We start from the raw sequence: 44738 nt of genomic DNA on the forward strand, positions 1-44738 counted from the left end.
CCTAGGTACACTCGGGACTTTCACCCGTTAGAGTTTGCCCATGTCGGGCAAACCGTAAAAAACCAGAGGTTCTATGATTCATATCACCTCTGGTTATCCAGTCAGTATAAAATATACTTCCATATGACTACTCCTTGTTACTACTAGTAATTCCCCTTAATGATTTATGCCCATCAATACGTTCAAAATACAATATAATCTTCCTTAATGCTTCCTCTACCGTATAATCTACATCAAAGGTGGTAATGGCTAGTCTTTCTAACTGCTTTTGGATATGGAATCCTACTTTTTTGCAGATAACACATCTGCAATCGGATATCAAATCTACTTTTGTGGATGATCCTTGCCCTCTACCACAGCCAGAGCCAGAACCGCAGCTAAATTCTTCTTTTAAATCCTTTTCTTTCTCTTCTTCTAATACTATTTCATTTTTCTTCTCTTCTTCTATTTTTCTTGTATCTATTATCCGATATTCACCATCTGATACTGCAACAATTATAAATTCCTCAGCCGCGCCAAATGTTCTGTCTATGTAGATTCCATCTGAAGATACATAAGCAATCTTATAAGACATACTTTACACCAGTCCTTTCCAGTTAGTTGAATCTTGTTTTAGCAACCGAATAGATGTCCTCTATAAGCTTTAGTCCTCCATCATATCCTACATAATATCCATTCATTACAAGGCGTTCATTGACCGGCCATGATACATTTAGAAAATGAGCATTCGTCTCAGCTGCTACACTCTTCTCCCAATAGCCACCGATAATCAATGGATACCCATGATAATCATGTTCCTTAATTTCCTTATGAATCTTATAACCATCTGTTTCAAATACCACTTCTGCCTTGATGTCATAATTTAATGTTTCAAACTCCTTGGTAATTGCCTCTCGATACGCCTTTGGTGTGTCATCTACAATAAATTGTTTTGCCGGAAACAATCCCAAATCATTCACAAGGAATTTTGTGATACCAAGTGTATACTGGGCATCCCCTACTACTGAAAACTGTTTGGACATAACACGGGTCTCTAGAAACAAATCCGCATATCTTTCAACATAGTAATAGTAATATTTCTCCTTTTCTTTAATTATATTTTCAATCTTTTCTTCCTCTACCCCTGCATATTTGCCAACCTCACGAAGAAATTCACTTGTTTCGTATGCCCCGATTGGTAATGTTTTATAATGAAGATAAGGAATATCGAACTTCTCCTCCATTTTCTTTACATTTTCTAGACCTACCCATGGTGACACTAACAAATTAAATTCAGCTTGCGGAATCTTTTTGACATTTTCAATCCCTCTGTCATAACCAAAGATAGTATTCGGTATCAGACCAAGTTCTGAAATCAATCTTTCCAATTCCCTTAGATTACCATGCCAGAATTCATCCTGATAGGGAACATCTGCCCAAATATTGACCAAACCCTTTATTCTTTCTTCCGATTTTTCTAAAAACTGCTCAATAATAGCATCTACTACCTGTTCATGCCCCTTATAATTATTTCCTTTAAATCCTGCTGTGGAAGCATAAATAACTGGCTTATTAGCATCCCTAAACTCTTCAACAACCTCCTCTGTATTATCACCAACAATTTCCGGAATACAACCTGTTAAAACCACAAATAAATCGGCATCAATAACTTTCAAAGAATTTTTTATTGTAGAACGTAATTTATTAACACCCCCAAATACTACATCCTTTTCATTGATACTGGTACACGGATAGATATTGGGAGAAAAATATCCCGAGTTACCTGATGAACTGGATAACTTCTGCGCACAACCCGGTCCCGAATGTAGTACCGGAATAGCACGACTAATTGCCTGAACTGTTTGCATGGCACTCATAGCACATTTATATCTCTGCTTATCTAATATTTTAGCCATTATTCCTTACCCTCCTCCAAAAAGCTTCCTACATCTTGCTTATACCACCAATCGGTGTATGGCAGTTTTACTCTCTTTGCAAGATTTTGTTCAAAGCTTCTGTTTCTTATGGTATCTAAAACTGTATGGGCAAACTCTAAGGTATGCTTATATCCGAATATCATGTATTCATCAGCAACATATACTGCTGGGGTTCCTTGTTTGATAGCCCAAACAGTAGAACCTGGATGTCGTGACAGATACAAATCCGGCTGATACTTATGCAGGATGTTCATCACCTCATAATTTTGTTGATCTGATACACTTGTTTCAAAATCAATTTTATTCTCCAGAAGATACTCCATAGAAGGCGGTACCTCTCCATTTTCATATTTTTTATCATAATGCCATGCTAACGCCCAAACTACTTCAATACCTAATTCATTTAAGACACGTGACACTTCAAAGGTGTAACCTGGTCCCATTCCAAGGACAGCCTTTAATCCTTTTAGTTCTTTTTTTACTTCTTCAATTTGAGGAAGATAGATGTTTCTCTGTTCTTCTATATACGTCTCTACCAAAGGCTCCTTATGAGCTACTTTACCAATTTCGCGAAGCCAAGTTTCAAAACCATCAATTCCCAAAGGATTAATGGTACGAATATATGGTACCCCGTACTTTTCCTCTAGTCCGTTTCCTAAATAATTTCCTAAAGTTCCACATATACAGGTCGTTGCTACTGCTTCTGATAAATGCTCTAACTCTTCTACCGATGCATTGGCATATAAGAATACTGGGTCTAAATCGAAGTTTTTAAAGATTTCTATAATTTCCTCTCTAGCACTTTCGTAGAAATTCTTAAAATTGATGGTATTTCTCTTTTTCTGTGGTGGTTTTACAATTCCATTTAGTACAGCATGATCAGAGATATCAAAGCCAGTTGCCCAGATACGTGATTTAAATCCCTCACAATGAACTGCAATTACTGGAACATCAATTTCTTCCTGAACCTCTTCTACGATACTGTCAATATCTTCACCAATTATTCCAGTTGCACAGGAGCTACAGACAAAGATTGCTTTTGGCTGATATCTGCGATTTACTTCAAAAATAATGTCTATTAAGGCATCTGTGGAGCCAAAAATGGTATCATTTTCATTCATATCCGTCCCTACATAAACCGAACGATTCTTAATCCCTCTCTTAGCTGCCACTTGATTGGTAACAATATACTGCGAACTGGAGGTGCACGAACATCCAGCAGGTCCATGATGAATTACTGCCACATCCCGAATTCCACCAAGCTGACCCAATGCACAGCTTGACAGACAGGTGCTAGATTGAGAAAAACATCTTGAGCAACCCTTTAAATCGTCACGTTCACTTCTTGTTGCTAAATCACTTAAACTACCTACATATCCTGTTATGGAACCTAATCGACTTTCTCTTGTTCCCAAATTTAATGACATTCTCTATCCCCCCTAATGAATTTTTCAATCGATTGATTAATTTTTCTCATAGATACCTCCACTTTGCTATTTATGTATTACATTAAATATGATAATCATCTACAATATCCATTAATCCAAACTCTAACAAAATTTCTTCCAGTCTTTCTTTCGTCATTGGAGTTGGAATCGTAAAATCTTTATTCTCAATTATCGCTTGTGCTAAATTACGATATTCCTGTGCCTGTTTAGAATCCGGTCGATACTCAATTACTGTTTTTTTATTAATTTCTGCATGCTGCACCACATTATCCCTAGGTACTAAATAGATTAGCTTTGTTCCAAGCTCCTTAGAAAAAGCTCTTAATAAATCTAACTCCCTATCTACATTTCTGCTATTACATATAATTCCTCCAAGTCTTACTCCACCAGCTTTAGCATACCTCTTAATTCCTTTTGAAATATTATTTGCTGCATAAAGTGCCATCATTTCTCCACTTGCAACAATGTAAATTTCTTTTGCCTTTCCTTCCCGGATTGGCATTGCAAAACCACCACAAACAACATCACCTAAAACATCGTAAAATACGTAATCCAAATCATCTGTATACGCACCCAAATTTTCTAACATACTTATGGAGGTGATAATCCCTCGTCCAGCACACCCAACACCTGGCTCCGGTCCACCAGATTCCACACATCTACTCCCTTTATATCCTTCCTTTAGGATTTTATCTAATTCAATATCATCGCCTTCTTGTCTAATCGTATCAAGTACTGTTCTTTGCGCTAAGCCTCCAAGTAATAACCTTGTAGAATCTGCTTTTGGATCACAACCTACAACCATAACCTTTTTCCCTGCCTCAGCTAAACCTGCAGTTAAATTCTGTGTTGTAGTAGATTTGCCAATACCTCCTTTTCCGTAAATTGCTATTTGTCTTAATCCTGCCATTTGTAAAATCTCCTTTTTCTTTCATTTTTCTGCTCTTCAAACTTATAAACCTTACATACACCTCATTTTGATACTATCCATGGGAAAATGTATTCTTTACGGATATTCTTCTCTGATAAATCTGATCACCAAAATCTTTTTCACCTGGGATACCGATTGCATCTGCTCGACATCTCTGACAATGTCTAAATACATCTATATATTTACTAGCCCTTGTTCTGGCTGCATCTATCTCCGCACACAGCGGTTCTTTGCAATCTTTTAGTTCATACTGAGGAATCAGTGGGATAATATTGTATATACTTGCTCCAAGTTCACTAACTGTTTTTGCAATACTTTCAATGTGTTCTCCATTGATTTTTGGAACCAATACAGTATTGACCTTTATGGTGATTCCAGCATCAGCAATCTTTTTTATTCCTCTTAACTGATTTTCGATTAGGATTGTTGCACCCTCCACACCTTCGTATCTTTCCCCATGATAAATAACAAATCTATTAAGCTTTGCTTCGATCTCTGGATCAACCGCATTTACTGTTACTGTTAGCGAATCAATTCCTACTTCTATGATTTCATCTGCTTTTTCATATAACAAAAGACCATTGGTACTCATACATTTTATAAGCTGTGGGAAATGTTCCTTTATTAATCGAAATGTCTCTAATGCATAATCTGTTGCCAAAGTCTCACCCGGTCCTGCTATACCTGCAACTGTTATTTCTGGACACAACTCTAACGCTTTTCTTATTATAGTGAGCGCTTCCTCTGGTTTTAATAACTTACTCGATACTCCTGGTCTTTGCTCCACATCGTTGATAGTTCTGTCACAGAAGCGACAACCAATATTACACCCCGGACTAACCGGAAGGTGAATTCTTCCAGCATGATTCTTATGTCCCCCATAGCAAGGATGGGAATTTTGCAAATCTTTATATGTATTGCTCATGATATTCTCCTCCTCTTTGATTCACAGAACCTTTAATTATAGGAAAATTAAATACTTACCACAAAAAAAGGACAACCTTTGGTTCATAGATAGTTTCTATGATACCTCCAGTTGTCCAGTCAGTCCTTAATTCTATTCACTTTTTCAATCTTTACCACAATTAAACCCACCAACCTTTTTATGGATTGCTACACTAATTTAAATCATCCCTTCTTCTATTACCTAGCTTTTTAGTAGGTTTTATATGAATTACATTATAGTTTATTTTCCATATACTGTCAATGTTTTTTTATACAAATTTTAAAGGTAGAGACTTTTTGTTGTCTCTACCTTTTTGGGTACACTTTTATAAATTCGAATTATACAGGATAAGCCTTACTAGCTGTATCCGCAACTGTTAAATCTACTTTTTCTTTTTGAGCTTTACGATATTTGAAGAAATCAGTAGCTACTTGTGGGAACAATGCGTACGTTAATACATCTTCGTCTTGTTCTTTCCACTGAGCCATCTCTGCTTCAATTGTCTTAAGTTCTGGTTTTAATAAATCCGCTGGACGACAAGTGATTGGTTTCTCATCTCCAATTGCTTTCTTTTGAACTTCTTTGTTAAATGGTTTTACTGTTTGACCATATTCGCCACGAAGAAGTGCTTTTGACTCTTTTGTTACCATCTTGTAACGTTCACCGGATAATACGTTAAGTACCGCTTGTGTACCAACGATTTGGCTTGAAGGAGTTACTAGTGGCGGTTCACCAAAGTCTTTACGTACTCGAGGAATTTCTTTTAAAACATCATAATATTTATCTTCTTGATGAGCATCTTTTAATTGGGATACTAAATTAGATAACATACCACCTGGTACTTGATATAATAATGTTTTGATATCAACACCCATAACTTTTGGATTTAATAATTTACTTTCTAATGCTTCATCTCTAATTGGTCTGAAGTAATCAGCAATTTCAGCTAATAAGTTTTGGTCAAATCCAGGATCATATTCGGTTCCCTTGAAGGTTTCAACCATAACTTCCGTAGCTGGTTGGCTAGTACCCATAGAAAATGGTGACATTGCTGTATCAATAATATCGCATCCAGCCTCAACAGCCTTCATGTAAGTCATTGAAGCTACACCTGAAGTATAGTGAGTATGAAGTTGAATAGGAATTGATGTTGTTGCTTTTAATGCCTCTACTAATTCAGTTGCTTTATATGGAACTAATAAACCAGCCATATCTTTGATACACAAAGAATCAGCTCCCATTTCTTCAATACGTTTTGCCATATCCGTCCAGTAATCTAATGTATAAGCATCACCTAATGTATAAGAAAGAGCAACTTGTGCATGGCCTTTCTCTTTATTCGCTGCTTTCACTGCTGTTTCAAGATTACGAATATCATTCAAACAGTCAAAGATACGGATAATATCAATACCATTTGCAATGGATTTTTGAACAAAATATTCAACCACATCATCTGCATAATGGCGGTATCCTAGGATATTCTGCCCTCTGAATAACATCTGTAATTTTGTATTCTTAAATCCTGCTCTTAACTTTCTAAGTCTTTCCCATGGATCTTCTTTTAAGAAACGAAGAGATGCATCAAATGTAGCTCCACCCCAGCATTCAACGGAATGATAACCAACCTTATCCATCTTTTCAATAATTGGAAGCATCTGCTCTGTTGTCATTCTTGTAGCTATCAAGGATTGATGCGCATCACGTAATATAGTCTCGGTAATCTTAACCGGTCTCTTCACTTGTTCTGACATTTTACTACCTCCTATAATATAGTCTATTTCACACCGAATATTGCCATAAATGTACCAGCTGCTACTGCTGTACCAATTACACCGGCAACGTTTGGTCCCATTGCATGCATTAATAAGAAGTTTGTAGGATCTTCTTCTGCACCAACTTTTTGTGAAACTCTAGCTGCCATTGGAACCGCAGATACACCCGCTGATCCAATTAACGGATTCACCTTACCACCAGTCATCTTGCACATTAATTTACCAAACAAGATACCAGCTGCAGTACCAATTGCAAATGCGATTAAACCAAGAACAATGATTTTAATTGTGTCAATGTTTAGGAATGCTTCCGCACTAGTAGTTGCACCTACAGATGTACCAAGTAAAATTACAACGATATACATCATAGCGTTAGAAGCTGTTTCAACAAGTTGTTTAACAACCCCAGATTCTCTGAATAAGTTACCTAACATAAGCATACCAACAAGTGGCGTAACGGTAGGAAGAATTAATCCAACAATGATTGTTACGATGACTGGAAATAAGATTTTCTCTAATTTAGATACCGGTCTTAATTGTTCCATCTTAATAGCACGTTCTTTCTTGGTCGTTAATAATTTCATAATAGGTGGTTGAATAATTGGAACTAATGCCATATATGAATATGCTGCTACTGCAATTGGACCCATTAACCCTGTTTGCCCTAATTTACCTGCTAAGAAGATTGAGGTAGGACCGTCGGCACCACCGATTATTGAAATAGCTGCTGCTGCTTTACCATCAAATCCCATAAGAATTGCGAAGATATACGCAGAGTAGATTCCAAACTGTGCTGCAGCACCTAATAAGAAACTTTTAGGATTTGCAATCAATGGACCAAAGTCGGTCATTGCACCAACACCTAAGAATATTAACGATGGTAAGATACTCCATTCATCTAATAAGTAAAAATAATGTAATAGTCCACCATCTTCCATAATTGGTGGATATAAGTTTACTAACAGCATACCAAATGCGATTGGTGTTAATAGTAGTGGTTCATACTGTTTCTTTATGGCTAAGTATAGAAAAAAGCATGCAACCGCGATCATTATATAATTTCCGATTGTTAAAGAAGCAAAAGCGGATTGATCAACTAGGTTCTCTAGCATTGTTAAAATGTCGCTCATATAGTTATTACCTCCCAATTTTATTTGTGGTAATTTACACGAAAATGTAAACCCTAGTGTAGCTATTCAAACCTCTCAAAAAGTCAGGTTACCATAAGTGCATTCTAGTTTAATGTAACTAATACATCTCCAGACTCTACAGAATTTCCAACTGCTACATTAATGCTTGCCACTGTTCCTCCTGAAGGAGCAACAATTTCATTTTCCATCTTCATTGCTTCAAGGATCACTAATACTTCCCCTCTTTTAACTGCCTGTCCTACATTCGCTTTTATCTCAAGGATTTTACCTGGCATTGGTGCATTTACTTTAACGCTTCCTTGTGCACTAACAGGCGCTGCTTTTGGCGCTGGTGATGGTGCTACAGGTGTTTGTGTTTCTTTTTGTACTGGTGCTTTTGCTACTGGAGCTGTAGGTGCTTTTGCTGCTCCAGATATTCCTTCTTCAACAGATACTTCATAAACGTTACCATTAACAGTAATTGTATAATTTTTCATATGATTATTCCTCCTAAACTTAAGCTTTCTGCCACTTATTTGATTTTGATCTTTTGATAGAACGAACAATAAGACCATCTGCTGGGACTTCTTCACCATTTGATGACATATGCGCCATAATGGCAGCTGTAATAACAGCCACTAATTCTCCATCATCTACTAACTCTTCTTGTTCCTCTTCATCTTGTTCCTCTTCTTGTACAGCTATTTGAGATACTGTATTATCAATAGCAGTTACAACATTCATATCTAATTCTTGTTTCTTTGCCATCTTTTCTTGAATCATAGGAATAATTTTAAACATGGCAATTAATAATGAAATTAATATTAATACAACAAATCCTGGTCCCCTTCCAAGTATAGTATTTAATAATGCAGTATCCATCTTGTCTCCAAGAGATTGTTTTTCTTCAACCGTTATCGCATTTGAATCAACATTTAATGATGAATCAAATGGTACACTAAAAGTAACTGCATTCTTAGTCCCATCATACGTTGCTGTGAATACTACGGTAATCGTATCTGAAGCTTCTTTGATTTTAACATCTTTGACTTCAACGAAAGTCCCGATATCCGCTTTCGTTTCTCTCCAGTTTGCAAAAACTGCACTTGTTGCTTCATCCATTTGACCATCAGCTACAAGTTGATCCAAGGCTGTGTCATCGTATTCAGAAAAATCCATCTGATTCCATGAATCTAACCATTGCGTTGCAGTTTCTTTCACTGTTGCCTCATCATATTCAAACGATGCATCTTTTTCTTTTGTTGAACATGCCGTTATAGCAAACAAGCATGTCATCAAACACAATAATAGCACTAGTTTCTTTTTCATATTAGTACGCATGCCCCTTTCAAAGTCTGGAGGATTTGTGCAAAGCACAAATCTCCGCGTGAAAGACTTCTTTCACACTATTAACTCATATTAAACCGTGCCATGCTTTTTACTTGGACGGCTATCTCTCTTCGTAAATAGCATTTCAAATGCATAGACAAGGTGCTTTCTTGTAGCATCTGCAGAAATCACACTGTCCACATAACCTCTTTTAGCCGCAGATTCTACGCTTGATTGAAGGCTTTCATATTCACTTGCTTTTTCATTAATCAAAGCAGTTGCATCGCTAGCAACACTAATTTCCTCTGCATACATAATCTGTGTAGCAGATTTTGCGTCCATCATACCAATTGTTGCATCTTCATAAGCAAGTACTAAATCTGCACCGATATGTTTTGAATTCATTGTTATATAAGCACTGCCATAAGCTTCACCAACAATAACATTTACTTTTGGAACTGTTGCGTTCGCAAACGCATATGTTAATTTTGCTGCTGCTTTCGCAATGGTCTTCTCTTCTTCAGTTGTAGCTTTATAGCCTTTAACACTTGTTAAAGTTAATATAGGAATATTGAATGCATCACAGAAATTAACAAAACTTGTTGCCTTTTCACAACCTGCTGTTGTTAAAGAGCCATCAAATTTCTCTACTGCTACAGACTCTTCATCTAGAACTTCTGCACGATTTGCTACTGCTCCAATTGTCATTCCGTTAAGACGTATGAAACCAGTAACCATATCTTTTGCATAAGCAGATTTCACTTCATAGAAGAAATTATCATCTGATATTTCTCTAAGAGCCACTGCAGTATCTTTTAAAGAAGTGCCAAGAATAGGCACAAGACGATTTAAATCATCCTTGCATTCATCATAAGAATCATTATCTTCGTTATTAGAAGGTAATACTGTAATTAACTCACGAATACTAGCTAATACAGTTGCATCATCTTCACAAACAACATCCACCACACCAGCTTCTGCTTGGTATTTTGCTGTGCTTGTATCACATTTTTGTGTAAAATTCCCCTCTAAAGTATTTGGTGAATTTACAAATAATTTAGCATCTTTCTCCACCATAAAAGTAAAGTCACTTAAGTTTGATGATATTGCTACTCCACCACCACAATTACCAAATATAGCTGTAATTTGAGGGATTAAGCCCGATGCCATTGTTTGTTTTAAATAAAGTTCACCGAATCCATTTAAAGCATCCGTAGCTTCTTGAAGTCTTAGACCTGCACAGTCAATAAGACCAACTACTGGTGCTCCTACTTTCATAGCCATATCATAGATATGAGCAATTTTTTTGGCATGCATTTCACCTATGGAACCACCTAATGCTGCCTGATCCTGGCTATATACGTATACTAGATTACTATCAATAACTCCGTAACCAGTAATAACGCCATCTGCAGGAATCTCTTTGTGCTGCATGTTAAAATCTGTGCTTCTTCTTGTTACCATCGCACCTACTTCAACAAAACTATTATCGTCCAGCAAAGATATGATTCTTTCTCTTGCTGACATTTGTGCTGTTGTACTCATGTTCAGCCCTCCATTTTTAATTATATTAAAAGTAAAACCAATTTTCTGCCAATTATAATTGTATAATAATTCAGAAAATATATCAATAGAATTTTAGCAATTTGTTCATTAATCAAGTTATTATTTATAAGTTTTTGTTACATTTTATTGGCTAACCATTAATAATAGCCTCCAATAACATTAAATGTAACTTTTTGTCTGTTTTCTTGTTAAAATGTTTAATTTTTTCTAACTTTAGTAATTTAATTAAATATTTATACATACTCTTCTTATGATATCACTAAATATTTCTAAATCCAGCATATAAATAGCTGAAAAAATACAAGGGGCACTAGCCCCTTGTTTATTCTTCATTATTACATTTTACTGCAAACCATAAATCTAACACCTGATTCCAAGTAAATTTATGATCAATCTTTTCAATTCCAGTTGAAGTTTTAATAGGAAATGTTTTTACTAATTCATTATTAACATAATATCGTGCTACACCGACCTGTTGATCTGGTGCCACTGGCGCTTCTACTTCTTTTTCAATCTCATAAACTACTTTAATTTCATCCTGATTGCTTAAAAGCATCTGTAGACTACCTTCACAATATAGATCCGCACAGCACTCTTTTCCTTTTCTAACAAATATCGGTTCATATAACTTGGTATCATCAAAGATTTCTTGTAACTGATAATTCTTCGTTCCATAATCCATAAGTTTCGTTGTGTCTGACCACTTATAATTTTTATTAGGTGGCCAACCACTTGCTAACACTACGGAAACAAATGTCCTGCAATCCTTCTCAACCGCACCAACAAAACAATATCCTGCTTTGTTCGTAAATCCAGTTTTAATTCCAATCGCTCCATCATACAGATACAAAAATCTATCCCTATTCGTAACTGAATACGTAGTACCTTTTGTTAATTCTTTGAATGTCCAGTTTGGAGTGTTGGTTATCTCTAAAAATTGATTATTTTTAATCGCATAACTTGCTATAATGCCAAGCTCCCTTGCAGTCGTATAATGTTCTTCTGTACTAGAATCCAATCCATTAGGGGTAACGAAATTAGTATGGGTGCATCCTAGTTCCCTCGCCTTTTCATTCATCATTTGCGCGAAACCATCTACGCTACCACCAACATGTTCAGCAATTGCTACTGCTGTATCATTGTGAGATTCTAGCATAAGTGAATATAATAAATCTCCTAGCTTGAATTGATCACCTGTTTGCATATTCAATTGCACATCAGGTTGCCTTGCTGCATTCTTTGATACAGTTACAACATCATCTAAATTTGCATTCTCCAGAGTTACGATTAAAGTCATTATTTTTGTAGTACTAGCCATAGGCATCTCAGTATCAACTTTTTTACCATACAAAACTCTATTGGTTGATGCATCCATTAGACATGCTGCTCTAGCATTTAATTGCATGTTTGCCGTTTCATCTGTAATAGGCTTTGTAGCGGTTGCTACTTCTTCTATTCTTAAATCATCTTTGTATACAATATGATTTGACATATTCTCATTACGATTCATAGAATATGTAACGGCTGCTTTTTGTTTCTTATACTGCGGCCAACTTTTAATCTGTTGGTTTAACATAGGATAATATAGCATCGCTATAACTGATATGGCTATAATACATACTATTATAGGTGTAATTTTTTTACGCAATGACAGTCTCCTTGAAACATTCTTACAATATTTTATATACGGACTTCTATAATTATTCTACCTTTTTTATCCGTTCCTAATACCTTTACTAGTTTAGCAAAAGAACTTGCAGATTAAGATAAGCTGCATAAGTCACCCATATAAAATATGGTAGTAGAATCCACCCAGCCAGTCTTGATATCTGAGTAAACATGGAGACCATCGTAAACGCAATACCCCATAATATAATCTCAATGATAAAAGCCAAACTATATAATTGGTATGTAAAAAAGATAATTGGCCATAGAAATACAAGGAACAGGTTGATTCCATATAATCGTAACGCTTTCCCTCTTTGCTCTGAGGTTGAAACATATATGATATACGATGATATTCCCATTAGAATAAATAGGACTAACCAAACAGCCCCAAAAGCATATCCAGGCAAGGCCATATCTGGTTTATTCAACTGTTCATAGGTTTCCATACTGTTTCTTGTTAACCATCTAATTAGTAAATCAAGTACCAATGGAATTGCTATACTAATTGCTATAGGCTTTACTTTTATCTGCATACTCGTTCTCCTACTATCCTGTCTAGTAGTATTTTATGAGTTAATGCCATATTTCAGTACTTATATTACACCTACAACATCATCATACACGATCTGTTTTAACTGACTAATCGTCGGATTCTCATACGTTACAAGACGATTTGCTTGGTTTGTTATAATCTTCTCGAATACGTTTCGTATTCCTCTTGCATTACCAAAACGATTCTTTGCAGCCTTTGACATCTTACTCAATTGTTCATCTATATAGGAAACCGCAGCTTCATCAATATCCATTGCTGATTTACTTGCCATACTCTTTAGGATATGTATTAACTCTTGTTTCGTATAATCTTTGAATTCAATGAATTTATTAAATCGTGATATTAGTCCTGTATTCGCTTTCAAGAAACCTTCCATCTCTTTCTTATATCCAGCAACGATAACAACTAAATCGTCTCTGTGATCTTCCATCAATTTCACCAGTGTATCAATAGCCTCGTTCCCGAAATCATTTCCATTTGTATTATTCGTTAATGAATACGCTTCATCAATAAATAATACTCCACCTATAGCTTTCTCTACTAATTCCGTTACTTTGATGGCCGTTTGACCTACATAGCCTGCAACTAATCCAGCTCTATCTGTTTCCACCAGATTTCCTTTTGATAAAATTCCTAACTCCTTATATATCTTTGCTACAATTCGCGCAACTGTTGTCTTACCTGTACCTGGATTTCCCGTGAAAACCATATGGTAGGACATCTCCATAACAGGCAAATTAAATTTTTCACGCATCTTCCTAACTTTGATAAGGTTGATTAAAGAATTTACTTCTTCTTTCACTCCATCTAGGCCAATTAAAGTATTTAATTCTTCTAACAATTGTGCCAAGTACTCCTGTTGTCTTTCTTGGCTTAGTTCTTGCTGACTTTGATCTTGCTGACTTTGCTTTTTCTCGTCAATCTTAGTTGTTTTCTCTTCGTGTACTGTCTCCTCTAATTCCTTTTCTTTGTGTACTGTCTCTTCTATTTCTGTCTTTTTTGTATTCTTATAGAATCTGTTAAGAATCACATCTTGTTGCTTTAACTGTTCAGCCTTCATATAAATCCCGGTTTTGAACATCTCACTACATATTTTCCGGAATACATATTTCTCATCTAATACATATTCACGATTCATTCTTCTACTAATAAAGACATGGACCTTATTGTAATATTCTTGTATAAATCCGATAACATAACCATCTTTTGAACGATTTAAATACGACATAGCTAATATAATATTAATAAATGTCTCAAAAAAAGTCTCTGCACTACGTGTTCCCTTTTCCTGATCTCGTAAATCACATAATTGCAACAAAATAGGTGGTGATACAAGTATACGTTCCACTTGTGCCACCACAGTATCATCTATACTTTTCTCTGTATTTATATCAAAATGATTATGATCTACCGTTGAAAGAATAAATTCAATATCTTCTTTCATAAAATGGTTACTTTTTACCGCATAACTTACTAATATTGCTTGTACATAGATGTCAAGCACATCAAAGATGGACTGTTTCAGAATCTCAGATGGTTTTTCCCAATAACCCTCTTCTAATAAATCTTCACAATGCTTTATTAATGTTTTATAGTTCTCTCGAGCTATTTCAAATAATGAACGATTTGAATAGGCTTGCATCTTGCCACTTCCTTCTCTTGTAGTAAAGGCTTTTAAAAAAAGCTACTATTATTTTACTACATCTTATCAATAGTAACAATAATCTTTTGGTCTTATATGTTACTAATAACTTCTTGGATATTAACCTTATAGATTGTCCCGAGATTTCTGCCTTAAGTATTAGTTAAAATTTTATGGTTTAACCGATACTGTTATCTTTCCTATTTTTCCTGTTGCTACTGGTATTGTTATTTCAAAATAACTACCCATTTTGGGAACCGGAATACTTGTTAATATTTCATTTATCTCACTTAAGAAAGTTGGAATCGTAATTGTTGTCGAAGTAATACCTTCTGATTTTACATCAATCGTTACACCAGAAGTAGCTACAAGCTCTGTATAAGCTTTCTCATTAGCTAATGCTGTTTTTGTTGCCGACTCACACAGTGACATATTGGATTGATCAACTAAAATTCTTGACCGACCAACATATTTCGTAATATATGGAGCGATTACAACTGCTAGGATTGCCATCATGGCAATAACTATAATTAATTCTATTAAAGAAGAACCTCTATCTTTCTCCTCCTTTTGTCCCATCTCTTGATTGCATACCTTTATAAATTCTGTTTTCATTTACCTCCCTCCTTCGTCATATTTTCACCATTATTTTCATCAATTCTGATACGGACGTTATTCCTTCTAAAACATGCTTCACCCCTGCTTTATGTAAACTAACTAAGCCTTCATTCTCTGCCGTTTTCTTAATTTCTTCCACACCCGCTTTATGGCTAATAGTTTCTTTAATAGCCGTTGTTACTGGCATTATTTCATAGACACCAATTCTACCTATATATCCTGTATCATTACACCTATGACAACCATATGGTTCATATAGTTTCACTGTTTCTGCATTATCAATTCCAAGAATCTTCTTTTCAAAAGGATCTGCAAGTTTTTCTCTTTTACAATATGGGCATAATCTTCGCACTAATCTTTGGGCGATAACCCCAACTACAGCATCTGCAATCAGATAAGGTTCAATCCCCATATCTACTAATCTGATAATACTTCCCGCAGCATCATTGGTATGTAAAGTACTAACTACGAGATGACCTGTTATAGATGCTTTTACCGCTATCTCTGCGGTCTCGCTATCTCTCATCTCACCTATCATTATGATATCTGGGTCCTGTCTTAAGATTGATCTAAGAGCGGAGGCAAATGTTAAGTCTGCTTTCGCATTTACCTGTACTTGATTAACACCATCAATGTTTGCTTCTACAGGATCTTCTACTGTAATTATGTTTACATCTTCTTTGTTTAATTCACTTAACGCTGTATATAATGTTGTTGATTTACCACTCCCCGTAGGTCCTGTTACTAAAATTATTCCGTATGGATTTGAAAGAATTCGATTAAACTTGTCCATCTCTTCATTTGAAAATCCTAATTCCAACTTGCTCTTCTTCAATCCACTTTTTTCTGTTATTCTCATAACAACCTTTTCACCATAAACAGTTGGAAGAATGGATACCCGAATATCATATTCTTGTTTATCCATGATACTTGTGATTCTTCCATCTTGAGGTTTTCTCTTCTCTGAGATATCCATTTCCCCTATAACTTTAATTCTTGCAACTAATGCAGGTAATATGGAAGAATCATATTTCATCACTTCTGCTAAAACACCATCTATTCGGTAACGAACACGTATATTTTCTTTCAAGGGTTCTATATGTATATCACTAGCTCGTTGCCTTACTGCTTGTTCAATTATTTTCTTAACTAATAACACAATAGGAGAATTCTCGATATCATCGTTTTCTTCTTTCTCATCGAGATTCTGATACAAATTCTCCCTCTCCTTACTATATCGTTCCGCTACCGCCATAGCTTCTGCATTACCATAATACTTCTCAATGGCTGCAACTATCTCTGTAGATGACGTTACAACTGCCTCAATTTGATAATTTGTTACTATAGCTAAATCATCAATAGCAACAATATCAAGGGGGTCTGCCATTGCTACACGTAAAACGTTTGGATTATTTTCTTTAATTTCAAAAGGCATCATCATATACTTACGGAGAATGTTTTCATTCGCCAAACGAATAATAGATTCCTCAATACGTACTTTACTTAAATTCACAGTATCTAATCCTAATTGTGTATGTAGCGCTTCAACGATATCTTGCTCGTATAAGAGATCCATATCCAGTAATGTTTCATCTAATTTTTTTGATGTATGTTTTTGCATTTCTAATGCTTCTATCAACTGTTCTTGCGTAATGCAACCCGATGAAATCAATAAATCACCTAGTCTTTTTCGTTTCTTGATATAAAATTCCATTAAACACTACTTATCCTTCCCATTAATATCATGAATTCTATTATTTACATTAATTTCCATTATTATAACATCGGATTTTCTATCTATCAAACATTTTTAGGTATCATTTCTTTACATCATTTTCAACTATCATGTCTATTCAATATGTTTTAGACAAAATACCGTCGAATATATTGCTAATATGCATTAATTCCTCTACGAAAAGTTGGTAATAGGAGGAAGCATAAAAAAACGAAACATACTTGTTTTCTTCACAAATATGTTTCGTTCCTCTTACTATAAAATTACTATAATGTTGTCCCAATATAGCTTTCTAATTGGTTCTTTAACCTTTCATTCTTACTACATAGCTTTTGAATCTCTTGAATTGACATATTCTTAGCTGCTTCATTGGCATCTTTTAGAACTTTAGCATCATTGTAGATATCTGCTAATTTGAATTCCATCTCACCACTTTGACGAATACCAAATAAATCTCCAGGTCCTCTAAGTTTCAAGTCTTCTCCCGCTATATAGAATCCATCGTTAGAAGTATTCAATATCTCTAATCTCTTCTTTGTTTCTTTACTTCTTGAGCCACTAACCAAGATACAATACGATTGATGAGCACCACGGCCAACACGCCCTCTAAGCTGATGAAGTTGAGCCAAACCGAATCGTTCTGCATTCTCAATCATCATTACCGTTGCATTTGGTACATTTACCCCTACTTCAATTACAGTCGTTGATACAAGAACTTGAATTTCATTTCTTGCGAATTGTTCCATTATCTCATTCTTCTCTTTCGGTTTCATCTTACCATGAAGATATTCTGTACGAATAAATGGTGGTAATTCTTCACGAACTTTCTGTGTATACTCAATAACATTCTCCGCTTCCATGGTCTCGCTTTCTTCAACCATAGGACATATAATATAAGTTTGTCTTCCCTCTTGAATCTGATTTTCAATGAATCGATACGCTGTATTACGATAATCTGTATTCACAACACAATTTTTAATTGGAAGTCGGTTGGCTGGTAATTCATCTACCACCGATATATCTAGATCACCATACAATATTATAGCCAGTGTTCTAGGTATTGGAGTTGCACTCATTACCAATACATGTGGATTTTCACCCTTTGTAGATAATATCTCTCGTTGCTTTACCCCAAAACGATGCTGTTCATCGGTAATTACCAATCCTAGATCCGCATATTCTACTTTTTCTTGAATTAATGCATGGGTACCTATGATTACAGCTACTTCATGATTCTTTATCTTTTCGTAGGCTAAACGTTTTTCCTTAGCTGTCATCGATCCAGTTAATAAGATACATTGTATATCAAAAGACTCATATAATTTACTTAATGATTCAAAATGTTGCTTTGCTAATACTTCCGTTGGTACCATTAACGTTCCTTGGTATCCATTTTCAGCATTCAAAGCCAATGCTAAAGCTGCTAAGACAGTTTTACCTGAACCTACGTCACCTTGCACCAAACGATTCATAACCACGCCCTCACACATATCCTGCATAATTTCGTTCCATGCTCTCTTCTGGGCATTGGTCAGTTCATAGGGTAAACTTTCTATTAAAGCATCGCTTACTTTTCCACGGTCATATGGGGTTTTACGTATCTTCTTACTCTTTTCCTCTTTCATATAAGTTAATGCTAATGTAAACAAGAAAAACTCATTAAATACGATTCTCTTACGTGCACGTAACATATCCTCTTTATCCTTAGGAAAATGAATTTGTTTTACTGCAAAACGATAATCTACTAAGTCATTCTCCTTACGAAGGTTAACAGGTAGAAAATCGCCAGTTAGGTCAATTTCATCTAGTATTGCTTTTACTGTTTTGCTAAGTAAATGATTGGTCACTCCATTCGTCAATGGGTAGATAGGCTGTAGTATGTCTTTATTATTATAGTATTCTTCTTTTGAAAGAATCTTAGGCTGTTCTATTACTAGTACACCATTTTTTCTGGAAGCTTTTCCTCGGAAGATATAATAACTACCAGATTTCACTGTGTTTTTTATATAAGGCATGTTAAACCAAGTTAAACCGATACTTCCTGTTGCATCTTTCACTCGACAAGAAGCAATATTCAGATGGCGAACCTTCTTTGTCTCTATATTCATATACATATATCCTACGAATAATGCCATTTCGCCTTCTTCAATTTCATTTATGTTCATAAGTCTTCCATATATGTCATAGGCTCTTGGATAATGTTCTAACATATCTTTAACCGTATATATCCCTAATTTATTAAGGCTTTTTTCTGTCTTTTCACCAATTCCTTTTACTACGCTTATGGAGTCTGTTAATTGCATAGTGGAGGGGCCTCCTCTCTGTGGTTTTAGATTTATATATTTGACTGTATTGGTTGTAACAATATGTAGTCGTTTATTTATAATTTTAACATAGATAACTTGATTATACAAGAACGTATATTCGGGGATAATATTAGTGGAGATGTGGCTATGGTTTTACTTTTGTTCAAAACGTACACTGGCTGTTGCATGGATTTACTTTCTCGCAGTCCAGCGTCTTGAGCTTCGCTCAAGCTGTGCACGGGCTGTCGCATCAGATTTACTTTCTCGCAGTCCAGCGTCTTGAGCTTCGCTCAAGACGCACACGGGCTGTCGCCCTATGGAAATAGAAAGAGAGACTCAGGAGTGTAAGCAAGCTTACTCTCCTGAGTCTCTCTTTCTATTTCCGCACTGCTCGTAGCCTTCGTGATTACTCTACAGATAACACATAATAATAAATTGGTTGTCCGCCACTGTGGACTTCCACATCTACATCTGGATATGCTGACATAATCTCTTCTGCTACTTTATTAGCATCTTCTTCTTTTACTTCTTCTCCATAATATAAGCTGATTAATTCTGAGTCTTCATCTACTAGACACTTAATCAAATCAACTGTTGTATTATGAATTGCATTACCTACTGTAAGGATTGCAGAATCACCGATTCCCATGATATTTCCTTGGTGAATCTCTTTTCCATCAATTGTAGTATCACGTACTGCATAAGTTACTTGTCCAGATTTAACTCTTGACATCTCTTCTATCATACGTTCTGTGTTTTCTTCAGGTGATTTATCATATACAAAGTTAATTACAGCTGTTATTCCTTGTGGGATAGTCTTAGTTGGTATTACTATGATTTCTTTATCCTCTGTTAATTGTTTTGCTTGTTCAGCTGCAAGAATTATATTCTTGTTATTAGGTAGAATAAAGATCGTCTTAGCATTTACTTGTTCTATCGCATTTAACATATCTTCTGTACTAGGATTCATTGTTTGACCACCTTCGATTAAGTAGTCAACTCCTAGTCCTCTAAAGATTTCATTCACGCCTTCACCAATTGAGACAGAGATAAATCCAACTTCTTTCATTGGCTCATCCTTTTTAATCTCAGCTGTAGTTGCTTGCGCTTTTTCAGCTTCTTTAATTAGCTTTTCCTGATGCTCTTCACGCATATTATCAATTTTCATACTAGTTAAGGATCCATACGTTAATGCTCTCTGAATTGCTAATCCAGGATCGTTCGTATGTACGTGTACCTTAACAATATCATCATCTGATACTACTACAATCGAATCTCCGATTGACTCTAAAAATCCTTAGAAATCTATTACAGTATTTAGAGTAAATTCTAATTCTAACAATAAAAAAAATTCTGTACAATAACCAAATTTAATATCAACTGTTTCTGAAGAAGTAGCTCCTGCGCTCTTAGCTGCTGTATTAGAAGTTTCGATTGTGATATCCACTTCTTTACCAAGCATTGCATCATAAGCACCTTTTAATATTTCTAATAAACCTTGACCACCCGAGTCTACTACTCCGGCTTCTTTTAATACAGGTAACATATCTGGAGTCTTTGCTAATACTGAATCCATATGTTTAATTACTTCATCTGCAAAATAAACTAAATCATCTGTCTTACCTACTAACTCAGCTGCTTTATCTGCTCCACCACGTGCTACTGTTAAGATTGTACCTTCTTTCGGTTTCATAACAGCTTTATAAGCCGTTTCAACTGCTCTTTCAAAGGCTACAGCCATGATTTCAACAGTAATTTCCTCATGTTCTTGTATTTCTTTTGTAAATCCACGGAATAACTGAGAAAGAATAACTCCTGAATTACCTCTCGCTCCACGTAAAGAGCCGCTAGAAATTGCTTTTGCTAGTACTTGGATTGTAGGATTCTCAATCGCACTAACCTCTCTAGCAGCGGACATTATTGTTAACGACATATTCGTTCCAGTATCACCATCTGGAACAGGAAATACATTTAATTCATTAATATATTCTTTCTTTGCTTCAATGCGCTTTGCTCCCGCAAGAAATAACTTTTGTAGAGTAATCGCATCTATTGTATTCATAACCACTTGTTTGTTCCTCCTTAAATTAACAATAACCATAAAAGTTTAATCTAGTCGAGCACACGTACGCCTTCGACAAAGACATTAATCTTTTCAACTTTCATGCCAGTAAATTCTTCTACTTTATATATAACGTTACTAATTAAATTATCCGTAACAGCTGAAATACTTACACCATATGCTACAATAATGTGCATATCTATTGTTAGATTATTGTCTTCTATTATGACATTAACTCCATGACTAAGGTTATCTCTTTTAAGCAAACGAACTAAACCATCTTTTACATTAACTGAAGCCATGCCAACGATACCAAAGCATTCTACAGCAGCTGATCCAGCATACTTAGCGATTACTTCATTATCGATCATGATTTCACCCATCTGAGTATTCATATGTCCTTTCATAGTTAACCCTCCAATTCCTAATTCTATGGATAAACGACTATGTTTATACAGTACAACGCTGGCACGATTGTACCTGTATGAATAATATAAGTATCGTCTATTAACCTATCCATATCTTCTACTTGATTATTATAACCTTTTTTTATTAAAAAGGAAACAGGTAAATAAAAAATTACGCCTATATATAAATTATATCCACTTTTTGTCATTTTCAAACGAATATTCAATATCCGTTTTCCTACATTACAAATACAGTTCTTTGAGTCAATAAACCAAGCCTTAACAGTCACATTGTACACATAATATACATATGATTGAATATATATAATTAATAAATAAAGGGAAGTATATCCCCTAGAATGAGTGATTAATCATGAAACGTATGTTAGGTTTTATTCTTTTTTGGATTGCCATCGGTATGACACTTATGATCTTCATAACCAACGGGCTCCTTGCTATCATTATAATTATACTATGCTTAATCCTTGGTTATAATCTCTTCTGTAATTAAGTGAACATGCCATTATATAAAAAGAACTGTCTTAGACTATTTTCATAGCACTTAAGACAGCCTTCTTATCACTTATTACAAAAAATTAAGCACGTTCAACTAAACCAGATTTTAAGCAAGAAGTACAAACATACATTTTCTTAGCCGCACCGTTAACTTTAACTTTAACAGATTTCACGTTAGTTTTCCACATTTTATTGCTTCTTCTATGTGAATGACTCACATTGTTTCCAAAATGAGCACCTTTTTCGCAAATAGCACATTTAGCCACGTCACGCACCTCCTTAAGGTAATTTACTTCAATTGATTTTTCAATTATCTTGTCTCACGACCTACAAACAAAGAATATTCTATCACGAATCATAAGTTTTTGCAAGCATTATTTCTTAATTGCTTAAAATTCGAGTTTATTCGTGTAGAAAAATTATTCTTCTTCCGTTGCAGCCGTCTCTGGATTATGTTTCATTTTATTAGTAGCTGTAAATTTATTTACAAATTCAGGTACCATATCTAAAATCTTAGTAACACCATCTTGATTTTTAACATTAACAAGTCTTGCAGAACCATTTTGTACAACCAATACAGAACTTGGGGTAATTTTTCCACCCATACCTCCGCCACCATTGTTTTTCTTCTTATCTTCTTGTGAAAACGCACCAGCAGCGACACCAAAACTTACATCAACTAAAGGTAAAATAATTGTACCATCTTCTACCTTAACAGCTTCTCCTACCACAGTTTTTGTAGTAAGAAAACTATCCATTCCTTTAAATAATGCTTCTACTGTAGATCCAAAACTATTGTCATTCATTAGAACTCCTCCTTTAATTCTTTCACATTTTTAAGCAACTTTTTAAAGTTATCATCTAAGATAAGTTTAATTCCTATTATAAGTAAAGTAAATGCACGTATTCTTCCTTTCGCATCTACCTGACCTTCCAACACTTCTTCTTGGAAATCTGGTATAATCTGTATCTTGTTTGCGTATATAGGGTATACAAGTGATAATACACCTAATAGATATCCCGTATTACAAGGATCGTCTAATCCAAATCTAACAAATCCTTTAACCTTATATGGTAAAATATGCTTTAAGATTTTCTTTATACCTGCATATACACGACCTAAACCTTTGCGATTATCTTCTACTTCAAGGAAGTCCTTGACTAGATGAATCTTAGCTTTAACATTTGAAAAAATATTTCGCGCTGAACGTATCACTTCACGGACTTTTCGAATTACTTCTTTGATTCGTTGAATAGTAGCTCTAAATGGTTTTGTTATTCTATGGAGAAATGATTCTCTTTCTTCTTCATCAACCTTTTCCTCAACTACTTTTTCATTTCTAACTATATTAGTATGTTCTTTCTGGAGTGGATTTATTATATCATTCTTATCCACTTCTACTTCTTTATACACTATTTTATTATCTTGTATTTCATTATCTTCAACTTTATGTTCTTCTTCATAATGATCTTTTATTTGAATATCTTGCTTTTTTTCTATCTCAACCGTTTCTATTTTTCTAACCTTCGTCTTACTAGTTTGACTTCTAGCCGGTTTTACTTTCTTAACCTTAACTTTTTTCTCTTTCTTTACCTTTGGCGGCCGATTACTATCAATCACAGGATATCCAAAAATCCTTAGACAATACGAATACGTCTCCTCTTCGCTATAATACCGAAAACGAAACGAGACAATTTTACATAGATAGCTCACTTTTGCCTTGGCTTGTATTGTATCATACTTTGATGCATATATGCGATACCTGATAGGAACGAACAGTAGTATTCCCAATAACAACAGTAATAAGGCAAGAAGAACACCTAGTACAATACCGATTATTTTCAAAATAATGAATATCACATGAAGCATCTACCTCTTCACCTACCATTTTCTGCAAAGTATTCTCTCGCATGAACATCTCCTGTTTCACGATACACATCTTCAATCATTCTTACCACTAAACGTTTTGCACTTTCTTTTCCTCGTGCGAGTCCAAGGATATAAATTTTATTTCTTTTATAATGTTGAAACATTAATTCATTCACATTCATTATATCAAACAAATTATTTTCATTAGATGCAAGGGCGATACAATAGATACCAACTGTCGGTTTATTTGCTTCTATAGCGTTCTTAATTTTGTCTACATTCTTGGCAATACGGTCATCCATATATAGTGTATGATACCATGTAATCATTCCCAAAGCCCCCTCTAAAACATTTAACAACAGTATCTATAAGTATATACCTAAATTTTTTTAGTTATTCATAACTGTTTTGTTCTATCCTAGTATTTATTACAATTTTTGGTGTATACCCAGGTTAATAATAGCAATGATACTGTCAGACCAAGTAAATATGTACTTAGTCGACAGTATCAGGATTTATCGATTTATGTTTTTAGTTTATTGCTCAGACATAATATCTTGAATTATACTATAGCAAGCAGTTTTTTCAGCTAGATCTTTACATTGGTTTAAAGAATTAGCTACATATTCAGCAATTTCATCTGAATTATTAAAGAAAACTGGCATCTTATTTAGCGAACTTGCCATCACGGCACGAACAACACATTGTGGTACTTTATCAAACATCTTAGCAAGATTTTTGATAAGTGTAGAAGTTACTTTTTCAATGTACGCATCATCAGCTAACTTAGTTGATACTTTGGCATTCAAATCAACAAACATGCTGTTTCCAAGTAATTTCATGCAAGTAGTTACACAAGCACCTTGTGTAGATAACATTAAACTCTTTAATTTCTTACCATACATCGTCATGACATCTTCATATCCACCTTCTAATAAGGCGATTTCTTGCATAGAAGATTCCATTGCACCTTCAAGCTTAGAAAGTTTGTCCACTTCTTTTTCATCAAGTTCTTTTTGGTCACCTTCTAAGAAATAACCATTCACATGTGCAATTAATTCCTTACATAAAGTCTCTTCTTTCATATCAGCATTCTGATATCCCACTGTTAAGTTATATGCATATAAACAGTTAATGATTTCTTGTATCTGCATAAATAAATCAGAGATTTCTAATAAGTCCATAGCACGATCTTGAACCATTCCATTTAATCTATAAAATTCTGGTTTTGTTAAACTCTTAAAATCTGCAGATTCAATTTGAGTGGCCGCTTTATATAGTTCTGGAAATTGCTTTTTCATATCCTTAGGTCTATCTAAAGTAGTTGCAGATTTAATCATATATAAATATCCATCTACAGAACTTCTTTCGCTTCCCTTATAGATCGAAATACTATCCTTTAATAAATCATAGTATTTTGTCTTTGTCATTCTGACCGGTAATTGTCCAATGATTTCTTGAACTTTTGTATTAATGATAACATTATCATTATTAGAGAATATATAATTAATAATTTCCCCAGTGAAAACATCAACGTCGAACTCTTCAATTTCATCAGAGTATTTGTCTTCGATACGATTTAATACGTATTCATATAATTGCATTATGTCTGCATATGCTGTAATAGATTTCATTCTAGACATAATCTCTTTACGAACCTCGGCAATTTCTTCCACTTTTGTTGCACGAGTACTTTCATCAAATACATCCAACATAGTTTCTTTAACTAACTGATTAACTTGGTCTAAGATATCTTTAACTTGATCAATTTGTTTATTATGTTTTTCAGAAATCACTTCATATAACATGACATATTTCATTGTTAAATCAACCAAGGAATATCTATAATAAGTTGATAAGGAACGATTCATGTATTGTGGTAAATATACTTCAACTTCCTTATTTTCTCTTATGTTTTTTAGTAATTGATTTACACTTAAACTCATATTTCAAAACCTCACCTTGTATTTTTATACTGCCAGCTAAAATATACAATGAAAAGTACGTTCCACGAACTTTTAATTGTCACGAATAATAAAATCGCTAACTCCTATTATATCAATAAAACGATTTATACGCTACCTTTTAATATAAATTTTTTGTAATTTAATAAATTTTAGTAATTTTCACGTATTTTATATCGATTTAGAACAGGCTGTCACATTAAGATTGGTGATTTCACCATATTTCTTAACACGACAGCCTGTTTAAAGTCTTATTATTCTTTCAAGTATCTATTTAACGCATAAGTATTCCTCGAAACATATTCCGAGTTGTTTATTATTGATAATTATTACTCTTCAATAATAACTGCTTTGATCATATTAGTAACACCAGTTACTCCAGCTGGTACACCTGCTGTAACGATCATAACATCATCTTTTTCAACAAATCCTTTCGCTTTTACATCTGCTACTGCTTCATCTAAAAGAGCATCTGTTGAGTTAACTTCACTAATTTTAGTTGGTACTACACCCCAGTATAATTGCATTTTTCTTAGTGTTCTATCAAGTGGTGATAGACCTACTACTAAAGATTGCGGTTTGAATTTTGAAACTAAACGTGCAGTATAACCTGAGAAACTTGATGCAGCAATAACTTTTGCATTTAAGCTGCTAGCAGTTGCTACTGCTGAGTAGCAGATACCGCTTGATACACTCTTACTTCTGTGTAGACTGTTCATTTCAAGAATTCCATCATAGTCAAGGTGTGATTCTGTTTCTAAAGCAATGCTAACCATTGTTTGTAATGCTTCAACAGGATATTTACCCATTGCAGTTTCACCTGATAACATGATTGCATCTGTACCATCATAGATTGCGTTAGCAACGTCAGTTACTTCTGCTCTTGTTGGTCTTGGGTTACGAATCATAGAATCTAACATTTGAGTTGCAGTAATAACTGGTTTATATGCATCATTACATTTTTGAATAATCATTTTTTGAATGAATGGAACTTCAGCTGCAGGAATTTCAACACCCATGTCACCACGTGCTACCATGATACCATCTGATTCTTCGATGATTTCATCAATATTTTGAATTCCTTCTTCATTTTCGATCTTAGAGATGATTGCCATATCAGAGTTAGCGTCATTTAATACTTTACGAATTTCTCTAACTGCATCTGCATTACGTACGAATGAAGCTGCGATAAAATCTAATCCTTGATTAACACCAAAGATAATATCTTCTCTATCTTTTTGTGTAATTCCTGGTAACTTAACGCTTACACCTGGAACGTTAACACCTTTACGACTTCCTAATAAACCACCGTTTGTTACTTTACAGAAGATTTCTTTATCTACAACTTTTTGAACTGAAAGTCCGATTAAACCGTCATCGATAAGAATAGTATCACCTGCTTTAACATCTTCAGGAAGTTGAGTATAAGTAACTGATACTTTGTTAATATCACCAATAATTTCTTCAGTAGTTAATACGAAATCTTGTCCTTCTACTAATTGAACTTTTTCATCATTAACTAACATCCCTGTTCTGATTTCAGGGCCTTTTGTGTCTAATAATATAGCAATTGGTAATCCAAGTTCTTCTCTAACTTGCTTAATCATGTTGATTCTGTTTAAATGTTCTTCATAATCACCATGTGAGAAGTTTAATCTTGCAATATCCATTCCATTCTTTGCAAGAGCACGAATATTCTCGATGTTATTCATGTTTGGTCCCATTGTACATACTATTTTCGTTTTTTTGTTCATAATTTTTACCATCCTATTCTAAAGCATATATAGTCACTACGCACATAATATATCATCATGTACCTAGATACTTTTAAAATGAAAATCCATTTCATATAACCCAATATCACTAATTATGCTACTTTTTCACATGAGTATGAGTGAATAAATGTTCCATACAATACTCATAGTTCCCATCACATTTGGAACAGAATCGGAATTCAAGATTTTCATCATCTTGTTCTGTTCTACCACAAACCGCACATTTATGTCTCGTAATTGTTTTTGAACGATTAACTTGTTTATGATACGTTCTTCTACGTTTCTGTGCTGCTGGTGATATTCTTTTGTAATTTCTAGTTGCGAAAAAGAAAATTACAAAGTTAAGCAATGCTACTAAAATCGAAACTGCCATTGCGAAATATCTTGGATCCGAAGTTATAAATCCATCTCGAACACACTTGAATATATCGTAACCTATTATGGCCGCATAGATATATGCCAAATGCTTTACCTTAACAGGTATTACAAAGAATAATAGAAACTGTACGTTCGGATAAATTGCAGCAAAAGCAAAGAACATGGAACGATTAATAAAAGTAAGTCCCATTGGATATGTTCCACCCATAATAAAATAAAGGATAACTGCTGCAACAATATTAAACAAAATACCTGATAAATAATATAGATTAAATCGAAATGCTCCCCAAGCATCCTCTAAAGAACGCCCAATCATGTAATATAGATACATCTCTATTGCAAAGAAAAAGATATCAAATCCACCACCCAAAGTTGATGGATAAATGATAAATGTAACAAGCCTCCAAATTTGACCTTGGAACACTTTAGCAATATTCAAGCTAAGATATGCATCATAAAAATATGGATTGATTAGATATACCACCGCACCTAAAACATAAAGTGTTATTATATATTTCATCAAATCATGAATCGCATAACGACCGAATTTTCTCTCTAACTTATTGATAAACTTCATCTAACACACCTCTTTATTAGAATTGACCACTCTGCGTAATCTACGATAAGAATAACCAAGTTTATGATTTTAGTCAATTAAAAAATAGAAAATTCACAGAAATTTGATATTTCCTTTATCGTATTATAATAATTGCACTTAATAAGCTTTAACATGCCAGAATCTTATCTCAATATTAGATATACAATTAAACATTAGAATGGGATTGTCATATAGCAACATACGACAACCCCAAAATAATTAAAACAACTTAGAATAAATCTTTTTTTGCTAAAATGTATGCCACCAATGCTGTCAATGCAAAAGTCCCTGCTGTAACAATATAAAATCCATATTTCGCGTCTATACCTGGCATATGGACAAAGTTCATACCGAAAAAACTAGCAATCATAGTTGGTATGGATAATACAATTGTAACAGTAGCAAGGAATTTCATTACAATGTTAAGGTTATTCGATATAACTGATGCAAAGGCATCCATTGTTCCACTTAAAATTCCACTGTATATATTAGCCATCTCAATTGCCTGTTTATTCTCAATAATAACATCTTCAAGCAAATCAGTATCTTCTGGATACTGTTTTATATTCTCAGTCTTTAATAATTTTTCGAGTACAACTTCATTAGCACGTAAAGAAGTTGTAAAATAAACCAAACTTTTCTCTAATTCTAGAAGTTCGATTAATTCGCGATTCTTCGTTGAGGCATGTAACTTCTTCTCAACTTCTTCACTCTTGCGATCAATCACACGAAGATGTTGAAGATATGCACTTGCATTCTTATATAGAATCTGCAAGATGAATCTGGTTTTTTTGAATGTAAAGAAGTCTCTAACTCTTCCATCCATAAAACTCTTCAAGATTGGAGTTTCCTCTAGACAGATTGTAATAATAGCCCCTTTTGCTAATAGAATTGCTAAAGGAATTGTTACATAACGATCTTTATTGTTACGTTCCTCTAAGGTAGGAATATCTACAAGGATAAGCGTATACGTATCCTCAACCTCAATTCTTGAGCGTTCTTCTTCATCTAGAGGCGCCCTTAAATCGTTAATATCAACTTGATATTTATCCGATACCTGTAGCAACTCTGTCGCAGTAGGATTTGTTAATGCAATCCAACAACCTTCCTCAAAATCGTTGATTTGACGCAGTCCATCGTCATATGTTTTGTATACTTCAATCATAGTCCGCTCCTATCTACTTCCATTAGGATAATAGACAAAAACATACTAGAGAGAAATGGTATCTTGTTTATAGTAACTGTTATCTATGTATCCTAATGAAAGTGCGATTATATTTAATTTTTATGTTACTCTGTCCAAATAATAATGCCGTACATAGATAATTTTGCCGGCGACTACTCGGTCCGCTTTCCATATAATCCACATCCTTTCTAAAAATAACAGTTTTGTTTCTAACCACATTAATTATATGTGTAACAATACCGTTTGTCAAACACTTTAAAAATAAATTATTTTCCTTCATTTACCACTTGTTTTCTACGTTAATTCTTGATGGATTTTATGTGTATTTTACATTTAATATGAAGTAAATCATTTCTTTGACTTATTATTACATAGTAAATCAACTTAATATAGCATTTTACAACAAATAAAAAACTGTCGAATCCATTTTCCTAAGTGAACTCGACAGTTCACATTAATAGATCTTCATTACTAATCTTCCTCTTCTCTTTGTCTTCTATCTGGTATATTAACTGTCATACCTGGTTGCAATAAGATTGTTGACATGTTATTGCTCTCAATAAATTCTTCTAAATCAATATCAAATTTGTCAAGAATATCTTTTAATGTCTCTGCATCTTTAATAATATAAGTAAATAAATTCATATTGCCCTGCATATTAGGTTGTGACGGTCTGGTTGGTTGACTAGGCATACTAGGTTGTGATGGTCTGGTTGGCTGCTCTGGCATACTAGGTTGTGATGGTCTGGTTGGCTGCTCTGGCATACTAGGTTGTGATGGTCTGGTTGGTTGCCCTGGCATATTAGGTGGTACCGTACCAGAAGGTCTGTTTCCAGTGCCAATGTTACCGATACCGCCCATATTGTTTGTAGGAACACAAATTTCATCACCGATCTGTAGGTTGTATACATCTACGTAAGGATTTGCACGCATAATTAAAGCTAATGGTACGTTATACCTTCTACTAATTGAATATAAGGAATCTCCTCTCCTAATTACGTGCACAATTCCTCTACAAGAATCAAAGTTTCTCATTCTTACCTATCCTTTCTTAATATAATATTTGCACTGCCTATACAGTACTAATATATTCAAAGGTCACAAAGAATGTGTATATAATTTAACTAAAGTAATATATGCAAGAACCTGTAATTTCTCCCTGGTAAAGATTTGAATTTCAAAATAAGTTGAAGTATTTAATTGTTTGTCGTATAATGTTCATGATTATCTCTTGTCTATATAAATTAATTAAGGAGGAACAGCATAAGCTGGTAACAAATGAACAATTTAATCTATACTCTTGGTATTGATATCGGTTCGACAACTGTTAAAATAGCAGTTCTTGATGCTAAACATACCATCTTATTTTCTGACTATGAACGACATTATGCCAATATTCAAGAAACTTTACATACACTTTTAGCCAAAGCATATGAACAATTAGGCAATTGTTCTATAGCACCTGTAATCACAGGTTCAGGTGGTCTTACATTGTCAAAGCATCTTGAAGTTCCTTTCGTTCAGGAGGTTGTTGCAGTTTCTACTGCTTTACAAAACTACGCTCCTCAAACTGATGTAGCAATAGAACTTGGTGGTGAAGACGCTAAAATTATATATTTTTCTAATGGCATTGAGCAAAGAATGAATGGAATCTGTGCTGGTGGTACTGGTTCTTTTATTGATCAGATGGCAACCTTATTAAAAACAGATGCTACAGGTTTGAACGAATACGCAAAAGATTATAAAGCAATCTATCCTATCGCAGCTAGATGTGGTGTTTTTGCCAAATCTGATATTCAACCTTTAATTAATGAAGGTGCTACAAAACAGGACTTATCAGCTTCTATCTTTCAAGCAGTTGTTAATCAGACAATTAGTGGTCTAGCTTGTGGTAAGCCAATCCGCGGAAATGTAGCATTCCTAGGTGGTCCTCTTCATTTCTTAACAGAATTAAAAAATGCATTTATAAGAACATTGAATCTTACACCAGAAACAACAATAGCTCCAGATAATTCTCATCTATTTGCCGCTATTGGTTCTGCACTAAGCAGTAAGCTTGATGGTGTTACAACGATTGAAGATATGATTACTAAACTATCTTCTAGAATTCAAATGGAATTTGAAGTATCTCGTATGGAACCCTTATTTAATAATGAGGAAGAATACAATGACTTTACCATACGACATGCGAAACATACCGTTGTTAAAGCTGACCTTGAAACATATGAGGGTGATTGTTTCTTAGGTATTGATGCAGGTTCTACTACTACTAAGGTGGCATTAGTAGGGGAAGATGGATCTTTACTATATTCATTCTACAGCAACAACAATGGAAGTCCTTTAAAAACAACCATTAAAGCTATTAAAGAAATCTATAGTAAATTACCAGATAGTGCTAAGATTGTACGTTCTTGTTCAACTGGTTATGGTGAAGCTCTTATTAAGGCTGCTCTATTATTAGATGAGGGTGAAGTAGAGACCGTATCTCATTATTATGCTGCTGCTTTCTTTGAACCTACTGTTGACTGTATCATCGATATCGGTGGTCAGGACATGAAATGTATTAAAATCAAGAATCAAACGGTAGATAGTGTACAATTGAATGAAGCTTGCTCTTCTGGCTGTGGATCTTTCATAGAAACTTTCGCTAAATCACTGAATTATGAAGTAGCTGATTTTGCTAAAGTTGCCTTATTTGCTAAACATCCAATTGATCTTGGTTCACGATGTACCGTATTCATGAACTCCAAAGTAAAACAAGCGCAAAAAGAAGGCGCTGGAGTTGATGATATCTCAGCTGGTTTAGCATATTCGGTAATTAAAAATGCAATATATAAGGTTATCAAATTAGCAGATCCAAAAGATCTTGGTGAAAATGTAGTTGTTCAAGGTGGAACTTTCTATAATGATGCTGTACTTAGAAGTTTTGAAAAGATACTTGGACGTGATACAGTTCGCCCTGATATAGCAGGTATTATGGGTGCTTTTGGTGCTGCCCTAATTGCAAGGGAACGTTATACACCAGGTGTAGAAACTACAATGCTCACCATTGATAAGATCAATTCCTTGAAGTTCGATACTTCCATGGCTCGTTGTAAGGGTTGTACGAATAGTTGTCTACTCACAATTAACCGCTTTACTGGTGGTAGACAATTTATAACTGGGAATCGTTGTGAACGAGGTCTAGGCAAAACAAAGAACAAAGATAATATCCCTAATTTATTTGAATATAAACTTAAGAGAATGTTTGATTACACTCCTCTAGAACAGGATAAAGCGTATCGTGGAACTGTAGGTATTCCAAGGGTTTTAAATCAATATGAAAACTATCCATATTGGTTTACTTTCTTTTCAGAACTTGGTTTCCGTGTAATCTTATCACCAGAATCAACACGTAAAATATACGAATTAGGTATTGAGTCTATACCAAGTGAATCAGAATGTTACCCTGCAAAGCTAGCCCATGGTCATGTAATGTGGTTAATCAAACAGGGAATTGATTATATCTTCTACCCTTGTGTTTTCTATGAACGAAATGAAATACCAGAAGCTAATAATCATTATAACTGCCCTATCGTTACTTCTTATGGTGAAAACATAAAGAATAATGTAGATGAATTAGCTGGAGATTCTATCTTTTATCAAAATCCTTTCTTAGCATTTACTTCAGAAGAAATCCTAACAAAGCGATTAATTGAAGTTTTCAAAGAAAGTCATAATATACCTGCTGCTGAAATTAAAGCTGCAGCTCACCTTGCATGGAATGAATTATTACAGGCTAAGAAGGATATCGAGAAAAAAGGAGAAGAAACCATCGCTTACCTTAACGAGACTGGTCGTAAGGGTATTGTATTAGCTGGCCGTCCTTATCATGTTGATCCAGAAATCAACCATGGTATTCCTGAATTAATAACATCTTATGGTGTTGCAGTACTTACCGAAGATAGTGTAAGTCATCTAGGTAAAGTGGAACGTCCTCTTATCGTTATGGATCAATGGATGTACCATTCCAGACTATATTCCGCTGCTGCTTATGTCAAGACAATGCCAAATCTTGAGTTAATACAGCTTAACTCCTTTGGATGTGGTCTTGATGCAGTTACAACAGATCAGGTTAATGATATCTTAGTTGATGCTGGTAAGATCTATACCGTTCTTAAAATTGATGAAGTGAATAACTTAGGAGCTGCTAGAATACGTATCCGTTCACTGTTATCAGCTGTTCGTGACCGTGAAAAGAAACATATTGATATCACTCAAACAACTACTTCGTACGAGCGTGTAATCTTTACAGAGGAGATGCGTGAAGATTATACTTTATTATGTCCACAGATGTCACCAATTCACTTTGACTTTATAGAAGCTGCTCTTAATTCTGTTGGTTACAAGGTCGTTGTCTTAGATAACGATAATAAAGGTGCTGTAGATGTTGGTCTAAAATACGTTAATAATGATGCCTGCTATCCTTCTTTAATGGTTGTGGGGCAAATTATGGACGCACTTTTATCTGGTAAATATGATCTTAATAAAGTAGGTGTAGTTATAACGCAGACTGGTGGAGGTTGTCGTGCTACAAATTATATCAGTTTCATTCGTCGAGCACTTCGTAAAGCTGGTATGGAACAAGTCCCTGTTGTATCCATTAATACAGTAGGACTTGAGAAGAACCCAGGTTTCAAATTCACTCCAGCTGCTATAAATCGTGCTTTACAAGGACTTGTATACGGTGATGTTCTTATGCGTGTTTTATATCGTACAAGACCGTATGAAGCTGAATTAGGTTCTGCTAATACCCTTTATGAAAAGTGGCGTGACCGTTGTATCAAATCTGTTCGAAATGGAAAACGTGCGGAATTTAAGGCTAATGTTCGTAACATTATCAAAGAATTTGATAAGCTACCATTATTAGATATTACCAAACCAAAAGTTGGTATCGTAGGTGAGATTCTTGTTAAATTCCTACCAGCTGCCAACAACTATTTGGTTGATTTATTAGAAGCAGAAGGCGCAGAAGCTGTTATGCCAGATTTATTAGACTTCTTCTTATACTGTGCTTATAATTCTAATTACAAATCAGAATACCTTGGTAAACCTAAGAAAGAAGCTTTCACGAATAATATTGGTATTTGGTTTATAGAACAGTATCGTAAAGATATGAAGAAACAATTAGCCGCAAGTAAACGTTTTGCTCCACCAAAGGAAATCAGCGAACTTGCAGGTTATGCTGACGAGATCGTATCCATTGGAAATCAGACTGGTGAAGGCTGGTTCTTAACAGGTGAAATGATTGAGTTAATTCATTCTGGAGTTAAGAATATCGTTTGTACACAACCATTCGCATGTCTGCCTAATCACGTTGTTGGTAAGGGTGTTATTAAAGTGTTACGACAACATTATCCTGATTCCAACATCGTCGCTGTTGATTATGATCCAGGCGCAAGTGAAGTTAACCAGCTTAATAGAATTAAGTTAATGCTTTCAACTGCTAATAAAAACCTTACTATGGAAAATTAATAATAGATTTATATTAGGTATATATTGACAGCTTTAGCAATCAGAGGTATAATAATGCCAATTGAATAAGATCTTCGGGGCAGGGTGAAATTCCCGACCGGTGGTACAGCCCACGAACCGTAAGGTTGATTCGGTTAGATTCCGAAGCCGACAGTATAGTCTGATAGTAGAAGATAAAGTAAGATTTGCTATTTGCGTGGATATTAAATTTGTGCTCTGAAATGATTACCATTTCAGAGCATTTGTTTTTATTTCTATGCAACCAAGTGACTCATTTTATAAAAATGCCTTGAACATACAATTGTTCAAGGCATTTTTGAGTGTTAGCTTTCTTTTGTGTATAATAAACCGTCTCTTTTCTCCTGCCCTGAACATTTTGTTCAGGGCTTTTTTCATTTAATGGAGGTGCAATATGGATGAAATAGAATATATGCGTCTTGCGATACAACTTGCAAAACAAGGCTGCGGCTGGGTAAACCCTAACCCTATGGTTGGTGCAGTGATTGTGAAGGAGGGCAAGATTATCGGGCAAGGCTACCATGAAAAATGCGGAGAACTCCACGCAGAACGAAACGCACTGGCAAACTGTCAGACATCAGCAACTGGTGCAACCCTCTATGTGACACTGGAACCTTGCTGTCATCATGGGAGAACACCTCCCTGTACCGAAGCAATCATTGAAAGTGGCATCAGTCGTGTGGTAGTCGGTTCTTCCGATCCCAATCCACTGGTTGCTGGGAAAGGTATTGCGATTCTGCGTTCTCACGGTATTGAGGTAATGGAGAATGTTGCAAAGGATGAGTGCGACAAGCTCAATGAAAGCTTTTTCCATTACATCAGGCATAAAACCCCCTATGTTATCATGAAATATGCCATGACAATGGACGGTAAAATTGCCACACACACCGGTAAATCTCAATGGATTACTGGCCAGACGGCACGCAAGCGTGTTCATGAAGATCGACATCGTTATTCTGCCATCATGGTTGGTGTGGGCACTATTCTCACAGATGACCCTATGCTGACCTGTCGGCTGGAAAACAGCAAGAATCCCTTACGCATCATCTGCGATACCAATCTAAGAACGCCACTGCAAGCAAAAATTATATCTACAACCGATACCGCTCCTACCCTCATCGCTACAGCTATAACGGATACCAACAGACATCGTGCATACCTGGATGCAGGCTGTGAGATCATGGTACTTCCTAAAAAGGATAAGCATATTGATTTAAACAACTTGATGCAAAGATTGGGTGAAAAACAGATTGACAGTCTTTTGCTGGAGGGAGGCGCTACACTTAATTGGTCAGCCTTACAAAGCGGTATTGTGAATAAGGTGCAGGCATATGTGGCCCCCAAGCTGTTTGGTGGCAACGCAAAAACCCCGATAGCAGGTTTAGGTGTTGATTACCCAGAGGGTGCTTTTGTACTAAGCAAACCGAACATTACACAAGTGGGTGAAGATATTTTATTAGAAAGCGAGGTGATTCAGTGTTTACAGGAATCATAGAAGAAATTGGCAAAATTCAGGACATAAAAAAAGCAGTGAGTTCTGCTATCCTATCGGTTCAAGCATCAATAATCATGCAGGATCTCCATATTGGCGACAGCATTGCAGTGAACGGTGTCTGCCTTACGGTTACCTCCATTTCCCCAAACGGCTTTATCGCCGATGTGATGCATGAAACTTTGAACCGCTCTTCCCTTGGAAACCTACGGATTGGAAACCCTGTTAATCTGGAACGGGCAATGCTGGCAAACGGCAGATTCGGTGGACATATTGTTTCTGGGCATATCGACGGTACTGGCACGATTTCTGACATTCGAAGAGATGATAACGCCGTTTGGTACACAATCAAAACACCATTACCTGTTCTTCGATATATTATTGAAAAAGGATCGATTGCTATTGATGGTATCAGTCTGACTGTGGCAAAGGTGTATAAGGACAGCTTCAGCGTTTCTATTATACCGCACACTGCTTCATTCACAACGCTATCCAGCTACCGTATTGGGGATTCGGTCAATTTAGAAAATGACTGTATTGGAAAATATGTGGAACGTCTGATGGGAAAAGAAACACAAAACAACAATATTACAGCCGAGTTTCTTGCAAAACACGGCTTTTAGGAGGAAGTAAAATGTTTCAATTTAGCAGGATTGAAGAGGCATTGGAAGATCTTCGCCTTGGAAAAATTATTCTGGTTACAGACGATGAGGAAAGAGAAAACGAAGGCGACTTTATCTGTGCCGCTGAGTATGCCACCACTGAGAACATAAATTTTATGGCGGTTCATGGGAAAGGCTTGATTTGTATGCCTATGAGCTCAGAGCTTTGCCAAAAATTGAAATTTCCCCAAATGGTAAACGACAACACAGATAACCATGAAACAGCTTTCACGGTATCCGTTGACCATGTGGATACCACTACTGGTATTTCGGCAGTAGAACGAAGTATTACCGCCATAAAATGTGTCGCAGACGATGCCAAACCGGAGGATTTTCGCCGCCCCGGTCATATGTTCCCGCTTTGCGCAAAGAAAAACGGCGTACTGGAGCGAAATGGACACACCGAAGCCACAGTGGATTTGATGCGTTTGGCGGGTTTAAAGGAATGCGGCCTTTGCTGCGAAATTATGCAAGAGGACGGAACCATGATGCGTACGCCGAAGCTGATGGAGTTATCACAAAAATGGGGTCTTAAAATGATTACGATTAAATCCCTGCAGGAATACCGCAAAAGAAATGAGAAGCTTGTAGAACAGGTAACCTGTACCTCTTTACCTACAAAGTATGGTGATTTCAAGGCTTACGGATACATCAGTAAGATTAACAAAGAACATCATGTGGCATTGGTCAAGGGTGAGATTGGAAATGGAGAAAACCTGTTATGTCGTGTTCATTCCGAGTGTCTAACTGGGGATGCATTCGGCTCTACTCGCTGTGACTGCGGCCAACAGTTTGCGGCAGCTATGACACAAATTGAAAAGGAAGGCCGGGGTATCCTGCTTTACATGCGACAGGAAGGTCGCGGAATTGGTCTGATTAATAAACTACGCGCCTATGCACTTCAGGATCAGGGCATGGATACTCTGGAAGCGAATCTTGCTCTTGGTTTTCCAGGAGATATGCGGGAATATTACATTGGGGCACAGATTCTTCGTGATCTTGGTGCAAAGACATTGCGCCTTCTCACCAATAATCCCGACAAGGTTTATCAGCTTTCCGGTTTCGGCATAGAAATCACCGAGCGTGTTTCTATCCAAATGGAAGCTACTGAGCATGATTTATACTATCTGAAGACCAAACAGAAAAAAATGGGCCATATCTTAAATTATTAAGTAAAAAGGAGATTACGATAATGAAAACTTTTGAAGGAAAACTTATAGCCGAGGAAGTTCGGATTGGCATTGTTGCCGCACGTTTTAATGAATTTATTACAAGCAAGCTGTTAGGTGGTGCTCTTGATGGACTGAAGCGTCATGAGGTCAGCGAGGACAACATTGATATTGCATGGGTTCCTGGCGCATTTGAAATTCCCCTCATTGCTTCCAAAATGGCGAAAAGCGGGAAATACGACGCCATCATCTGTCTTGGTGCCGTGATTCGTGGTAGCACTACCCACTATGACTATGTATGCAGCGAAGTATCCAAAGGTATTGCACAGGTATCCCTAAACAGTGATATTCCAGTCATGTTCGGTGTGTTAACTACCGAAAATATTGAACAAGCGATTGAACGAGCTGGCACCAAAGCTGGTAACAAAGGCTTCGACTGTGCCGTTGGCGCTATTGAAATGGTAAACCTAATTCGAGATATGCAAGGCTGACTAAATCCTCCTATTCACTGTCTTAATTTAGGCTAAACCTAATCATTATACATAAAAAAATGACCTCCAATAAGTTAGATTATTATTAGGTCTAACTTATTGGGGTCAGTTCATTCAATCTTTTGAATCTAGTCTCATATTATATTATAGATAAAATTGAGCTTACGTCTCCTACTAGTTTCTTACTACTTTTTCCCAAACCTGACTTTCGTAAGGTCTAAGAACTAGACAGCCTTCCTGATATCTATTTATTATGGATGTTTCATCTGTATAACTGTCTAACAGCAATAGATAAGAATTCTCTGGAATATTTGTGTTTAGTACCACTTCTCTATCGGAATAATTAGCGAATACTACTAATTCTTCATCACCGAGTGTTCTCGTATACGCCATAACTTCTGCAGCCGATTCTTCTAGGAATGAAATGCTTCCATCTGCTATCACAGCCTTTTCCTTTCGTAGTGCAATAAGTCTTCTATAATACTCAAGAATAGAATCCTTATCTCCTAGCTGACTTTCTACGTTGATACACTGACTGTTATGGTTCACTCCGATCCATGGTGTTCCTTGACTAAATCCTGCATTTTCACCATCTGTCCATTGCATTGGTGTTCGACCATTATCCCTTGAACGTAATCCTACAATCTTTAATGCTTCTTCTTTAGTTTTACCTTGGTCAAGCATAATTTCATAATAATTTAGGCTCTCTACATCTTTGTATTCCTCAATATTAGAATAGCCCGCATTTGTCATCCCAATTTCTTCACCCTGATAAACATATGGTGTTCCACGCATCATATGAATACTTGTTGCAAGCATTTTGGCAGATTCTTTCCAGTATTTATGTTCATCACCTAGACGTGATACGATACGTGGTTGATCATGGTTACACCAGAATACAGCATTCCAGCCATTTGCCTTTTGCATTCCTTCCTGCCAATGCTTCATCAGATCGTTTAACTGACGTATATCTGGGTCCATAACTTCCCATTTATCTCCACCTTTGTAGTCAATCTTCAAATGATGGAAATTAAAGCACATGGATAATTCCTTTTCCTCAGGATTTGAATATCGAATGCAGTTTTCCAGTGTGGTAGATGACATCTCACCTACTGTTACCATAGATTCCATCTGTGTATCTGCAACCAGTTCTTTCAGGAATTCATGTACATGACGGCCATCTGTATAGAATCTTCTTCCGTCGCCTATCATATCATCCTCAAACACTTCTGGCTTCGAAATCAAATTGACTACATCAAATCGGAAACCTTCCACTCCCTTATCCTTCCAGAAATGGATTACTTTTTTTAGTTCTTCACGAACTTTTTCATTCTCCCAGTTTAAATCTGCCTGTGTCTCGTCAAATAGATGTAGATACCACTTTTTTAAATCGGGTACATATTTCCATGCTGGACCACCGAATTTGGAAATCCAGTTTGTTGGTATCTTGTCTTCAGTCCCATCTACGAAATAATAGAAATCCTGATATTCCTTATCTCCTTGAAGCGCCTTCTGAAACCACTCATGGGCAGTAGATGTATGATTGAATACCATATCAAACATCACACCCATTCCATGCTTTTTGGCCTCTGCAATTAGATTTTCTACATCTTCCATAGTTCCAAAACGTGGGTCAATGTTATAATAATCCTCAACATCATATCCATTATCTCTCTGTGGTGAAACAAAGAATGGTGTTAACCATAGATAATCCACTCCGAGATACGCCAGATAATCCAACTTTTTTGTTACACCTTTTAAATCTCCAAAGCCATCTCCATCGGAATCCATGAATGATTTTGGATAAATCTGATATATTACTTTATTACTAAAACCTGACATAGTACCTCTTTTCTACCTTATTATGAGAAAGTAGCAATTACTGTTTTACCTGCAACTACTTGTTGCCCTGTTTTATACTGAATATTCTTCGCACTGCCTTCTTCTGTTGCAATACAAATGATAGCGTCTGAATATCCAGCCTTTTTTATCTTCTTACTATCGAACTTAAGTAATGGTTCTCCTGCCTGTACCTTCTGTCCTTCGCTAATAAGATAAGTAAATCCTTCTCCATTCATATTAACAGTATCGATTCCAACATGAATTAGAACTTCCATTCCATTTTCAAGTGTTAGCCCACAAGCATGTTTCGATTTGTCCATAGTTACAGATATCGTTCCTTCTGCCGGTGCATATACCGTATCACCTGTTGGCAGAATTGCAAGTCCATCTCCCATAACACCTTCAGAAAATACACCGTCTTTTACTTCTGCAAGTGTAATCGTTTTTCCATCTGCAACAGCAGTCCATTCTGCTAGTGCTTTTTTTGCAACTTTTTCATAAGTTTCAGTTTCGGAAGTTGTTCTATCTGTTGATACTCCTTCTAAATCTTCAGCAACTAATTTTTTCTTTCCAACAATTACAGTTAATAAAAATGGAACTGCAACTGCGATTAACATACAAATCGCAAAGCTTAACATGTATTTTGGTTGAATAGAAAGAATTCCTGGAAGTCCTCCTACACCAATTGCGTTTGCTGTTGTATTTGTAGCCACACAAACGATTGCTGCCAAACCAGATCCAATCATTCCACAGAAGAATGGAAATACATATTTTAAGTTAACCCCGAACATTGCTGGTTCTGTTACACCAAGATAACAAGATATAGTAGATGGAACATTTACTTCCTGCGCTCTTGCGTTCTTTTTTTGAAGATAAATCATACCAAGTACTGCAGAACCTTGTGCAATATTAGAAAGTGCAATCATAGGCCATAACATAGTACCGCCAAAATCTGCAATTAGCTGAAGATCGATAGCATTTGTCATATGGTGTAAACCTGTAATTACAAGTGGAGCATAGATAAATCCAAAAATAGCACCAAAGATAACACGTGCAGATCCTGTAATTCCTGAATAAACAACACTTGAAATAGCTGAACCGATTTTCCAACCAATAGGTCCTAAGATAAAGTGTGCTGCCATAACTGCAAGTAACAAACTAAAAAATGGAACAACAATCATTGAAATAGCTTGTGGTGTAATCTTACGGAAGAATTTTTCCAAATACGCCAAAGCGAAAGCTGCTAAAATAGCTGGAATTACTTGAGCCTGATAACCAATCATGTTAACTTGTGTAAATCCAAAGTTCCAAACAGGGATATCAGCAGCTGCTGTTGATCCTACAGAGTATGCATTTAGAAGCTGTCCAGATACTAGCGTAAGACCTAGTACAATTCCAAGCATCTCTGTCGTTCCCATTTTCTTTGCCACAGACCAGCAGATTCCCACTGGAATTCCTACATGGAATACTGCTTCACCAATTAACCAAAGGAAATGGTCAACTCCAGCCCAAAATTGGCTTAAATCACATAATGTCTTTGTTCCGTTATCAAAAAGATAGAGACTATCAATACAGTTTCTAAAACCAAGAATTAGACCACCTACAATAATAGCTGGAATTAATGGTGCAAAAATCTCTGCAATTGCTGTCAGCATTCTCTGGAATATGTTCTGATTCTGCTTAGCAGCCTTCTTTACCATATCCTTTGATACTCCTTCAATGCCTGCCTCAGCAACAAAGTCATTATAAAAGTCAGCAACTGTATTTCCGATGATTACCTGAAACTGTCCTGACTGAGTGAAGCTTCCCTTTACAACTTTCATAGCTTCAATTTTCTTAATGTCTGCCTTTTGTGGGTCATTCAATACAAAACGCATTCTTGTCATGCAATGTGAAACTGCTGCAATATTTTCTTTTCCGCCAACAAGGCGTAGCAGTTCTTTCGCATCCGCCACATACTTACCCATAAATTATCACCTTTCATCTCTCATTATTTCATCTTGTTTAAACAAGTTGGCAATTAATTTATACCACACTTGTTTAAACAAGTAAATACCTTTTTTAAAAAATTTTTATTTTTTCACCTTGCACTTCGTTTTATCCTCTTCTATAATGATAGACACATCTTTATTCGGCTATTCTAATTGCCAGAAGCAAACGTAATAAATAAGGAGTACATTATGCCAAAAGCAAAATTTGAAACTATTTATAAAGACTTAAAAGAAAAAATTGAAAAAGAGGAATATACTTTTCAGGATTTGCTTCCTTCTGAAAATACACTTGTGGATATCTATAGTTGTTCACGTAACACGGTACGTCGTGCCATTGCACTTCTAGCTGAAGCTGGTTATGTACAGTCCCAACATGGAAAAGGTGTCCGTGTTATATATCAGCCAACTCCTCAAACCGCTTTTACCATCGGAGGAATAGAGTCCTTTCATGAATCTGCCATCCGCAATCATAAGATTCCTTTTACCAAAGTCATTCAATTTGCAGAAATACATACAGATAATAGAATCGCCCAAAAGACAGGTTTTCCTCTTGGAAGTGAAATTTACTATATACAAAGAGTCCGCTACCTTGACGATACTCCGTTAATTTTTGATATTAATATATTTCTAAAATCCGAGGTACCAGGTCTAACAGAAGAAATCTGCAGGCACTCCATTTACGATTATATCGAGAACACACTTCATATGCATATTGTAACCAGCAAACGACAGATTAAAGTTCAAAAGTCTACTGAGATCGATGAGGAGTATCTCGATCTTACGGATTACCATGTTCTTGCAGTAGTAACAAGTCAGACCTATAATGCTAATGGTGTTCAATTCGAATATACCGAATCAAGACACCATCCTGATTATTTCTGCTTCCACGATACTGCCACACGCAAGCATATTTGAATTTAGTTAGTAAATGCACAAGTACAGGCAAGTTAATGAATGAATATTCTTGATTATTTGTCTTAACTTTAACTAAGATCTTTTGACGGCAAAATCATAAATATTACACTTATCTATTAAATAATAATAACTAATATAATTTAATTACTGACATTGCAAGAATAAAACAAAAAATACGCCCTAACGGACGTATTTTTTGTTTTATTCCCCGATATTCTCTTGTATTCCAACACTATATTTAATATATGCTACATTTGTATAGTTAATTTCTTAAGTTTCTATTAATTTTCTGGTAATTTATGAAAAAATAAGGTATGATTGTATAATA

Annotated in this window: 34 protein-coding genes, 1 pseudogene and 1 riboswitch; of the genes and pseudogenes, 6 read left to right on the forward strand and 29 right to left on the reverse strand. The window is 35.5% G+C overall.

Going from position 1 to position 44738, the window contains the following annotated elements:
• Nucleotides 1-127: 127 nt before the first annotated feature.
• The 27 genes and pseudogenes from ACW2QF_RS01785 to ACW2QF_RS01915 form a co-directional block, all read right to left on the reverse strand.
• Nucleotides 128-574 carry a NifB/NifX family molybdenum-iron cluster-binding protein gene (locus ACW2QF_RS01785; protein WP_455714278.1) on the reverse strand — a complete coding sequence of 149 codons (447 nt, stop codon included), beginning with the start codon at nt 572-574 and terminating at the stop codon, nt 128-130.
• A gap of 22 nt (nt 575-596) precedes the next feature.
• The gene (locus ACW2QF_RS01790) at nt 597-1895 is read right to left on the reverse strand and encodes a nitrogenase component 1 (protein ID WP_455714279.1); all 1299 of its coding nucleotides are present in this window, start codon (nt 1893-1895) and stop codon (nt 597-599) included.
• Nucleotides 1895-3343 carry a nitrogenase component 1 gene (locus ACW2QF_RS01795; protein ID WP_455714280.1) on the reverse strand — a complete coding sequence of 483 codons (1449 nt, stop codon included), beginning with the start codon at nt 3341-3343 and terminating at the stop codon, nt 1895-1897. The genes ACW2QF_RS01790 and ACW2QF_RS01795 overlap by 1 nt, the downstream gene beginning before the upstream one ends.
• Nucleotides 3344-3425: 82 nt before the next feature.
• On the reverse strand, nt 3426-4274 hold the full coding sequence (gene nifH / locus ACW2QF_RS01800) for a nitrogenase iron protein (protein WP_455714281.1): 849 nt from the start codon (nt 4272-4274) through the stop codon (nt 3426-3428).
• Nucleotides 4275-4347: 73 nt separating this feature from the next.
• Nucleotides 4348-5220, reverse strand: a complete 873-nt coding sequence (locus tag ACW2QF_RS01805; RefSeq protein ID WP_455714282.1) for a radical SAM protein — start codon at nt 5218-5220, stop codon at nt 4348-4350.
• A gap of 359 nt (nt 5221-5579) precedes the next feature.
• A complete protein-coding gene (locus ACW2QF_RS01810) occupies nt 5580-6992 on the reverse strand; it encodes an oxaloacetate decarboxylase subunit alpha (protein WP_455714283.1) in 1413 nt (470 codons plus the stop codon).
• A gap of 23 nt (nt 6993-7015) precedes the next feature.
• The gene (locus ACW2QF_RS01815) at nt 7016-8143 is read right to left on the reverse strand and encodes a sodium ion-translocating decarboxylase subunit beta (RefSeq protein ID WP_455714284.1); all 1128 of its coding nucleotides are present in this window, start codon (nt 8141-8143) and stop codon (nt 7016-7018) included.
• Between the two features lie 104 nt (nt 8144-8247).
• Nucleotides 8248-8640: a biotin/lipoyl-containing protein gene (locus tag ACW2QF_RS01820; RefSeq protein ID WP_455714285.1), complete on the reverse strand. Its 393-nt coding sequence runs from the start codon at nt 8638-8640 to the stop codon at nt 8248-8250.
• Nucleotides 8641-8659: 19 nt separating this feature from the next.
• The gene (locus ACW2QF_RS01825; RefSeq protein ID WP_455714286.1) at nt 8660-9472 is read right to left on the reverse strand and encodes an OadG family transporter subunit; all 813 of its coding nucleotides are present in this window, start codon (nt 9470-9472) and stop codon (nt 8660-8662) included.
• Between the two features lie 90 nt (nt 9473-9562).
• Nucleotides 9563-11017, reverse strand: a complete 1455-nt coding sequence (locus ACW2QF_RS01830) for an acyl-CoA carboxylase subunit beta (RefSeq protein ID WP_455714287.1) — start codon at nt 11015-11017, stop codon at nt 9563-9565.
• Between the two features lie 343 nt (nt 11018-11360).
• Complete coding sequence (locus tag ACW2QF_RS01835; protein WP_455714288.1) at nt 11361-12686, reverse strand: D-alanyl-D-alanine carboxypeptidase family protein; 1326 nt, start codon at nt 12684-12686, stop codon at nt 11361-11363.
• 88 nt (nt 12687-12774) lie between these two features.
• Nucleotides 12775-13239: a TspO/MBR family protein gene (locus ACW2QF_RS01840; RefSeq protein ID WP_455714289.1), complete on the reverse strand. Its 465-nt coding sequence runs from the start codon at nt 13237-13239 to the stop codon at nt 12775-12777.
• Nucleotides 13240-13299: 60 nt separating this feature from the next.
• Complete coding sequence (locus ACW2QF_RS01845; protein ID WP_455714290.1) at nt 13300-14901, reverse strand: AAA family ATPase; 1602 nt, start codon at nt 14899-14901, stop codon at nt 13300-13302.
• 171 nt (nt 14902-15072) lie between these two features.
• Nucleotides 15073-15516: a type II secretion system protein gene (locus ACW2QF_RS01850; RefSeq protein ID WP_455714291.1), complete on the reverse strand. Its 444-nt coding sequence runs from the start codon at nt 15514-15516 to the stop codon at nt 15073-15075.
• 16 nt (nt 15517-15532) lie between these two features.
• On the reverse strand, nt 15533-17233 hold the full coding sequence (locus ACW2QF_RS01855; protein ID WP_455714292.1) for a GspE/PulE family protein: 1701 nt from the start codon (nt 17231-17233) through the stop codon (nt 15533-15535).
• Between the two features lie 287 nt (nt 17234-17520).
• On the reverse strand, nt 17521-19557 hold the full coding sequence (gene recG / locus ACW2QF_RS01860) for an ATP-dependent DNA helicase RecG (RefSeq protein ID WP_455714293.1): 2037 nt from the start codon (nt 19555-19557) through the stop codon (nt 17521-17523).
• Nucleotides 19558-19966: 409 nt separating this feature from the next.
• Nucleotides 19967-21628 (reverse strand): annotated as a pseudogene (locus ACW2QF_RS01865) (DAK2 domain-containing protein).
• 44 nt (nt 21629-21672) lie between these two features.
• Nucleotides 21673-22029 carry an Asp23/Gls24 family envelope stress response protein gene (locus tag ACW2QF_RS01870; protein ID WP_455714294.1) on the reverse strand — a complete coding sequence of 119 codons (357 nt, stop codon included), beginning with the start codon at nt 22027-22029 and terminating at the stop codon, nt 21673-21675.
• Between the two features lie 596 nt (nt 22030-22625).
• Nucleotides 22626-22811, reverse strand: a complete 186-nt coding sequence (gene rpmB / locus ACW2QF_RS01875) for a 50S ribosomal protein L28 (protein WP_455714295.1) — start codon at nt 22809-22811, stop codon at nt 22626-22628.
• 153 nt (nt 22812-22964) lie between these two features.
• On the reverse strand, nt 22965-23351 hold the full coding sequence (locus ACW2QF_RS01880) for a GerW family sporulation protein (RefSeq protein ID WP_455714296.1): 387 nt from the start codon (nt 23349-23351) through the stop codon (nt 22965-22967).
• The gene (locus ACW2QF_RS01885; RefSeq protein WP_455714297.1) at nt 23351-24415 is read right to left on the reverse strand and encodes a DUF2953 domain-containing protein; all 1065 of its coding nucleotides are present in this window, start codon (nt 24413-24415) and stop codon (nt 23351-23353) included. The genes ACW2QF_RS01880 and ACW2QF_RS01885 overlap by 1 nt, the downstream gene beginning before the upstream one ends.
• A gap of 8 nt (nt 24416-24423) precedes the next feature.
• Complete coding sequence (locus ACW2QF_RS01890; protein WP_455714298.1) at nt 24424-24744, reverse strand: hypothetical protein; 321 nt, start codon at nt 24742-24744, stop codon at nt 24424-24426.
• A 207-nt stretch (nt 24745-24951) separates the two neighbouring features.
• Nucleotides 24952-26361: a hypothetical protein gene (locus tag ACW2QF_RS01895; protein ID WP_455714299.1), complete on the reverse strand. Its 1410-nt coding sequence runs from the start codon at nt 26359-26361 to the stop codon at nt 24952-24954.
• Nucleotides 26362-26708: 347 nt separating this feature from the next.
• On the reverse strand, nt 26709-28133 hold the full coding sequence (pyk, locus tag ACW2QF_RS01900; RefSeq protein ID WP_455714300.1) for a pyruvate kinase: 1425 nt from the start codon (nt 28131-28133) through the stop codon (nt 26709-26711).
• A 118-nt stretch (nt 28134-28251) separates the two neighbouring features.
• Nucleotides 28252-29109, reverse strand: coding sequence for a hypothetical protein (locus ACW2QF_RS01905; RefSeq protein WP_455714301.1), 858 nt, complete (start codon nt 29107-29109; stop codon nt 28252-28254).
• Nucleotides 29110-29359: 250 nt separating this feature from the next.
• Nucleotides 29360-30295, reverse strand: coding sequence for a magnesium transporter CorA family protein (locus ACW2QF_RS01910; RefSeq protein WP_455714302.1), 936 nt, complete (start codon nt 30293-30295; stop codon nt 29360-29362).
• Nucleotides 30296-30787: 492 nt separating this feature from the next.
• Nucleotides 30788-31351, reverse strand: a complete 564-nt coding sequence (locus ACW2QF_RS01915; protein ID WP_455714303.1) for a LysM peptidoglycan-binding domain-containing protein — start codon at nt 31349-31351, stop codon at nt 30788-30790.
• A 243-nt stretch (nt 31352-31594) separates the two neighbouring features.
• Here ACW2QF_RS01915 and ACW2QF_RS01920 point away from each other — a divergent pair, with 243 nt between their 5' ends.
• The 5 genes from ACW2QF_RS01920 to ribH all read left to right on the forward strand — a co-directional run bounded on the left by ACW2QF_RS01920 (nt 31595) and on the right by ribH (nt 39662).
• Nucleotides 31595-35830 (forward strand): acyl-CoA dehydratase activase-related protein, encoded by a 4236-nt coding sequence (locus ACW2QF_RS01920; RefSeq protein WP_455714304.1) that lies wholly within the window; start codon nt 31595-31597, stop codon nt 35828-35830.
• A gap of 66 nt (nt 35831-35896) precedes the next feature.
• Nucleotides 35897-36009, forward strand: a riboswitch (FMN riboswitch).
• A gap of 233 nt (nt 36010-36242) precedes the next feature.
• Nucleotides 36243-37343, forward strand: coding sequence for a bifunctional diaminohydroxyphosphoribosylaminopyrimidine deaminase/5-amino-6-(5-phosphoribosylamino)uracil reductase RibD (gene ribD, locus ACW2QF_RS01925; protein ID WP_455714305.1), 1101 nt, complete (start codon nt 36243-36245; stop codon nt 37341-37343).
• Entirely contained in the window at nt 37325-37963 is a 639-nt protein-coding gene (locus tag ACW2QF_RS01930) for a riboflavin synthase (RefSeq protein ID WP_455714306.1), read from the forward strand. The genes ribD and ACW2QF_RS01930 overlap by 19 nt, the downstream gene beginning before the upstream one ends.
• An 11-nt stretch (nt 37964-37974) precedes the next feature.
• Nucleotides 37975-39174: a bifunctional 3,4-dihydroxy-2-butanone-4-phosphate synthase/GTP cyclohydrolase II gene (locus ACW2QF_RS01935; protein ID WP_455714307.1), complete on the forward strand. Its 1200-nt coding sequence runs from the start codon at nt 37975-37977 to the stop codon at nt 39172-39174.
• 20 nt (nt 39175-39194) lie between these two features.
• Nucleotides 39195-39662, forward strand: coding sequence for a 6,7-dimethyl-8-ribityllumazine synthase (gene ribH / locus ACW2QF_RS01940; protein WP_455714308.1), 468 nt, complete (start codon nt 39195-39197; stop codon nt 39660-39662).
• Nucleotides 39663-39836: 174 nt separating this feature from the next.
• On the opposite strand, the gene treC is transcribed toward ribH, so the two are convergent.
• Both treC and treP read right to left on the reverse strand, forming a co-directional pair.
• Nucleotides 39837-41504, reverse strand: a complete 1668-nt coding sequence (gene treC / locus ACW2QF_RS01945) for an alpha,alpha-phosphotrehalase (protein WP_455714309.1) — start codon at nt 41502-41504, stop codon at nt 39837-39839.
• Between the two features lie 20 nt (nt 41505-41524).
• Nucleotides 41525-43471 carry a PTS system trehalose-specific EIIBC component gene (gene treP, locus ACW2QF_RS01950; protein ID WP_455714310.1) on the reverse strand — a complete coding sequence of 649 codons (1947 nt, stop codon included), beginning with the start codon at nt 43469-43471 and terminating at the stop codon, nt 41525-41527.
• Between the two features lie 213 nt (nt 43472-43684).
• Between treP and treR the strand changes: the two genes are divergently transcribed.
• A complete protein-coding gene (gene treR / locus ACW2QF_RS01955) occupies nt 43685-44410 on the forward strand; it encodes a trehalose operon repressor (RefSeq protein WP_455714311.1) in 726 nt (241 codons plus the stop codon).
• Nucleotides 44411-44738 lie beyond the last annotated feature (328 nt).

The organism is Anaerosporobacter sp. (assembly GCF_965301125.1).

What these genes read in the sequence shown, in the direction of transcription:
- ACW2QF_RS01805 (WP_455714282.1), bottom strand. Translation starts at nt 5,220, where the DNA reads ATGAGCAATACATATAAAGATTTGCAAAATTCCCATCCTTGCTATGGG.
- recG (WP_455714293.1), bottom strand. Translation starts at nt 19,557, where the DNA reads ATGCAATTAACAGACTCCATAAGCGTAGTAAAAGGAATTGGTGAAAAG.
- ribD (WP_455714305.1), top strand. Translation starts at nt 36,243, where the DNA reads ATGGATGAAATAGAATATATGCGTCTTGCGATACAACTTGCAAAACAA.
- ACW2QF_RS01785 (WP_455714278.1), bottom strand. Translation starts at nt 574, where the DNA reads ATGTCTTATAAGATTGCTTATGTATCTTCAGATGGAATCTACATAGAC.
- pyk (WP_455714300.1), bottom strand. Translation starts at nt 28,133, where the DNA reads ATGAACAAAAAAACGAAAATAGTATGTACAATGGGACCAAACATGAAT.
- treP (WP_455714310.1), bottom strand. Translation starts at nt 43,471, where the DNA reads ATGGGTAAGTATGTGGCGGATGCGAAAGAACTGCTACGCCTTGTTGGC.
- ACW2QF_RS01910 (WP_455714302.1), bottom strand. Translation starts at nt 30,295, where the DNA reads ATGATTGAAGTATACAAAACATATGACGATGGACTGCGTCAAATCAAC.
- ACW2QF_RS01840 (WP_455714289.1), bottom strand. Translation starts at nt 13,239, where the DNA reads ATGCAGATAAAAGTAAAGCCTATAGCAATTAGTATAGCAATTCCATTG.
- ACW2QF_RS01815 (WP_455714284.1), bottom strand. Translation starts at nt 8,143, where the DNA reads ATGAGCGACATTTTAACAATGCTAGAGAACCTAGTTGATCAATCCGCT.
- nifH (WP_455714281.1), bottom strand. Translation starts at nt 4,274, where the DNA reads ATGGCAGGATTAAGACAAATAGCAATTTACGGAAAAGGAGGTATTGGC.
- ACW2QF_RS01830 (WP_455714287.1), bottom strand. Translation starts at nt 11,017, where the DNA reads ATGAGTACAACAGCACAAATGTCAGCAAGAGAAAGAATCATATCTTTG.
- ACW2QF_RS01795 (WP_455714280.1), bottom strand. Translation starts at nt 3,343, where the DNA reads ATGTCATTAAATTTGGGAACAAGAGAAAGTCGATTAGGTTCCATAACA.
- ACW2QF_RS01895 (WP_455714299.1), bottom strand. Translation starts at nt 26,361, where the DNA reads ATGAGTTTAAGTGTAAATCAATTACTAAAAAACATAAGAGAAAATAAG.
- ACW2QF_RS01920 (WP_455714304.1), top strand. Translation starts at nt 31,595, where the DNA reads ATGAACAATTTAATCTATACTCTTGGTATTGATATCGGTTCGACAACT.
- ACW2QF_RS01890 (WP_455714298.1), bottom strand. Translation starts at nt 24,744, where the DNA reads ATGATTACATGGTATCATACACTATATATGGATGACCGTATTGCCAAG.
- ACW2QF_RS01810 (WP_455714283.1), bottom strand. Translation starts at nt 6,992, where the DNA reads ATGTCAGAACAAGTGAAGAGACCGGTTAAGATTACCGAGACTATATTA.
- ACW2QF_RS01870 (WP_455714294.1), bottom strand. Translation starts at nt 22,029, where the DNA reads ATGAAAGGACATATGAATACTCAGATGGGTGAAATCATGATCGATAAT.
- ACW2QF_RS01790 (WP_455714279.1), bottom strand. Translation starts at nt 1,895, where the DNA reads ATGGCTAAAATATTAGATAAGCAGAGATATAAATGTGCTATGAGTGCC.
- ACW2QF_RS01880 (WP_455714296.1), bottom strand. Translation starts at nt 23,351, where the DNA reads ATGAATGACAATAGTTTTGGATCTACAGTAGAAGCATTATTTAAAGGA.
- ACW2QF_RS01855 (WP_455714292.1), bottom strand. Translation starts at nt 17,233, where the DNA reads ATGGAATTTTATATCAAGAAACGAAAAAGACTAGGTGATTTATTGATT.
- ACW2QF_RS01820 (WP_455714285.1), bottom strand. Translation starts at nt 8,640, where the DNA reads ATGAAAAATTATACAATTACTGTTAATGGTAACGTTTATGAAGTATCT.
- ACW2QF_RS01935 (WP_455714307.1), top strand. Translation starts at nt 37,975, where the DNA reads ATGTTTCAATTTAGCAGGATTGAAGAGGCATTGGAAGATCTTCGCCTT.
- treR (WP_455714311.1), top strand. Translation starts at nt 43,685, where the DNA reads ATGCCAAAAGCAAAATTTGAAACTATTTATAAAGACTTAAAAGAAAAA.
- ribH (WP_455714308.1), top strand. Translation starts at nt 39,195, where the DNA reads ATGAAAACTTTTGAAGGAAAACTTATAGCCGAGGAAGTTCGGATTGGC.
- ACW2QF_RS01905 (WP_455714301.1), bottom strand. Translation starts at nt 29,109, where the DNA reads ATGAAGTTTATCAATAAGTTAGAGAGAAAATTCGGTCGTTATGCGATT.
- ACW2QF_RS01850 (WP_455714291.1), bottom strand. Translation starts at nt 15,516, where the DNA reads ATGAAAACAGAATTTATAAAGGTATGCAATCAAGAGATGGGACAAAAG.
- ACW2QF_RS01885 (WP_455714297.1), bottom strand. Translation starts at nt 24,415, where the DNA reads ATGCTTCATGTGATATTCATTATTTTGAAAATAATCGGTATTGTACTA.
- ACW2QF_RS01845 (WP_455714290.1), bottom strand. Translation starts at nt 14,901, where the DNA reads ATGCAAGCCTATTCAAATCGTTCATTATTTGAAATAGCTCGAGAGAAC.
- ACW2QF_RS01915 (WP_455714303.1), bottom strand. Translation starts at nt 31,351, where the DNA reads ATGAGAAACTTTGATTCTTGTAGAGGAATTGTGCACGTAATTAGGAGA.
- ACW2QF_RS01825 (WP_455714286.1), bottom strand. Translation starts at nt 9,472, where the DNA reads ATGAAAAAGAAACTAGTGCTATTATTGTGTTTGATGACATGCTTGTTT.
- treC (WP_455714309.1), bottom strand. Translation starts at nt 41,504, where the DNA reads ATGTCAGGTTTTAGTAATAAAGTAATATATCAGATTTATCCAAAATCA.